This is a genomic window from Bacillus sp. RK1064 (assembly GCF_051488405.1).
Lineage (GTDB): Bacteria > Bacillota > Bacilli > Bacillales > Bacillaceae > Bacillus.
This window is the reverse complement of the sequence record NZ_JBPSCZ010000001.1, coordinates 1,204,175-1,261,845: the sequence shown is the minus strand read 5'-3', so window position 1 is coordinate 1,261,845 and position 57,671 is coordinate 1,204,175. Positions and strand designations below refer to the sequence as shown.

Here is a 57,671-nt window from a genome sequence, read left to right as displayed (position 1 = left end):
CATTCATTCGAGGTGTATTTGATGCCTTTATTTAAGAGTGTATCAAGCTCTTGACTGCACCTGATGGTTTCTTCGGCATTCATCCCGAATTTTTTTGCTGTCTCAATTAAATGTAATCTTTTTTGTTCAATTTCATAATTGATCATAACGGACGCCAACTCTCACATTTTTTATATAATAGAAGGATATGGTTAGTATACCCTATTTTTCTATAAAAAAAGCTGTTTCGTCAATATGAGTAATAAAGTGACAAAATTCGAAAGCGTCCTTACTTGCCATCTATCTCTTTTCTTATTTCAGCCTGTAAATAACGTCGTCTTTTGTTGATATACTGCCGGATGACCTCTCGTTCTGATTGTAGGATGTCTTTTCGATCTCTCGTATAAGGATCATCTCCAATTCGGTTCTCGATAGAGGCATGCCATTTCTCGATGATTGGACAAAGCCGGTCTTCTAAAAAATGTGTATCGAGTACATGCTGAAAAAGCGTGTAATAGGATCTCTTAAAAGAAGGGATATCTAGTAACCTAGCAGTTAAAGTATTAAAGCCGTTTACTGGAATATAATCAAATGCCATTTCTTCTCCATGAATGTCACGGCCCCATGTCGCATCATAATCCCAAGGAAGTACTTGAAATTTTCCTTGTTCATTCACATAAAGAGCGTAGTTATGGACAAAGCCGTCAAAGTTTTGTGTGCACACGACACCAATGAGCCAGCGGAAATACTGTGTTACATCTAGGTATTGCTCAATTTTTTCTGCAAATATGTCATCTTTCGCTGTGTTGAGAAAGTAAATAAATTCACTCAGCTGCTGATCGTGTTGAGAAGTCCCCGTTTTTTTCTCGTACCCGAGGAGGAGGTGTTTTTTTGGCTTTTTATCAAACGAACTCAAAAGGGAGAAGTTGGCATCGTCATCGACTGCATAATAAATGCCGCCTCCTGAAAGCTGCCTTTTCTGAAAAAAGTGCTCATCAACAGATTCTATTTTTAAATAAATGCCTTCTTTTCTTCCGTTTATAGTGAGAAACACATGAGACGCAGCCGGGCTTAGCACCCCTATCTGCTCGAAGAAATAAAAGGACAGTCTGTTTCGGATAAACGAGGGGTCATTGTATTCTGCATTTAAATGAAAGATAGATTCGCCTTGTCTTTGCTTTGGCTTTCGATATTCAATTTGATAGGACTTTTTTTTCAGCTTTCTAATGTGAGACCCGCGGTATGAAGCATAAATGTGTGATTTGGTCTGGCCGGTTTTCAAAATGGCCTCAACAGGTTCGTCGTTCCATATGTCTTTTCTTAATTCAATCAGGTCCTTTGGATGAATCCAAACATCCATTTGCTTTAAAGGTTCTGTGGTCATGCGTTCATCAGCCTCCTATGCTCTTCTTTACGATATGAAAATGGAGGAATGTCCTGTACCCGCTTGTTAGGTATTCATGGAGTTTTAAAAGAAAGGGGCATCCGCCAAGAACACTTGTCTACCAAGTCTCGTAACATAAAGCAGAGAAGATAAACAGTTTGATCTGTTTGTTTTGTCAAAGTATAGACTGGGAGGGGAATCGTTCGTGAGCACATTTGATCATTCACATATTGAACATGCAGTGGATTCACTTCGAAGTGAAGGACGTGATCATCACTTAGACCGTGAACCAGAATCGAGACGCTCGCACAAGTCAGCTCGTTCTCGCCATTCAAATCGCCGTCATTGGTTCTTTGGTGGAGGCGGATGCCGTAAATCACATCGCAGTAAAAAAAGCTGTAAGAGCTATCGTTCGAAAAAAAGTCGCTGTTCAAAGAAAAGCGTGAAAAGTGAGAAACCATGCAAGAGCAAAAAGTCGTGTAAAAGCAAGAAATCTTGCAGAAGCAAAAAGAGTGAGCCGAAAAAATCATGCCGCAGCAAACACAGATCCCATCATAAGAAAAGCTGCCGCAAGTCACATCGCAGCCATCGTTCTAAAAGATCTCATCACCACAGAAGCTGCCATCGATCTAAACGTTCTCATCACCATAGACGCAGCCGCTCTTGCAAAAGATGTGGAAAGAAAAAGCATCATTCCCACAGCAGAGGAAATGTTGATCGCAAATGGGACCAAGGGAACATGTGGGAGTATCGCCGCTACCGCTAAACATCAGATCATCTTTTTTGAAACCCTTTTTAAAAGAGAGTATGATAAAAAAGGGTTTTTTTTATTTCATAGAGAAATAAAATGAGACATCATCACTTAGCGAAATGAAGATTGTGAGGGGAAGACATGAAGTTTTTTACAGGTGAGATACATAGCAGAATGTTTATTGGGGTAGTCATTGATGATGAATGGGTCATGGACGTCAAAAAGGCAGAAGCCAAATTATTTGAGCTTGAGACACTGCCAAACTCTTTAGCTGAATGTATTCATATGGGGGACAAGTTTGTTGAGCATGTCAAACAGCTCCTTGACTGGGCTGAGAAAAAAGAAGAAGACCGCGGTTCTTATGTATATCCGCTTTCGGAAGTGAAACTCCATGCGCCGATTCCAAAGCCAGCTAAAAACATCATGTGTGTTGGAAAGAATTATCAAGATCATGTCATGGAGATGGGAAGTGCAGCGGATCTTCCTAAAGATGTGATGATCTTTACAAAGGCACCTACTTCAGTCGTTGGACATGAAGCGGATATTCTCCTTCATGAAGATGTGACCAGTGAGCTGGACTATGAAGGGGAGCTTGCGATCGTGATGGGCAAATCAGGGAAGAATATTGGACCTGAAGAGGTCCGCGATTATCTATTCGGTTACACCATTTTAAATGACGTAACGGCAAGAGATTTGCAGAAAAAACACAAACAATTTTTCATAGGTAAAAGCTTAGATACAACCTGCCCGATAGGACCTTATATTGTGCATAAGTCAGTGGTCGAGGATCATGGTGCGCTCCATGTGGAAACAAAGGTAAACGGAGAGGTTCGCCAGTCTGCCAGTACAGAATTAATGATTTTCTCCATCGAGAATATTGTTTCTACTCTTTCAAAAGGGATGACACTAGAAGCTGGTGACATCATTGCAACGGGAACACCTTCTGGGGTTGGCAAAGGCTTTGAACCGCCTAAGTTCTTAGCTTCAGGGGATCGAATTGACATCACGATTGAGCCGATTGGAACGCTATCGAATCGCGTCAAATAAAGAGTGCGATGACACAGGATTGTCGCTTTGTGTTCGACTTATTTCGTGGTACGATGAGAAGGTAATTGTTCTGATAAAGGGGGAAATAACAGATGGGAACGCATTTACATATTACAGCATGGGTGCTAGGGATTATTTTATTCTTCGTTGCCTTTGCTCTAGCAGGTAAAAACGACAAAGGTGCTAAAATTGTGCACATGATTGTCAGACTATTGTACTTGATCATTATCGCAACAGGCGTAGAGCTGTATGTTCGCACAGGAATGAAAATTCCAGGTTTCGGTGGCGAGTATATCGGTAAAATGATTCTCGGTATCCTTGTGATCGGCTTCATGGAAATGGTTCTTGTACGCAAGAAAAAAGGAAAATCGGTGACTGGTGTATTGATTGGTTTTATCGTGTTCGCGATTGTGACCATTCTTCTCGGTTTACGTCTGCCGATCGGTTTCCATATCTTTTAACATAAAAAGGGCATTGCTTATACGAAGCAGTGTCCTTTTTATATGCCATCAAATTGCGAAACCGACCGGTAACCGTCAGAAGTGGTCCATTCAAAACGAATTTGACCTGCGGCGGAGTCATGGTGACATTGAAGGGCAAGTGATTGTGAATCTGTCGAAAACTGAAAGAAAGAAACTCGTTGAAAAGAATGAAAGGAGGAGAAAACACAATCGTAGACGGAAAAACCAAGCTGCTCTACCTGTGCAATGATTTCATAAAAAACGTTTTCAGGAACGAACATCAGTAGGTCAAGCCATCCTTTCGCAAGTGATGCCGTATATTGAATCACTTCACCGCCTTGTACTTCTACTAGCTGCCCACTTTCATGAAGTATCATGGACCCGAGCAGTTCCCCTTTGGTCCACCTGCCATTTTCCTTCAAACAGATCATCGTGCTTTGAAGACTTTCTGGCAGCATGATGTCTCCTTCTTCATCTTCAATCAGACAATACCCGTTTTCAATCAGTAAATACCCGCTGCACCATCTTCGACTGCAGCGTTCAAGCTGCTTCATTCGTTTTTCCATTTGCAAAAGCTCCTTTCCTCTTTCTTTTCTTACCAAATCATGCTTGTCCTATACGCCCGAGAAAAAAAGGACAAATCAACTATCAAGGAGACGATGCATAAACTAAGAAAGGCTGAATGAGAACACTTGAGGAAAAACGGATGGGAGCTGATGATGATGTGTGGAATAACAGGCTGGGCAGACTTTAAAAAGCAGCTCATCCAACAGGATCATGTAATCAATCAAATGACAGATACATTATCTAAAAGAGGGCCAGACGATACAAATACGTGGAAAAGTGAGCACGTTCTATTTGGGCATAAAAGGTTAGCGGTTGTAGATGTAGAAGGCGGAAAACAGCCGATGACATATACACATCAAAACCATGCTTATACCGTTGTATACAATGGAGAGCTCTATAACACAGAAGATATAAGAAAAGAATTGTTAAAAAGGGGCCATCGCTTTCTTGGACATTCTGATACAGAGGTTCTTCTTCACGCCTACACAGAATGGAAGGAAGAGTGTGTGACCCATTTTAATGGTATTTTTGCATTTGTGATCTGGGATAGTGAGCGTGAATTATTATTTGCAGGGAGAGACCGGCTCGGCGTCAAGCCATTTTTCTATACAGAACGTCATCATTCCTTTTTATTTGGTTCGGAAATCAAAGCGCTACTTGCTCACCCTGATATGAAAGCAAAAGTCGATCATGAAGGATTATCGGAGATCTTTGGTTTAGGACCGTCTAGAACACCAGGGCAAGGAGTGTTTAAAGGGGTAAAAGAGCTGAGACCTGCTCATGCTTTGACTTTTTCAAAAGACGGACTGCGTGTGTGGAGATACTGGAATGTCAAAAGCAAGGCGCATACGGACTCACTTGATGACACCGCCCAGCACGTCAAGCATCTCTTTACAGATGCCGTCACAAGACAGCTCGTTTCTGATGTGCCTGTTTGTACATTTTTATCGGGTGGCGTCGATTCGAGTGCCATTACCGCCATTGCCGCTAAGCACTTTGAGAAAATAGGGAAAGCACCGCTTCATACGTATTCGGTTGACTACGAAGGAAATGATCAATTCTTTGAAGCAAGTCAATTCCAGCCGAATGCTGACGGTCCATGGATTGACCGCATGACCAAGGCGTTTCAAACGAATCATCACAGCTGCGTCATTGGACAAAAGGAGCTGGCTGCTTATTTGAAGGAAGCGGTTGAGGTCCGAGACTTACCGGGTATGGCAGATATTGATTCTTCTTTGCTTTGGTTCTGCCGAGAAATTAAAAAGGACTTTGTTGTCGGTTTGTCAGGTGAATGTGCGGATGAAATTTTTGGAGGTTATCCTTGGTTCCATGCGGCAAATGAAACGAATGGTTTTCCTTGGATGAGATCGACGGAAGCCAGAACGCAGCTCTTACAAGATTCGTGGCAAAAGAAGCTGTCACTAAGAGAATATGCACAAAGCAAATATGAAGAAACCGTGGCTGAAACGCCTCTTTTAGATGGAGAAACTGGAGTGGATAAAGCCCGAAGAGAACTTTTTTACTTAAATATGGTCTGGTTTATGACAACGCTGCTAGATCGAAAAGACCGAATGAGTATGGGGGCGAGTCTTGAGGTACGTGTGCCATTTGCAGACCATCGCCTTGTCGAATATGTGTGGAATATTCCTTGGGAAATGAAAATGCATGGAAATCGTGAAAAAGGGGTTTTACGAAAAGCATTAGAGGGAATTTTACCGAATGAAGTGCTTTATCGCAAGAAGAGTCCTTATCCGAAAACACATCATCCAGCCTATACTCAGGCTGTGAAAGAGATGTTAACAGATTGCCTTGCGCAAAAAGATTCTGTCCTTCACGAATTTCTAGATGCACATCAATTAAACCAGCTGATTGAAACGGAAGGAGCCTCCTTTCAAGTGCCTTGGTATGGCCAGCTCATGAAGGGCCCGCAGTTAATCGCTCATCTGGCGCAGATTCATCATTGGTTTGAAACGTATCGAATTGATATAGAAGCGTAATAAAGGGTCGGCTTTCTTACATTTGTTGAAGGGAAGCCGGCTTTTTTAATACATAACATGAGACGAATAGAGCACATCAAAAGTTGATCTAATCTTTCTAATTTGTATAATTAACTTAAAGTGAATTAATTTGGAGGAAAAAGGATAATGAAAATCATTGTGATCGGAGCAGGACCAGGGGGACTTGCGGCAGCTATGATGCTTCAAAGCAAAGGACATGATGTTCAGGTATACGAAAAACAGCCCTTTGTTGGCGGACGTAACTCTAAGTTTCAACTCGGTGATTTCACGTTTGATACGGGTCCTACCTTTCTCAGCATGATTCATATTGCAGAGGAGCTGTTCACCTTTGCTGGTAAAAATCTTTATGACTATATTGATGTGATCGAATTAAAAGAAATGTATAGATTGATTTTTCAAGACGATCAGCTAGATATGATTCGAGATCGTGATGAAATGTATAGACGGTTAGAAGCCTTTGCACCTGGGGAGGGCGAAGGGTATTTACGATTTATGAACGATACAAAGCGCAAAATGGATCAGCTTACACCTATTTTACAAAGTAAAATGGATCGTTTTCATCATTATTTGCGTCCAAAGGTGCTCAAAGCACTTCCGCAGCTTTCATTGAATAAGAGTTTATATGATGTGCTGTCAGATTATTTCTCAAATGAATCAGTGAAATATGCGTTTACATTTCAATCAAAGTATTTAGGCATGTCACCGTGGGAGTGCCCTGGTGCTTTCTCCATTCTATCGTTTATGGAACATGACACAGGTGTTTTCCATCCGAAGGGCGGGGTCAATCAGCTGTCAGAAGCGATGGCAAAAGCAGCGGTTGAAGCTGGAGCGACGATTCATCTGTCAGCTGGCGTCGAAAAATTGCTGACGGAAGGCAGGAAAGTAAAAGGCATTCGCTTAGAATCTGGGGAAAAAATACAGGCAGATGAGGTTGTCGTAAATGGAGACTTTGCACATGTGATGACAAAGCTTGTAGAGCCAGGACTTTTAAAGAAATATAGCGAGAAAAAATTAAAAAAGAAAAAATTCTCATGCTCCACCTTTATGCTTTATTTAGGATTAGATATCATGTATGAGGAGCCGCATCATACCATCGTATTTTCCGATGATTATGCTCAATTTGTCAAAGGCATAACGAAAACGTATGAGCTGCCAGATGATCCTTCTATTTATATTCAAAATGCAAGTGTCACAGATGACTCGCTTGCGCCAAAAGGAAAGTCAGCTCTTTATGTGCTGGCACCTGTTGCCAACAATCAAAGCGGTATTGACTGGGAAGCGCATCAAGATGAATTTAGAGAACTTGTGCTGGACACACTTGAGCGAAAAACCGGTTTTAAGAATGTGAGACAGCATATAGAAGTCGAACGGATGATCACACCGAAGCAATGGGAGGAAGACCTTTACGTATACGAAGGAGCTACATTTAACCTTGGCCACCAGCTGACGCAGATGATGGTCCTAAGGCCGCACAATGAATTTGATGAATTGGACCATTGCTGGCTCGTAGGAGGAGGGACGCACCCAGGAAGCGGGCTGCCGACCATTTTAGAATCAGCACGTATCACGACAAATGCGATTCTTTCAAAAGAGAAACATACGCACAAAACATTGCCGCACCAAGAAAAGGGGAGCGCCTCATGAAAAAACATATATTGATTGCAGGTGGCGGGATTGGCGGGATAATCTCAGCACTTTATTTAAAAAAGGCTGGACATGATGTCACGCTTGTCGAAAAAAATGAGCGACTTGGCGGAAGACTTGCTTTTGTACGTGAGAAAGGATATAAAGTAGATGAAGGTCCGACCATTGTCCTACTTCCTGATATGTTAAAAGGTATTTTACATGAGGTTGGAATGGACGAAGCGTCTCTTGATCTTTTGCAGCTTGATCCGCTGTATACGATTCAATATCAAGATGGAACCTCCTACACGAAGTACTCTGATGCATTTCGTCAGCTAGAGGAAATCAGACGTGTATTTCCAAAAGAAGATCAAGGATTTCTAAGGTTTATGGAAGAAATGACAGACCGTTTTCAAGAAGGGCAGCAAGCCTTTCTAGAGAAATCATTTCATGAAAAACGTACATTTTTTACAAAAGCAAACATGAAGATTTTAATGAAATTAAAGGCGTATCGAACGGTTCAAAGTGCTCTGAAAAAGTATTTCTCAGACGAACGCCTGCGAGATGCATACGCACTGCAAACCCTCTATGTCGGAGGGAACCCGTATGAAGCATCTGCTATTTATTCGCTCGTTTCATATAGTGAGCACGCACATGGAATCTACTATTTAAAAGGCGGCTATGCGAGCTTAGTAGATATACTGGAGAGGCAGCTCATAAAAATGGGTGTGCATATAAGAAAAAATGAAGAAGTCACGGAGCTAGAGTTTGAGGGAAAGCGCGTGGTTACAGCAAAAGTCAGTGACGACCGTATAGCAGCTGATGCATTTGTGATCAACGGAGATTATCCAGCTGCGTTAAAACAGCTTGGTTTAGACGAACAAGATCGGCGTAAATACGTGCCGTCTTCTGGCTGTGTGATGGTGTATCTAGGGTTAAACAAGATGTACCATGATGCGCCTGTTCACCAATTTTTTATGGGCGAACACTTTGATCAGCATATGAAAGAGGTTTTTCAAACGAAGACAATCCCTCAAGATCCGTCGTTTTATACATTTAATCCATCGATCATTGATCCATCTCTTGCCCCGGCAGGCTGTAGTGTTTTATATATGCTGATTCCCGTTCCCTCAGGAGATCATATCAACTGGGAAGAGGAAACAGATTTTGTAGAGAAAATGGTCGATCGTCTTGAGAAAAGAGGCTTTCCAAGATTGCGAGAGTCGATTGTCTGGGAAAAAATCAGAACACCAAATGATTCCTTGCGAGAAGGATTGTTTGAAGGCGGCAGCTTTGGACTTGCGCCTAACTTGTTTCAATCAGGTGTGTTCCGCCCGCAAGTGAAGGTTGCTGAGACGGGCAATCTTTATGCGGTAGGTGCTTCCATCCATCCTGGCGGCGGGGTGCCGATCGTCATGCAAAGTGCAAAGCTGATGGCTTCTGTGCTGTTAAAAGATTTGAATGACAGGAAGGAAGTGAAACTAAGTGGTTGATGTACAAACAGCATTGAAATTGTGTGAGGAGACCATTCAAACCCATTCCAAAACGTTTTACCGTGCCTTTTCCATGCTGCCTAAAAAGAAAAGACAGGCCGTCTGGGCTGTGTATTCCTTTTGCCGGAGAGCAGATGATATTGTAGATGAGTCCCCCTCACCAAAAGAGGAGCTTGCCTCCTTTCGAGAGACGTTTGATCGATTTTTACATGGTGAGGTAGATCGGAATGATCCAATGTGGGTAGCGCTAGAACATACATTTCAAGAGTTTCGTATGGATGAAGCCCCGTTCCGTGACTTGCTCCAAGGTCAGGAGATGGATTTAGAGCAGCACCGGTATGAAACGTTAGATGAACTGCTCATCTATTCCTACCATGTGGCTAGTACCGTTGGACTCATGCTGCTTCCCATTATTGCACCGCGTAAAAAAGAGCAGCTGAAAGAAGCAGCGATTTCATTAGGGATTGGCATGCAGCTGACCAATATCCTTCGTGACATCGGCGAGGATAAGGCTGAAAGAGACCGCATTTATTTGCCAAAGCAAGTCATGGATCAATTCGGATATACAGAGCAAGAATTGCAAGAAGGCATTGTCAATCAAGCATTTCAGCACGTATGGGAGTACATTGCCTTTGAGGCAGAGGCATACTACGAGGAGTTTTTTGACCATCTTCATGAATTCCCGCTTTATTCACGTATATCGGTGAAAGCAGCTGCTCACTTTTATAAAGCCATTTTAGATAAAACAAGAGAAAATGAATACCGCGTGTTTACACAGCGATTATTTATTTCAAATCAGGAAAAAGCACTTATTTTAGAAGATATTACGTAAAAAAGGACTGCACCCGCAGTCCTTTTTATGTGGAAGAAAAGCGATACTCTGTCCATACCCTTGAACGCCACCGCCTATACATAAAGATGCCTCTTACCCATTCATCCACGATAAAAGAAATCCAAACCCCAATGAGACCCATCTCAAGCTGAATGCCTAACAAGTAGGCGATCGGAAGCCCGATGCCCCACATTGAAATCATCGCCATATACACTGGAAACTTCGCGTCACCAGCAGCCCGCAAGGAATTAATAATGACCATATTAAAAGAACGGCCAGGTTCCAAAATAATTGTCAATAGGAGGAGTGTGGCGGCAATTTGGATAATCTCGGTGTTGCTAGTAAAGAAAGCAAGCAAATGCGTCGATGATAAAGATAAAGCAGTGGAAGAAAGAAGGGAGATGCCAATGGCCCAGTATAAGCTTTTCATGCATCTGTGATAGGCAGCATCGAATTCTTTCGCCCCAATATGGCGCCCGATTAAAATTTGTGTCCCTTGGCTAATGGCTGCACCAAACAGCATAATGAACATCATTAAATTTTGAGTATAGACCTTTGCTGCTAATGCCTGCGTCCCCATAAACGTAATAAACAGTGTAATGATCATTTGAGAGCCGTTATAAGAAAGCTGCTCTCCAGCAGAAGGAATCCCGATTTTCAGAAGCTTTTTTAAATGTGTCCGCTGGATGTGAAACATCTTCTTCAGTGAAAAGCGTAATCCAATTCGGCGGCGTACAATGAGGATCATTGCCATTAATCCGATCAACCGAGCAAGTGAGGTAGAAAAAGCGACCCCCATCACACCTAATACGGGGAAGCCAAACGGACCGAAAATGACCAGATAGTTACCGGCAACGTTTAGCAAGTTCATTCCGATGGTGACATACATCGTATCTCTTGTATATCCGTAGCTTTTTAAAATAGCACTATACGTCATAATGAGCGCTTGAATAAAAGAAAGCAGTCCGACAATTTGTAAAAATACCGCCGCATCCGGCATGAGCTCACTTGATAGGCCCATCAGATGTAAAATGGGAACAGCTAATACAAACATGAGAAGACTAATGACAAAGCTAATCAAGAAGTTGGTTCCTAGTGAGACATAGGCGACTTGAGTCGCTTCCTGTCTGCGGCTTGCTCCTAAAAGCTGCGCAATCACAATCGTCGTTCCAGTTGTAATGAAACTGAACATGACAATCAATAAATTCAGGAGCTGGTTGCTTACACCAACTGCGGCAACACTATTATCGGAATATTGGCTGAGCATGAGGGTATCCGCGCTTCCCATGAGCATATATAAAGAGATTTCAATAAAAATAGGCCAAGTTAATGTAAATAATGAAGGATGGGTTTTCTTCCCCCTAGCTTGAATCTTTTGAATTGGCAGTGATTGAGGTTTCATCAATCAACCTCCTTTCGTATAAATCCGATTTATAGTGTACCTTGCATCGACTATAATAAGAAGAGATGAAACCGAAACTTATTGGAGAAATCCGACTTCATAAGGGGATGAATATGAATCGATTTATTACATTTACTGTACCGCCGTTCCCGGTTTATATTGCTTCAGGCAAAGGTGTATTTCATCAAGGAGAAAGACATATCTCTAGAACCTTCACTGTGTTTGATCTTCTTTATGTCACAAAGGGGGAACTATGGATCACAGAAGACAGAGAGGCTCATCACGTAAAAGAAGGAGAATATATCATTCTCTCACCTGGCTTGTCTCATGGGGGACACCTGCCATGCGAAGAAGAAACTCACTATGAGTGGCTGCATTTTTCAATTGATCCATTTGAGTTGACGAATCGGCTGAGAGAACACTGGTTTGATATGAAACAAAATCAAGCCACCTTTGAAAATCCGGCAACATATGAATTTAGCCTGCCTCGTATAGGAAAAGTGAAAGGAAGAAATGTGTTCGAAAAACATCTTTCAGCAATGCGGGCACTAAATGATGACGCGTCTGAACTGCCGCTGAAAAAACAGCTTCAGTTTGAGGAAATGCTCATTCATTTACAAAAAGAAGCATTTCATATTCCAAGTGCAAAGGAGAATGTCGCCTCAGAAGTGGTTCATTATCTTGAGCGTCACTTTATGAAGAAACTACAAATGGAAGAGCTTGCAGAGAAGCTGCATTATCATCCTGATTACATGACAAGGTGCATGCAGACTGTATATGGACTGACGCCAAACCAATACATCAATCGTCTCAAGGTCGAAAAAGCCAAAAGCATGCTTGCCTCAACGAATGATAAAATCGCAGCTATTGCTGATCACGTAGGCATTGACGACCCTACTTATTTTTCTAAACTGTTTCGGCAAAACGAAGGCATGACGCCTATCGAGTACCGTCATCTAGCAAAAAGAACGACAAAGTAAAGGAACGTGAACAGATGAAAAGGGAAAAGGAAGAGCATGTGAGCATACAAGCATTAAACGAAGCCGATTTAGAGATGGTATGGCATTTAAAATTCAAAGCACCAGATCAGTCCTATCGAAAGTGGAATGCCCCATATTTTTATGAACACGAAATCCCGCTTGCTGCATTTAAAAAACGATACTTACAGGACACATCCATTCCGCCAAAGCTATATGGCATTGAAATAGACGGCGAAATCAAAGGCACCGTGTCATATTATTGGGAGAATGAACGTACACGGTGGCTTGAATGCGGCATTCTCATTTATGACTCGCGCTTTTGGAGCGGTGGCGTTGGGACAAAGGCGTTAAGTCTATGGACTGATGAGTTATTTGCTCATATTGATATCCCTCGAATTGGTCTTACCACATGGTCGGGAAATGCACGGATGATGCGGTGCGCAGAGAAATGCGGATTTGTCCTTGAGGGGAGACTGAGAAAGGTTCGTTACTATCAAGGAGAATATTATGATTCGATGCGCTATGGGATGCTGAGAGAGGAATGGAAAAGCCTCCCGCGACAAGCTACTTAACAATGATGAATCATTTTAGGACAAAAGGATCGAATGTTTGAATAAACTGAAGAAGAAGGGGGGCTAAAAAGCATAATAGAGAACATGTAATTACATAAGGAGGAGTTTGAACGTGAGAATTACGGGGTTATTCGTTTCACTTGCTGTTGCCATTTATTTATGGTTTGATGCGCCAAAGCATGATAAAGACAAATGGCTGTGGGCCATTTTAGGTGTCCTATTTAGTACCATCGTTCTCGGTATTTATTTGATCAAGACAGAGAGGAAGGGACTTGGCTGGACAATTCTCATTTTAACGACCTTGTTTTATCTCATGCTGCTCATCTCTGTTTTGATCGGTATCATTCTTTTTTATCAGGTGAGTCCTTCATGGAGAAGGGCTTTTTTCTTTTACCTTTTGCGCAGGCACACCTGCAATAACAATCTTCTCCTCGTGAAAAGAACGGTTTACAACAGCATTTGCTCCGATTGAAATATGATTTGCAATATAGATGTCCCCAAACAGCTTAGCACCAGGGCCAATCCATACATGATCCCCAATGGTTGGCACATCCTTTTCATGATGGTTCTGACCAATATTCACCCCTTGATGAATATCACAAAATGCCCCAATTTTTGCATGCTTGTTCACAATTAAGAGACCCGTATGATTGATTCTAAGGCCAGGGCCGAAGACACCAATCGGAATATCAAAGCCAAGCTGCATGCCTTTCTTTTTATGTAAATAGCGATAAAACCATTTGCGAAGTGTAGCGCCGCTATTAGAATAGTATTCATATTTTCGTAAAATCCTTTGATATTTCCATATATCATCCCCAAACCACTTAGGTCTTTTGCGCTTAATGGCTAATGCTTTCTTATCCTGTGCCAAGTAGTGGTGAAGATCGTGCTTCGTTAAAATCATCAGATCCCTCTCCATTCTCTTTTGTTTCAGAGAAATTATACCATTCTCTTTTGTTTCAGAGAAATTATACCATTATAACCATTTATATCAATATAGAAAGGCGTTTATTTCTTTCTTTTTCTACATCACTTTCATCCAGTTTCCTGTATAAAATAAGAGCTTCGTCATGAGTAGAACAAAAGAACCAGGAAGAATGATTTGTAATTTTTTTCTACATCATTCCGTCTCATCCATTTGATCTCCTTATGGCAGTAGAGGTTTGTAAAAATTACACGAAAATACTCGCTAAAAAGAGAATATAGCATTCATATGCTTTTCGAATCATCTTTTTGAATACAATTGACTTTCATATCTCACATCCTCTAGGCTAGTAAATGAAAATGATAATCTTTATCAATTGGAGGAGTGTTTTATTATGTCCATCAAAACCGTTTCTAAAAATCAGCAATTTTTAGAGCAGCAAAGTCAAAGAGAATCTAATGCAAGGTCTTACCCGAGACGGTTCCCATTAGCCATGCAAAAAGCCGAGGGTATGATCGTGACAGATGCGGATGGCAGAGAGTTTTATGACTGCCTGGCAGGCGCAGGAACACTTGCACTTGGTCACAATCATCCAGTTGTTATAGAAGCTATTGAACGTATGCTTCATGAAAAAAGACCGTTGCATACGCTGGACATAACCTCAGAAATTAAAGAAGAATTTGTGAATGAAATTTTTTCTCACTTGCCAGAAGAGTTTGCAAAAAGAGCCAAAATTCAATTTTGTGGGCCAACTGGTGGTGACGCCATAGAAGCAGCTATTAAATTAGTCAAGACAGCGACAGGTAATCGTTCCATTCTTTCATTCCACGGTGCGTATCACGGTGCGACACATGGCACGATGTCATTAAGCGGGAATTTATCTCCAAAGGAAAGAGTGCAAGGGTTAATACCTGATGTTCATTTTATGCCTTACCCATATGAATATCGCTGCCCATTTGGAATTGGAGGGAAGGATTCGCACCGCATTTCAAGTTCGTATATTGAGCGCGTATTAAATGATCCTGAAAGTGGTATTCTTCCGCCAGCAGGTATGATCTTTGAAGCAGTGCAGGGCGAGGGAGGCTCCATTCCAGCATCTATTGAATGGATGAAGGAAATGAGAAGAATCACAAAAGAAAAAGGGATTCCGCTCATTATTGATGAGGTTCAATCAGGCATCGGCCGAACAGGTAAGATGTTTGCCTTTGAACATGCAGGAATTGTACCTGACGTCATTGTGCTGTCAAAAGCCATTGGTGGAAGTCTGCCGCTTTCAGTTGTGATTTATGATAAAGATTTAGATCAATGGAATCCAGGTGCACACATCGGGACATTTAGAGGGAATCAAATGGCGATGGCTGCAGGAACCGCTACGCTTAAATTTATAAAAGAAACCAACCTGCTTGATCATGTAGAACAGTTAGGAAATCGTATGCAGGCTCACTTAAAAGACATCCAAAAACAAGTACCTGCTCTCGGTGATGTTCGAGGAAGAGGTTTAATGATTGGCGTTGAAGTAGTCAATCCAAATGAGAAACAGGATGTGGACGGAAGCTATCCAGCGAATCCAGAGCTGGCCAGTCTTATTCAAAAGAATTGCTTCGATAAAGGCTTAATTGTGGAGACAGGAGGCCGTTTCGGAAGTGTGATTCGTTTCCTGCCGCCACTCATTATGACAGAAGAACAGCTTGAAAAAGTCATCGCTATTTTTAAAGAGGCCGTGTACGATGCAATCAACTAAAGCTTCTGTAGATTCATTATTTATGAATCAAAGCCAGCTTGGAAGAGAGTCCTTCCAAGCGGCTCTTCATACATCTATCGACAGCTTACTGGAGCAGTGGCAAAAAGACACAGGACCATACAGCGGAATATTGCCTGGGAAATTAGCGGCTAGTGTCGAATCGTTATTCCGATTTCAACCGTCTGGAGAATCAATTGAATCTGTCTTTCAAGATATAAAAGAACATCTTTTGCCGCATTTGATTGATGTATCGCATCCTAAATGCTTGGCACATCTGCATTGTCCTCCGCTCATTCCTGCACTTGCCGCAGAGGTGATGGTGAGTTCCTTTAACCAATCAATGGATTCCTTTGATCAAAGCGGTATTGCTTCTTTGGTTGAGGAGGAAATCCTCAAGTGGCTATGTGCAAAGTTTTCTTATGGCGGCTTAGCAGATGGGACATTTACAAGCGGTGGAACCCAATCTAACTATATGGGGCTGCTTCTGGCGAGAGATGCCTTTTGTGAAAATACATGGCAGTGGAATGTTCAGCAGAAAGGCTTACCAAGTGAAGCTCACCGCATGAGAATTCTTTGCTCTAAAAATGCTCATTTCACGGTGAAAAAATCTGCATCCCAGCTCGGTTTAGGGGAGCAGGCTGTTGTACTGGTCGAGACGGATGAGCATCACCGAATGGACCTCAATGATTTGAAGAAGAAGATGGTTGAATTAAAGGATCAGAACTTGCTTCCTTTTGCGGTAGTAGCGACTTGCGGGACAACTGATTTTGGAAGTATTGACCCGGTTCGAGATGTGTATGACATTGTCAAACCAGACGGTCTGTGGATTCACGCAGATGCTGCCTACGGCGGAGTACTTGTATTAAGCAAAACCTACCGAAGTAAATTAGCCGGTATGGAGCTTGCTGATTCAATCACGATCGACTTTCATAAGCAATTTTATCAGCCGATTTCCTGCGGGGCATTTTTGCTGAAGGATAAAAGACATTTTGGTTTGATCGATTATCATGCAGATTATCTTAATCCAAAGGAAGATGAATTAGATGGTATTCTACATCTCGTCAATAAATCTATCCAAACGACGCGCCGGTTTGATGCTCTGAAGTTACTTCTCTCTCTTCGTCTAATTGGAGAAGAAGGATTTGGTGACATCATTGACCATACCATTCATTTTGCGAAGGATGTGGCCGCGCTTATTGAGAGAAATGATCACCTTGAAGTAATCAATCCTGAGCCAGAAATCAATGCGATTGTGTTCCGATTTAAGGATGAGCACCGAACAGATGACATCAATAAAATCATTCATCGGACATTGTTCAAAACGGGAACTGCTGTCATTGCGAAAACAGTGGTTGATGGCCGAACATGCTTAAAATTCACTTTGTTAAATCCGAGAACGACAATCACACATATTGAGGAAATCCTTTCTGACATCGTTGATATCGGGATCGCTCATATTCAATCCGGGAGGGTACTACGTTGAGTCAATATAAACAAATGGCTGAAAATGCAACTATGCAAAGCTTTTTAAACTGTTTTTTACGTGAAACAGGAATCGATCGATCTGCAAAAAAAGAGACGAGAGCAGATGGCTCGCTTGTATTCATCGCAAAACTAGCAAAGCAAGATCTAGAGCTTGTGATTCCGATCCGATATGTTTCATCTGTTGGCCGCCATCTCTTTGATTTTCCGATTCGCTTCCGTCCGCAAGGCAGTGAACAAGAGGGCGCAATCGCCGATTACACGACACTGGTTGCTCTATGTTCAAAGGAGCTTCTCATTGAATATGGCCGCACAGATGCAGAGGATGAATTCATGCTTCGCATCATTTTAAGCTGCCGAAATATTGAACGATTCTTAAAGGAGCGAGAAAGTGATCGAGCAGCTCTTTCTGAAGCCGATTTTGAGTATATCGAGGCTGAGCAGTCACTTCTTCTTGGACATTTAACGCACCCCACTCCAAAAAGCAGACAAGGGATGACGGAGGAGGAAGAAGCGGTCTATTCTCCTGAGCTGAAAGGGGCTTTCCAGCTTCATTACTTTAAAGCGCACCATTCGATTGTGCTTCAGGATTCGTCTATTGCACAGTCTGCGGCAAGCCTCATGTTAGAAGAGCTCTTGCGCCAGGTACCAGAAGAAACAGAGAGACTGAATACGTTAACAGAAAACGGAGAATATGTGCTCATTCCGATTCACCCGCTGCAAGTCAAAGTGGTCATGGAGAAAGCGTTCGTCCAGCGTTATATAGAGGAAGGGAAACTGACTTATTTAGGACCGCTGGGGTCTGAATACACAGCGACCTCATCCTTTAGAACTGTCTATCAAAAAGATTCTGCTTACATGCTCAAATTCTCTGTTCCTGTGAAAATTACAAACTCCTTACGTGTCAATAAACAAAAGGAACTGGATCGCGGAGTTGAGATGTCTCGCATTTTAAAAACAGAATTAGGCATTTCTTTATACGATAAATTCTCTGGATTCCGGGTCATTGAAGATCCTGCCTATTTATCCATTCAAGGAGAAGAGGCGGAATCTGGCTTTGAAGTAGTCATTCGTCAAAATCCATTTTTGCATCGTGAAAAAGGGGCAAGCTTAATTGCTGGATTATGTCAGGATCATGCGTATGGTGGAAAATCGCGATTAGCAGGGATCATTCATAACCTTGCAGACGCAGAAGGCCGATCAACAGATGCTGTGAGCCAAGATTGGTTTAAGCAATATTTAACCATTTCGTTAGAACCGATGCTCTGGCTGTTTGAAACATATGGTCTTGCACTGGAAGCCCATCAGCAAAATGCTGTTGTGCAAATGAAGGCTGGTTACCCGGACACCTTCTATTATCGTGACAACCAAGGCTACTATTATAGTGAATCGAAAAAGGATAAACTCGCAAACCTTGTCCAAAACTTGAGCGTGAGAAGTGAAACCATTTGTGCAGATGATGTAGCCGTTGAGAGACTGCGTTATTATTTCTTCTTTAATCATTTATTTGGTCTCATTAACGGCTTTGGCACAGAAGGACTGGCAAAGGAAGAAGACTTGCTGGCACTCGTGAGAGACACATTGCTCGCTCATGAGGAAACATACGGGGCATCTGAACTGACAAACAGCCTTCTCCGCTCAAAGGAACTGCCTTCAAAAGCGAATTTGCTGACACGGTTTGAAGATATGGATGAGCTGACTGGATCTCTGGAAACACAGTCTCGTTACACAGCTGTCTTGAATCCGCTCTTTTTACATAAGGAGGCGCTGATTGGATGAGGCATCGTATTAGGTTTATTCGCGCTGAATATGAAAGGGATGTCCGGCTTGTCCACAAGTGGATGCAAGAAGAGTATGTTCACCCATTTTGGCATTTGAATATTCCGTTTCCTGCTTTTGAAAAGCATTTTTATCAGGCGATTCATGATCCGCATCAAACCCTTTATTTAGGAACAATTGATGGGACGCCAATGAGTTATTTTGAGGCATACAACGTCAAAGGTGACATTATTGAATCCTACTATCAGCCTTCTCCGCATGATCAAGGAATCCATCTATTAATAGGGGAGCCGGATTATGTGGGAAAAGGATTTGCGGCCCCGCTGCTTCAGGCAATGACAGCCTTTCAATTTGAGCAGAACAAACGAACAGAAAAAATCGTCGCTGAGCCGGATATTCGCAATGAAAAAATGATCCATGTATTTGAAAAATGCGGATTTGAACGTGTAAAACCAGTCAATTTACCCGATAAAACAGGTCTTTTGATGTTTTGTGATCGAGAACGATTCGAAAGGAAGTATAACCATGACGCGGTTCAACAAGCAAAATAATGTAGTGGATGTAATTGGAATCGGCATTGGTCCGTTTAACCTGGGACTTGCCGCATTATCTGAAGAGGTAAATAATATCGACGCTTTGTTTTTTGAAAGAAGTGAAGCCTTTCATTGGCACCCAGGTATGCTCATTGAAGGGACGACACTGCAAGTCCCCTTTTTAGCGGACCTTGTCAGCATGGCAGATGTGAAAAGCAAATATAGCTTTCTTAACTATTTGCAGGAGCAAAACCGTTTGTATTCATTTTACTTTCTAGAGGATTTTCATATCCCGCGCAAGGAATATAGTCATTATTGCCGCTGGGTCGCAGATCAGTTAGACTCTTGCCGATTTGGCATGAACGTCGAATCTGTCTCATTGATTGAGAAAGCAGGAGAAAAGCGATATGAAGTGCATGTCCGTCATGTGAATGATCAAACCGTAGAGGTATTTGAAAGTAAGCATCTCGTCTTAGGAATTGGTACACAGCCGGCGATACCAGCATCGCTCCAGCCAGCTTTAGGAGAGAAAGTTTTTCACTCTGCTGACTATTTAAAACGAAAGAAAGAAGGCTGTTTTAAAGGGAAATCTGTGACAGTTATCGGCTCTGGCCAAAGTGCGGCAGAAGTGTTTTATGATATTTTATCAGATGATGAGGCAAAGGATATTCACTGGTTCACACGCTCTAAAGGATTTTTCCCAATGGAATATTCAAACCTTGGTCTTGAATATTTCTCTCCAGATTATATTGATTTCTTTTATGAGCTTCCGCAAACAAAAAAGGATGCTTTGTTAAAGCAGCAAGACTTGCTGTATAAAGGCATCAGCTCTGCAATGATCCGTGATATTTACCATTTGCTTTATGAACGTTCTGCCTGCGGAGAGCAGTTGAACACAGTGCTTCAAGCGATGACAGAGGTCAACTTGATTGAGGAAACAGCGGACGGCTTGTCCCTTTCATGCATGCAATGGGTCAAAGAGGACACCTTTACCCATGAGACCGATATTGTTGTGCTGGCGACTGGCTATCAATCGGTACTGCCGCCGTTTATCAACCCAATTTCTCATCACATTCAATGGGACGATCAAGGACGGTTCCAGGTCGAACGTGAATATCGCTTGAAAACTAATACAATGGGTGAAAATGATATTTTTGTGCAAAATGCTGAGCTTCATACACATGGGGTCGGCGCTCCGGATTTAGGGCTTGGCGCTTACCGAAACAGTGTGATTATCAATGAACTTGCTCGTCAAACCGTGTATCCACTTTATCAAAAGCACGTCTTCCAGACATTTGGTACACACAAGAACGTCAACACATTTGAAGAAATCAAAGGTTAAGGAGGATGAAGCGATGAGTGTACAAGATGAATTGAAAAAAGCGGTGAATCCTGCTGCTTGGAAAAAGGCAAACCAGCGAATGGTGGCAAAAATGCTGTCTGAATACATGTATGAGGACATGCTTCATCCCGTGCAGCTAGATCGTAAGGATGGCATCGCTCAGTATGAATTAATCATTCACGAACATAAGAAATATCGCTATCTCGCAAAACCTCGTTTGTTTGATAGTTTTGATACAATCGCTGAATCAATCGAGTGCTGTCAAGACGGAAAATGGTCAAAGGATGTCAGTGCGATTGTGTTTTTACTAGACATTCAGCCGCTCATTCCAATGTCTTCTGATACAACAGGCCATCTTATCAAAGAGCTTCATCATACCCTGTTAGCAGATGTACATTTGCTGTCGAAAAAAGCACTTCGTGCGGATGAACTGACAGATACAGATTACGCGTGGATTGAAGGAGAAATGACAGGCCATCCTTGGATTGTGTATAACAAAGGACGCATTGGGTTCAGTTACGATGACTACCTAGCCTATGCACCTGAAAGGCAAGAAAGTGTGCAGCTGTCTTGGATTGCTGTTCACCGGGACCTTGCGACATTCCATGCGGTCGATCATGAAAATTATGAGCAGGTGATAGCCAAAGAATTAGATGAAGTCACGATCCGTCAATTTCACCGCGTGTTAAAGGATGAAGGATTGAATGCAGCTGATTATTATTTGATGCCTGTTCATAAGTGGCAGTGGACGCATATGATTATTCAGCATTTCCCGGAAGATTTGGCCTTGCGCCGGATTGTGTATGTAGGAGAGGGACTGGATCAATATATCCCGCAGCAGTCCATCAGAACCTTTACAAACATCTCAAATAAAGGCAAGCATCATATTAAACTGCCAATGAGTATTTTAAATACACTCGTGTACCGGGGACTTCCGTCAGAACGGACAGTCATTGCCCCTCGTATTACAGCGCATATTAAAGGGATTGCGGATCAAGACTCATTTTTATCGGATGTCTGCCGCGTGATTTTACCTGGTGAGAATGCAAGTATCAATGTCGATCATCCTTACTACAGCAAACTGCCTGGTGCGCCGTATCAATATCTTGAGATGCTCGGTGTGATTTTTAGAGAAAGCATTTACACGTATTTAGATGAAGGAGAGAGCCCTGTTACACTTGCAGCACTCACTTATGAGGATCATGAAGGTGAGCCATATGTGAAACAGCTGATTGAAAAATCTGGTCTCTCAGCAAAGGAATGGATGGCGAAATTTTTCCATGTTGTGATGCCGCCGCTGCTGCACTTCATGTATCAATATGGCACCGTCTTTTCACCACACGGGCAAAATACGATTCTTGTGTTAAAAGATCATCAGCCGCATCGTTTGGCGATCAAAGATTTCGTTGATGATGTGAATATTAGTGATCAGCCGCTGCCTGAATTGGCTTCACTAGGAGAAGATTTAAAAGAAGTGCTGCGGAGTGAGCCGCCGGAAGGGTTAGTGCAGTTTATCTTTACAGGACTGTTTATTTGTAACCTGCGTTACGTTTCAAACGTGTTAGACAATCATCAGCTGTTAGATGAAACGACACTTTGGCGCTTGCTTGCAGAAGAAATTCAGCATTATCAAAAGCAATTCCCGCAGCTGAAGGACCGTTTTGAACTATTTGATCTATTCCAGCCGAAGCTGACAAAGCTGTGCTTAAATCGTAATCGAATGATTGATTATGGGTACGGAGATGGAGATGACCGCCCGCATGCGTCAGAGCATGGGAAGGTCAAAAATGCACTCGCTCATGTTCTTTCGTCCGCCTGTGAGAAGTAATAGAAAAGCTGTAGACATCAACTGTCTACAGCTTTTTATTTTTTTACGAAAATGCTTGAGAGGCAAGGAAATAAAGAAGTGCGGGATCATTCTGCTTTTCTTTTCCGCGAATCATCATAAAATGCGCTTTGTTTGTTTTCGTAAAACCTGCTTCAACAAGTGATTCATGGAGGCGCTCAGCTGTTTCCTTCTGCATATCTAAACGAATCGCACCAGAATAAGACGAGATGAGCGAACGGATCATAGAGAGAGCTGTAAGTTCATCATTTGCTGTAAGCGGTCCAATCATTAAATTGGCAGGCGTTTCAACGCCAAATGCAAAGCCAGTTGTTTCGTGATGTTCATTCTTTGCAATGATACGCCGTGCTGCCCGGTTCATCCGGTTTTTTAAAAAGCTTGATCGATTTGTACCTGCGCCTTTTTCATCAAGTGCTTCAATGGACGGAAGGTGCGTTTCATCGGCAGGAGACAGGTGAATGTCATCTGACACACGAAGCGCCTCTGGGTTCGGTTTTTGCGCTTTGTAAGTATGAATGTAACCAGCCGTGTGAAACCCGATTTTTTCGTAAACAGGCCGCCCTTGGACAGTAGCGGTTAAAACGACAGGAATGCTTTGGCTTTGATCTAGCAGGGTGTCAATCATTTTCCGTGCAAGACCTAATCCGCGATGTGTCTCAGATACAATGACTGCCCCAATTGACGCCGCTTGATCATATTGGAAAAGTCCTGCACATGAGATGACTTGTCCGTCCGTTGTTGAAAAACCTGTGAAATATCCATTTGTTAAAAGAGATGTGAGTTCTTCCGCATTGTAATCAGGCCAGTGTACCTCTTGAGACAATGCGATGAGATCTGGTATGTCATCAATTGTTAATGCTCGTTGAACAACGTTTGTCATGACACGCAACTCCTTCTTAGCTGAATTCATTTATATGTATCGTACCATAAGAAGCATAGTGTAAAAATTGGTGTTTTCAATCAAAAAAGAACCTCCAATTCCGGAGGTCCTGCATTAATGAACATTAAAATATCGAGCTTCAGGATGAGAAACGACGATCGCTGAAACAGATGCTTCAGGTTCCATCATGAACCCTTCTGTCAGATGGATGCCAATTTTTTCAGGCTGAAGCAGCTTGAACAGCTTTTCTTGGTCTTCAAGATTTGGACAAGCGGGATAACCAAAGGAATAGCGCTGCCCTTGATATTTTGCCTGAAATCGTTTTTCCATTGTGAAATCGACTGGGTCAGGTAAGCCCCATTTGTCACGAATCACTTGGTGGGTTCTTTCGGCTAATCCTTCTGCAAGCTCAAGCGCCAGAGCTTGGACCGCATGCATTTTTAAATAATCTCCTTCTTGCTTAAATTGCTGCGCAACTTCACGTATACGCGCACCAGCTGTGACGGCAAATAAGGCAATATAATCCTTCTCGTTTTCGCCGCTTTTCCGCACATAATCAGAAATAGAGCGGTACGGAAGCTTCTCCTGTCTTGGGAATTGGAACGTTTCAAGGATGCGGTCAGGCGCTGCGGGATCATAAATACGCAGATCATTTCCGTTTGAACTGGCAGGGAAAAATTGATAAACAAATGCAGGCGCAAACCAGTTTTTCTCTCTGCCTTCGTTTAGAAGGTCTGTGACAAGCTGCTTTAATTCCAATGCTTTTTGATGCTGGTTAGCTAACAATGTTTTGACCTTTCCTTTTAATCCAAGGTGGTGACCAATGAGCATTTGTTCATTCACATAAGGCATAATGTGATGCAAATCGATGTCCCGCACATAATGACGTGCCGTATTCTCTGGTGTGAAAATAGGTGCCTGCGGGAGCGCCGCACGTTTTTCTAGTAATTCAATGACAGCTTGTGGCTGCTTTGCTTCTTTCTCTTTAAAAGGAGCCGCTGGCTCTTCTCCGGACATTGTTTGAAACTGAAGAGGATTCGCTTTTAATTCATTGGCTAAAGATAAGCCGTCCATCGCATCTTTTGCATAAAGAACCGGTCCGTCATAATGAGGCGAAATCTTCATTTTCGTAAATTTCCGAGAAAGTGCAGCGCCGCCGACCAAAATGGGAACGGAAATATTCGCTTTTTGTAAATCCTGAGCGGTGAGTACCATTTGCTGAGCTGATTTCACAAGCAATCCTGATAATCCAATCATATCTGGTTTTTCCTTTTGCACAGCTTCGATCAATGTTTGAGGTGTCACCTTGATGCCGAGATCGACCACTTGAAAGCCATTATTGCTCAAAATGATGTCGACAAGGTTTTTCCCGATATCATGGACATCTCCTTTTACAGTTGCAAGTAGAATCTTACCTTTCCCGCTTGCATGCTGCTTTTCCATATATTGCTCGAGATACGATACAGATGCCTTCATGACCTCTGCCGATTGAAGCACTTCCGCCACAATCAGCTCGTTTTGATTAAAAAGACGTCCAACCTCAGCCATTCCCTGCATTAACGGACCATTGATGATATGAAGTGGTGATTCAAATTGCTCTAGAGCAAGGGATAAATCATCGATAAGTCCTTCTTTTGTTCCTTCGACGACGTAGAGTGCCAGCCTTTCATCAAGTGATAAAGAGACCTTTGGTTTTTTCTCCGTTTTCTTTTTGCCTCGGTAAAATTGGGTGAATTCAGCAAGGGTTTGATCATTTGTTTCATAGAGCAGCGTTTCAGCCAGCTTGATTTCTTCCTTTGGAATAGAAGCGAAACGTTCAAGCTTTTCCGTATTCACGATGGCGTAGTCAAGTCCTGCTTGGACGCAGTGATACAAGTAGACGGCATTCAAGATTTCTCTGCCAAGAGGCGGGAGTCCGAAAGACACGTTGCTGATGCCTAAAATCGTCAGGCACTCAGGCAGATTTTCCTTGATCATTTTGATGCCTTTGATCGTTTCTTCGGCAGCGCCAATATACTGCTCATCTCCAGTGCCTACTGGAAAGACAAGTGGATCAAAAATGATGTCACTTGCGGGAATTCCATATTTCTTCGTTAATAGATCATGAGAGCGTACGGCAATCTCGAGCTTTCGTTCTGCTGTTACGGCCATCCCTGTTTCATCGATCGTGCCGACAACAAGTGCACCGCCGTACAGCTTCACAAGAGGGAGAATTTCTTCAAACCGTTCTTCGCCATCCTCAAGGTTAATGGAATTGATGATGGCTTTCCCTTGGGAATACGTGAGCGCCTTTTCAATCACGTGTTTATCTGTTGAATCAATGACAAAAGGGGCTTTGACTTTTTTCATGGCCTCTTGTAAAAAGCCTTCCATGTCAGCTGCCTCGTCACGGTCTGGATCAGCGAGACACACATCAATCACGTGAGCGCCGTTTTTTACCTGTGCGCGAGCAATTTCTGACGCTTCTTCAAATTTTTGTTCCGCAATGAGTCGTTTGAACTTGCGTGAACCAATAACATTGGTCCGTTCTCCTACAAAAAGAGGACGCATTGATTCCTCATACATAAGGGGCTCAATTCCTGATACGGTATGCTGAGACGATTCATGCGCGATGTGACGCGGCTGAATCGTGCGTACTTCATCTGACAAAGCTTGAATATGTGCAGGTGTTGTTCCGCAGCAGCCGCCAACAATATTTAACCAGCCCTCCTTCGCAAAAGCGGCGATTTTTTTAGCAAGAGAAACAGGGGATTCGTGATATTGACCTTCTTCATCTGGAAGACCAGCATTTGGATAGCAGCTAACCGCTGACTTGGCGATGGAGGAGAGCGTGCGGATATGGTCTGTCATAAATTCAGGACCAGTTGCACAGTTAAGGCCGACACTAATTGGTTTCATATGCTCAAGAGAGATATAAAAGGCTTCAATGTCTTGACCAGCTAGGGTAGTGCCCATTGGTTCAATTGTACCTGATACCATGAGTGGTAATTGAATGCCTGCCTGCTGAAAGGCTTCCTGAATGCCTTTGAATCCAGCTTTTACATTCAGCATGTCTTGGCTTGTTTCTAAAAGAAGGGCATCACATTTGCCATCAATCAGGGCGCGGGCCTGCTCTTTGTAGTTGGCGACGAGTTCATCGAAGGTTGTGCCGCCTGTCACAGATAATGTTTTTGTTGTGGGTCCCATTGCGCCTACAACAAATCGAGGCTGCTCCGGCGTGGAGTAACGGTCAGCTTCGTCCTTTGCCAGCTGGGCAGCCCGTACATTGAGTTCATAGGCAAGGTGGCCAAGCCCGTATTCATCAAGGACGAGCTTTGTAGCCCCGAATGTATTTGTTTCAATGAGATCGGCACTTGCTTCAAGGTATTCCCTATGAATCGCGCGGATGATGTGAGGGGCTGTTACATTCAAATACTCGTTACAGCCCTCATACTCTTCTCCGCCAAAGTCTTCTGCTGTGAGATTGGCATTTTGAATCATGGTCCCCATTGCACCATCAAGGACGAGGATGCGTTTCTTTAGCTGTTCAGTGATAGTTGACATGGATGTTTGACTCCTTTTCTTTCTGATGAATGTAGGTGGTCAGTTCTGCTGTTAAATCTGATCGAAGGAAAGGGGTAATTAAATAAATGCCATTAAACAATTCACAGGCTGTATCTAATAAAGAGCGGGCAATCGCTAAGCCTTCTGCTCGCTGCTTTTCCTTATCCTCGCCAGCCTTGGCCATAATGTCACGAATGGAATCAGATAATTTGATGCCTGGAATTTCATGATGAATAAACTCTGCATTTCGGCTGCTTGTTAACGGCATAATGCCAATATAAATCGGTTTATCCAAATGACGGCTCTCCTCATGAATTTTCACAAGCTGTTCCTCAGAATAAACAGGCTGTGAAACAAAATAATCAGCGCCGTATTCGATTTTTTTCTCAAGACGTTTGACCGCTTTATCAATGTGACGAACATTCGGGTTAAACGCGCCAGCTACTGAAAAATTGGTCTTTTTACCAAGCGGCTTCCCTGAGAAAGAAAGACCTTCGTTAAACTGCTTGATCAGCCGGATCAAATCAAAGGAGGTTAAATCGTAAACCGACGTTGCACCTGGGAAATCTCCAATCTTAGATGGATCGCCTGTAATGGCTAAAATATCAGTTAAACCAAGCGTGTCGAGACCCATCAAATGGGATTGAAGCCCAATCAAATTACGATCACGGCACGTAATATGGACAAGTGAACGCATATCAAGCTGCTGTTTCAATAATGCGCCGCAAGCCACATTGCTAATGCGCGGGGTCGCAAGAGAATTATCAGCTAATGTCAAGGCATCAATGCCTGCATTCTTTAATTCATTTGCAGCGACGAGAAATTTTTCGAAGTTCAGCTTCTTCGGCGGATCAAGTTCTACAATAATCGTCCGTTTTTCCGCAGCGAGCTCATCAAGACCTGGTTCAGTCCGCTGATCTTGAATCGAAATGATTTCTTCTTTTAATACTTTCACTTCTTTTTCAGTGATCGGCGCTAAATCCTTGACCGCTTCAGCCATTGCGTGAATATGCTGAGGTGTTGTTCCGCAGCAGCCGCCGATAATACGTGCGCCTTGATTTCTAAACTCAAGTGCACTTTTTCGAAAATAATCGTTATCTGTATCATAGACGAGTCTGCCTTCTTCAAGAGAGGGAAGACTGCTGTTAGGATAGACTGATAAATGGGAATTTTCTAAAATCGGTACGCCTTCGAGTGCCTGAATCATATGATAAGGGCCCAGCCTGCAGTTGATGCCGACGACATCTGCGCCAAGAGAGGACAATTCAGATAAACCATCCTTGAGCGGGGTTCCATCCTGCAAAACACCTTGTTCATGCATGGAGACGTTCATGACAATCGGGAGAGGCGTTTCTTTGCGTGCAATTTGGAGAACGGCCTTCGCTTCTTCCATGTCATAGTACGTTTCTAGCAATAATCCGTCAGGCTGTTCATTTAATAGAATGTACAGCTGCTCTCTAAAGCTTCGTTTAATTTCTTCAATAGAGTAGGCATTTTTGTTAAATGTTCGAATGCCGCCGATCGTTCCGAGTACATAAGCGGAGCCTGCGGCTGCTTTTGCGATTTGTACGGCCTTTGTATTGATGCGCTTTGTTTCTTCCTCTAAGCCGTAGCGGGATAGTTTAATATAATTCGCACCGTACGTATTTGTTTGGATGATGTCAGCACCAGCCTGCACATATGCCTCATGCACGCGCTTTACTTCCTCTTCTTTCGATAAATTTAATTCTTCAAAGCAGCGGTCAATGCCGTAAGAGTATAAAAGTGTTCCCATTGCACCGTCAGCAATCAGTACGCGGTTTTGTAAGTCTTGTAATAGGCCCATTGGTTTCCTCCTTATTTCTATGTAACAAAAAAAGCCTTCTGATAAGAAGAAGACTTTTTGGCTGTATCGTAATTCTTCTTCTTATCTTCCAAGCAGTTGCTTGCTGGATTTAGCACCTTGGTCATAGAAAATATATTTCTACTACACCGGTTGCTGAGGCTTCACAGGGCCAGTCCCTCTGCCTCTCTTGATAAGAAAGTGATATGAACATGTCAATGAATTGAACTTCCATCAACTGTATCGAAAAAATCGAAAATAATCAATGGAAAATTTGAAATTTATCGAAAATTTATAAATTGAACATCAATTGGCAAATCTGCCTTGCGCATAAGAGAAATAACCTCTTGTAAATCATCTTTATTTTTCCCTGTTACACGCACTTGGTCATCTTGAAACTGTGACTTCACTTTGATGCCGGATTGCTTAATGAGTGCATTGATCTTTTTGGCGTTGTCTTGATCAATCCCGCTGATCAGCTTCGCGCGCTGGCGTACTGTTCCGCCAAGGGCATGCTCGGTTTTTCCGTAGTCGATGTTTTTAGTTGGAACATCTCGTTTGATCAGCTTTGTCACAAGCACATCTTTTAGCTGCTCCAGCTTAAAGTCATCATCAGAGATGAGAACGAGCTCTTCTTTTTCAAGAGAAATATCACTTTTACTTCCTTTAAAATCATAACGGTTTTTAATTTCTTTCAGCGCTGCTTGAACAGCGTTTTGCACCTCTGGCAGTTCTACCTTCGATACAATGTCAAATGAGCTTTCTTTTGCCATAACACATGACCTCCATGTATAGATATTGCGTCTATTTTATCATGCAAATAGGAGAAGAAGAAACTTTATCGAAGAGACGAGTCAAAGAGTTCAGCCGGCAGCGGTATAAATCGTATCCGGTTTGTCCACTTTAGCTAACAGAACTAGAGATGTTCATGTGGGGAGAAGTATAGTAGAATAAAGTGAATCAAAAGATGAACGAACGCTCTTTTATGGGCAGATAGGAAGGAAGAGAACATGAGACCAGGTGAGCAACTGACCTTGCAAATAGAGAACGAGATGGAATACGGCTACTTTTTGACAGATGGTGAAGATTCGGTCCTCTTGCACCGCAGTGAGATGACAGAGGATATTGGTGACCGAGATGAAGTAGAGGTCTACTTATATGTAGATCATGAAGAAAGACTGGCTGCCACGATGAAAATACCTACAATCAATGCGCATACATATGGCTGGGTAGAAGTCGTAGACGTGGTAGAAGACATGGGCGCATTTGTCGATGTCGGGCTGTCAAAGGATGCACTTGTTGCAACAGAACACCTCCCGCCTTTTGAGGAAGCATGGCCAAAAAAAGGAGACAAACTCTACTGCATGCTGAAAGTCACAAGCTACGGCAGAATGTTCGCAAAGCCAGCCACTGAAGATGTGATCAGTGAATTGTTTACTGAGGCACCTGAAACCTTAATGAACAAAGAAATCACTGGAACCATTTATCGCTTAATTGCGACAGGCTCCTTTATGCTGACAGATACAGGCGTGCGAGGGTTTATCCACCGCACGGAACGAAAGGAAGAACCAAGATTAGGATCGACCGTGACAGGACGCGTCATTGCCGTGAAAGAGGATGGAACCGTGAACGTTTCTCTGCTCCCTAGAAAACAGGAAGCGTTATCTGTCGATGCAGAAGAAATCTTAACCTATATGAGAACGAGAAATGGTGCTATGCCTTATGGGGACAAAAGTGATCCAGAAGACATCCGTGAACGATTCCAAATGAGCAAGGCAGCCTTTAAACGAGCATTAGGCCATTTGATGAAAAATGACTTAGTTTACCAAAAAGAGGGCTGGACATACGAGAAAAAATGAGCAGCGTGAAATCCAAACCCTGACTTCAAGGGTTTTCATATCACACTGAAATGAAGACAAAGGGATAAAATCATCATGATTTTATCCCTTTTTTTATATTTGTTATAAATAATGGGTTTTTTCAGTGAAAAAAGTCATGAAAAAAGCTGAAAAACCTTCACTTAATCATTGAAACAACGCCTCTCAAATCCGATAAGAAAGGAGTAAGGATGATAAAAGGAGTGTGTGTGTGGATGAAAGTGAAAATTTCATTGCTTCTGGTGGCAGCCCTGCTTATGGTGCTCGCCGCATGCAGCAATCAGCAAGGGAAACCACCGGCATCAAATGCGAAGCATATTGGCGTTATGCTCACAGATGATGGTCTTGGTGATCAATCATTTAATGATTCATCATTTAAAGGATTAGAAAAAGCACGTGATGACCTTGGGATTGAATTTGATTATAGAGAAATTGCAGAAACCGATACATATGAAAAAGGACTGACCGAGCTTGTAAAAGATGGCAATGACCTCGTCATCGGAGTAGGCTTCAGTATGCAAGAAGATTTAGAAAAAGTCGCAAAGAAATATCCGAAGAAGCAGTTCCTTCTCATCGATGCCGTATCTGAGCTGAAAAATGTGACCTCCGTGACGTTTAAAGAAGAGCAAGGCAGCTATTTAGCGGGCGCACTTGCTGCCATGACAACGAAAAGTGATGTCATTGGATTTGTTGGCGGTGTCGATGCGGATTTGATCCATCGTTTTGAAAAAGGGTTCCAAAAAGGCGCCAAATCAGTAAATCCGAACATCAAGATCTTATCCACCTATGCTAATACGTTTAGTGATGCGGGCAAAGGCAGTAAAATAGCCAAAGGCATGATCAAAAAGAAAGCAGACGTTTTATATGCCGCAGCTGGCTATACAGGTGTCGGTTTATTAAAAGAAGCGCAAGCGCAGGGCAAATATGCCATTGGTGTAGATAGTGATCAGTACTACACCGCTGAAAAAGCGGTAATTTCGTCCATGGTAAAAAAAGTCGATGAAGTGGTCTATCAATTCAGCGAACAGCTCGTCAAGAACAATCAAATCAAAAATGGGCATGTTATCTACGACTTAAGCAATGACGGAATCGATATGGCAAGAATTCGGGTGATGAAGAATGCTGAGACATTGACCAAAAAAGTAAATGAACTGAAGCAGAAACTTCTAAAAGAAGAGGGGGACGCATCATGAGCTTGCGCATCAAAATTTTACTCAACTCACTCGTCTCACTTCTTTTAGCAGTTGGCGTAATCGCCTTTATCATTGTCAGTATGACAAAGATCCAATCATCAAATGAAACAGAAGTTCAAACCTTATTAAACGTTCAAAAAACAAAAGCAAGCTTTGAAAGCGTCGAACAAGCCATGACCAATTATTCAATGACACTTTCTGATGAACAGCTAGAGGTTGTTCAAACCGATATTTCTACAGCAAAAAAACAGCTGCAAACGTTAAACAAACATGCAGGAAATATCAACAAAGATGCATTAACAAGGTTAAATGCAAAATATGACACGTGGACCAAGGAAGCAAATAATGCCATTGGTGAAAAAAACGCATCGGATGCAAGACGGGTCGCTGCAAGAATTGATGGTGTTTTAAACGACGTCCATACAATGAATAAAAGAGCAGAAGAAGCGTATAAACAAAATCAAGAGAATACATCTGATAATGTGCAATGGATCATCACCAGTGCACTCGTTGCAGCCCTCACACTGATTGTCATTGCTGTCTTTTTAAATATTGGGTTAACAAGATCCATCGTGACCCCTATCAAATCACTATCCTACCGAGCGAAGCAGATCGCAGAAGGCAACCTTGCTGTCGAGCGGATGGACATTCAGCGCAAGGATGAAATCGGCGGCTTGAATGAATCCTTTAATCAAATGACAGATCAGCTGATTAGTCTGATTAAAGAAATCAGCAATGTCTCAAGTCAAGTAGAGACATTCTCGATCCAGTTAGATGATGAAAACAAAAAGCTGATGGAATCTGCAAATCAAGTATCTGTCTCGACAGACGAAATGGCAAATGGGTCACAAGCCATTTCAGAGGATCTCCAGCATGGCGTCAGTTTGATTGAAAAGATGGATCAGCATGGACGTAAAAATTCCGAACGTTCACAAACAGTCATCCAAAGTACTGAGGATGCCATAGAAGCAGTGGAAAGTGGAAAGCACACGTTAACAGAAACAAAAACGGCGATTGAAAAAAATACACATGCCACAAGGCAAATCGAGCAGTCAGCAGGAGAATTCACGCAATACGCCAGCGGCATCTCGGCCATGGCCAAAACTGTTTCTGACATTGCGGATCAGACAAACTTACTTTCGCTAAATGCGGCGATTGAAGCGGCAAGAGCAGGTGAAGCTGGAAAAGGCTTTGCTGTTGTTGCAGATGAAATTCGTAAGCTTGCCGATGAATCATCTAACGCTACAAGACAAATCTTTGATATGGTCAGTCATATTGAAAGAGGCATTCAATCCATTAGTCAAACTGTCAAAGAAGGAGTCAAGCTTTCACTTCAACAGCAGGATGCGATGGACAAAACCTCACACTCCTTTGAAGATATAGAAACAAAAGCGCAGCACATTAAACAAGAAATGGCTGTCTTAAATGACCAAATTGTTCAATCAACAGAGCTTGGCGGACAAGTGCTGAACTCGATTGAAAATATTAGTGCGGTTGTAGAAGAAACAGCAGCTGGCAGCGAAGAAATTTCTGCCTCTGCCAATGAACAGCTGCAATCATTCCATCAAATGAACAAACAGGTAGAAGAACTGATGAGTATGACGGCAAGGTTAAATGAAACCGTCCATCGGTTTAAACTTTCATAAGTCATAAGAAAAGCACCCTTCCCGTGATGTGTCAGGGAAGGGTGCTTTTTATGATGGTTTGCCTGTAAAGAAGATTGCAAGCGTGCCTGGGCCTGAATGGGACCCAACAGCCGCGCCGACAATCTGAATATCAATTTCTTTTGGATGAAATTCGGCTTCAATCAATTGTCTCATGTCTTCTGCAAGTGCAGGATCATCACCATGACTAATGCCCACAGTTTGATTTGGCCAATCCGTTCCACGTTCTTTCATCAGTTCAATAATGCGTTTCAACAGCTTTTTACGTCCGCGGATTTTCTCAAGTGGTATGAGCTTTCCATCCTCGACGTGTAAAATGGGCTTAATGCTTAATAAACCGCCAACAAATGCGGACGCTTTACTGATTCTTCCGCCTCTTGCTAAATACGATAAATCGTCTACAGTAAAAATATGTTGTAAAGATTCGCAAAAATGCTTTACAGACGTTTCAATTTCTTGTATTGTATTTCCGTCAATGGCAAGTGATTGAGCGTGTTTGACTGCAAGCCCATAGCCAAGTGAAGCACATTTAGAATCAATGATTCGCAAATCAAAATCAGGGTATTCTTCCTTCACTTCGTTTGCCATCATCACAGCTGTTTGGTATGTACCGGAAAGCTCTGATGAAAAGGCAACATAGATTGCAGATGTATGGGTTTGTGCGAGAGAAACAAAGGCTTCTTTGATTCGGTTTGGGGAAGCTTGTGACGTCTTTGGGCTGGCACCTTGTCTCATCGCATCAAATACTTGTTTTGGTTCAATGGTGATCAAATCTTCAAATTCCTGCTCGCCAAGTAACACACGCAGCGGAATGAGCGTCATGTTATGTTCATCATAATAAGAAAGAGGCAGATCAGCAGCACTGTCTGCTATGATATGAACAGTCATCAAAATCCCTTCTTTCTAAAAATATCAGCCATATTTTACATCTTTTTAGCCTAACTATATCACAGAAATCATCTTTTCGTGTTCAAATTCTAAATTTTAGGGAAAACCATAGAGAGAATGGTAAGTGGAGGAATGACAATATGTTCATTGGAGAAGCAAAAAAACTCATTGTCGTCGTCATTGGTGCACTGCTCAATGCGATTGGACTGAACTTATTCTTAATCCCAGCTGATGTATACGCGAGCGGGTTTACAGGGGTGGCCCAGCTGTTATCCAGCTTAATGGATCAATATGCGCCATTTTATATATCAACAGGGATCCTATTATTTATTTTAAATATTCCAGTCGGCATTTTAGGCTGGATGAAAGTTGGCCGTTCCTTTACGTTATACAGCATCATCAGTGTTGCACTGACGACCATTTTCCTCGGCATCTTACCGGAAACGAGTGTTTCACAGGATATATTACTAAATGCTGTGTTTGGCGGCGTCATATCTGCACTCGGGATTGGGATCACCCTCAAATACGGGGCATCAACAGGCGGGCTCGACATCCTTGCCATGATCTTAGCGAAGTGGAAGGATAAACCAGTCGGCACATATTTCTTCATTTTAAATGGAATCATCATCTTTACAGCAGGATTATTACAAGGTTGGGAGAAAGCATTATATACCCTTGTCACATTATATGTGACCACAAGGGTCATTGATGCCATCCATACAAGACATGAGAAGCTGACCGCGATGATTGTGACGAAGAAAGCTGATGAAATCAAAGAAGCCATTTATGGAAAAATGGTTAGGGGCATTACGACTGTACCTGCAAAAGGAGCTTTTACCAACGAGCAAAAAGAAATGATGGTGATCGTCATTACAAGGTATGAGCTGTATGAACTTGAACAAATTATTAAAGAAGTCGATCCAAAAGCCTTTACAAATATTGTGCAAACAACCAATATTCTTGGATTTTTCAGACGAGATTAAAAGGTGGGTAGTAAATGAAAAAAGGGTTGGTGCTTCTTCTCGTTTTATTGATTTTAGCCGCTTGTGGACAACAAAAAAAGGATGAACCAGACAAGGAGGTATCCGGTCAAATGGGAGAAAAAACAGTTGTACTCACAGTAGACCCCGTCCAGAAAGGTTCTTCGGTTCAATTTAACATGTCGCTGAAAAATGAATCAGATCGAGATATTGAATTTACTTTTAACACAAGCCAGAAATTCGAGCTCAGTGTGTATGACGAAAACGGAAATGAACAATACCGCTATTCGAAAGACCGTATGTTCACACAGGCCATCCAATCATTTGTGCTGAAGAAAGGAGAAGCCTATGATTTTCAAGATACGTGGTCAAACGGTGTCAAGCCGGGAACGTATGAAGCGATCGTCACATTTAAAGGAAAAGCAGAAGGGCTGAAGCAAATCACGGAAAAGAAAACGTTCCAAGTAAAATAAGTGCTTCCTGCTTCATGAGAATCAGAAAAAGCTGTCCAATGGTGGACAGCTTTTTTTATGTTAGAGATCATCGAGCAAGTCTTGGAAGGTATGCAGTTGGTTTCTTTCTGCATCTGTCGAATTGGCAAATGCAGAAGATACGGCATTTTTGGCTCGTTTGACCGCCTGTTGACGCTCTAACCCAGATGAAAATGAAGAAGTAAGGGCTTCTTCAGTAAATGATTTGGCTTGATCAAAAAGTTCGTTTCTCACAATGAACCTCCAGAAGCATCAGTCTTCATATTTCCCCTGTCCGCCGCCGCTTCTTCAAGTGTCGAACGATAAGGAAAACGTGCGTCATGCAGACTGACTGAATCTTTACCTTGTTGTATAAAGCGTTTCGATTTGCTTCTTTTACCCATTCGGAATCCGCCCCTTTACACAAGCTGACAGGACAACCTGTCTAACGGTAGTATGCCCGCTTCCTTCGGTTATGTATGAATGGAAAAATTAAAGCGAGAAGTAATTCGTTAGAAACTTTGCAATCCCATCTTGTTCGTTCGTATCAGTGACTTCATTTGAAACACGTTTCACCGCATCGATTCCATTGCCCATTGCCACGCCGCATCCAGCAAATTCAAGCATTTCTAAATCATTGTCTTCATCTCCGAATGCCACAATCCGCTCCTGTGGAACGCCGTAATAATCACTGATCTTTTGCAGTCCAACGGCCTTGTTCATGCCTGTTTTAATGATTTCAATCACGTGCCACGGTGCAGCCCATCGCCGGTGATCAATCACTTCTGCATGAACATCTGATAAATAGCTTCGAATGGCTCCAACGTCCTCTTCTTTTGCATGGATTAACACGCTCGTCACATTTTCTCCAAGGTTGTCCCGAAGGTCTCCCACGGTGACTTTATTTGCATTCATATTAAATATATCAATGAGCTTCTCATCATGGTAATGGAAATACAAATCGTCTAACACTTCAGCTAGCACATTGTGCACTTTGTACTCCTCACTAATGTCTACAAGCTGTTTAACGACTTGGAGATCAAGTGACGTATGAAATCTGCCCCATTTTTCATCAAGAGGATGATGGACAAACGCGCCATTAAAATTCACAATGGGTGAATCAAGCTGTAATTGCTGATAATAAGGAGAGCTGGAACGAAATGGCCGGCCGGTTGAAATACAGACATGATGCCCGCTGTCTTTCACTTTTTGAATGACGTCAAGCGTGTGTGTAGAGATGGTTTTATCATCTTTTAATAACGTGCCATCCAGGTCAAGTGCGATTAGGTAAGGTTTAGTCTCCATAAAATCTCCTTTGATCTGTAAGTGATAGGAGGCAGTTCGTGCGGCGCCTCTACCTATAGTGTATCTTTATCACATCTTTGTTGTCTACATGTTAAAATAAACAAAGACGGGAATGATAAAGGAGGATTCATAGGCTGTGATCACCATTGATGAGCAAACTGAACACGATATTCCATTTTTACATATCGTAAAAGCTGAAAATAAAGACAAACCGCTTCCGCTTGTATTTTTCATACACGGATTTACAAGTGCACGTGAGCACAATTTACACTTCGCCTTTCATTTGGCGGAAAAAGGCATGAGAGTGATTTTGCCTGACTGTGCTTATCATGGTGTAAGATCAGAAAACCTCAGCTTAGAGGAACTGGCATCAAAGTTCTGGGAAATTGTCCTGAACGAAATACGTGAAATCGATATACTCAAAACATACTTTCAAGAAAAACAATTGATTGAAGCCGATCTGATAGGTGTTGCGGGTACTTCCATGGGCGGCATCACCACCTTTGGTGCACTGGCCAAGCATGATTGGATTAAAGCGGCAGTCAGCTTGATGGGCAGTCCGAAATATACGACATTTCTACAAGCACAAATCATGGACATGCGGCACAAAGGGTTGATGAAAGAGATTACAGACGAAGAGGTTCATCAGCAGTTAGACGCCCTGCGCCCTTATGATTTAACGCTGCAAACAGATCGATTAAACAAAAGACCGCTGTTATTCTGGCATGCAGAAAACGATCCTGTTGTCCCTTACCGGCATGCAAAGGCTCTTTATGACGAGTTAGCCGCAACCCAATATAAAGAAGACCCGCACCTGATTCGTTTTATCACAGACGGACAAGCTGGCCATAAGGTCTCAAGACAAGCAATGTTTGAAACGATTGACTGGTTTGTGACACATCTGAAAAGCACAAACGTTTAGTCAAAGGAAAAAGTACGTTATACTAATGGAAAAGGAGTGGATATCATGGATGAAGCATTGAAAGAAAATATTTTAGGCGCCCTAGAACAGGTGATTGACCCTGAGCTAAATGTCGACATCGTCAACCTTGGACTTGTCTATGATGTCGATCTTGATGAGAATGGAAAAGCGGATATCACCATGACCTTAACATCAATGGGTTGTCCTCTTGCACCAATTATCGTGGATGAAGTCAAAAAAGCATTAAGTGATCTTCCAGAAGTGAAAGAAACAGAAGTTCACATCGTATGGAATCCGCCTTGGACACGAGACAAAATGTCAAGATACGCAAAAATTGCGCTCGGTATTCAATAAGCACATGAAAAATGCCTGGTATGAGTTGAACTCATGCCAGGTTTTTTTTATGAAAAAATAAGGTGGAGGAAGAGAACGTATTGATATAATGGGTGTAATATAACAGATCGGAGCCTCATAATGAAACGAAAATGGTTATGGATTGTTCTTTTAGTGGGATACGCTGCTGCATTTTTTGCATCAATCACCATTCGTGAGGAGCAAGCACACAAAAGCCAAGATCTTGAAGCCTTTACAGATGTCAGTCATCTTATGCCTGTCAAAATAAAAAAAGTCGTTCAAGGAAAAGAAATAGACACTTTAAAAGAAGTATTAAAAGAAGCGAAAGCAAAAAACCTGCCGATATCCATTGCAGGGAAACAGCATAGCATGGGTGGCCACACGTATTATGAAAATGGCATCGTGCTTGATATGACCAAATTCCGTCAGATTTTAGCATTTGATGAAAAAAAGAAAACGATTCGGGTCCAAAGCGGCGTTACATGGGATGATATACAAACATATGTGAACCCATATGGTCTTGCCGTGAAGGTCATGCAATCACAGAATATCTTCACGATTGGCGGTTCTCTCAGTGCAAACGCACATGGACGTGACATTCGCTACGGATCACTCATTAACACGGTTCGTTCCTTTAGGCTGCTAAAGGCAGATGGGGAGATCGTTACAGTGAAGCCAGGCGATGATTTGTTTACAGCCGTGATTGGCGGATATGGTTTGTTCGGCGTGATTTTAGATGTTGAGCTTTCGCTAACGAGAGATGAATTATACAAAATGGAGACAACCTCTCTTGATTATCGTGAATACACCGATTATTTTCAAAAGCATGTCAAACACAATAAAGAAGTACGCATGCATCTCGCAAGAATCTCAACAGCGAAAACAAACTTTTTGAAGGAGATGTATGTAACGAACTATTCCCTCTCAACTCATCAAGAGCTCGAACCATACCGAGAGCTAAAGGAAGATCAGCTCGTCATGCCATTGAAATTTATGCTCGGCCTTTCAAGAAGATTTGATATGGGAAAAGATCTGCTCTGGAATTTGCAAAAAAAGTATTTCCAAAGTCAAAATGATCAGCTGATCACAAGAAACAATGTGATGCGTTCAGATTCTGCTTTTTTAGAATATGAAAATGAGTCAGACACAGATGTGCTTCAGGAATATTTCGTCCCAGTTGACCGCTTTCGTGCGTATATCGATGAAATGAGAGACTTTTTACAACAGGAAGAATTGAATTTAATGAACATCACGATACGCTACGTACAAAAAAATGAAAAAGCGGATCTCTCATATGCGAAAGAAGATATGTTTGCCCTTGTTCTTTTAGTGAATTATGGTTTTGAGAAAGAAGAGAAGGCAGAAGCAGAGCGGATCATCCGGCAAATGACAGATATCACGCTGCGGCACCATGGAAGCTATTACTTACCGTACATGCCTTATCAAACGAAGGCACAAATGAAGCGGGCGTATCCTAAAACCGATGTATTCTTCCAAAAGAAAAAGAAAGCAGATCCAGATGGCAGGTTTATCAATTACTTTTATGAAAGGTACAATACACAATGAATGCAAAAGCAATGAAATGGTTCGTCTACTCACAAAGCCTGCTGTTTTTCGCCAGCAGTTTGATTTTCCCTTTTTACATTCTTTTTATTAAAAATGTTGGTTCAAGCTATTCACAGTTTGGTCTTGCCTATGGCTTGTTTGGTTTAAGCGGAGCGTTTATTCATTTACTCTTAGGGAAACTACCCGAAACTACTGACAGGCGTCTCTTTTTAATCATTCATTCGTTCGGTATGGCGTTTCTTTTACTGCTATTTCCGCATATAACAGAAGTGGAGCAAGTGTATATGATTCAGCTTGCACTTGGTGCGTTAGGCGGCTTTCAAAAACACGGGGAGAAACTGCTCGTCACGGAACTGACAACAGGTAATAAAAGAATGAAGGAGGTTGGCCACTATCATTTTTGGACAGCTCTTTTTTCATCCATCGCGATTATGCTTGGCGGCCTGTTTGCTGATTTCTTTACCGTTCATTTCATTTTTTATGCAAGCTCCATATTATATTTATGCAGTGCGCTCATGGTCATCTATATCAAAAACGAAAGATAAATCCGCATGTCTCATGAAGATATGCGGATTTTTTGTTGAAAAAAAATGAAAACAAATATTAAATATACAATTGAATTAATTTTTATACATGTTATAATGTTAAATAATTTCACAAAGATCAAGAGGGTGTATTGACGTTGAAAATAGGTATTATAGGTGCTACAGGGTACGGTGGTGCGGAATTGGTTCGTATCTTCAAGCATCATCCACATGTGGAGGAATGTATATTGTATTCATCAAGTGGTGATGGGCAATTATACAGTCAATCTTATCCGCATCTGACAACTATTACTGATCAAACATTAAAAGCCATTGATCCAGCTTCCATTGTGCGAGAAACAGATGCTGTGTTTTTAGCGACACCAGCAGGCGTATCAAGTGAACTTTCGCCGAAGCTCATGAATCAAGGAGTGCCCATTATTGATTTATCAGGTGATTTGCGCATTCAAGATGGCGCAACCTATGAAGTTTGGTATAAACGAAGGGCAGCTGATCAAGCATCTGTTCAACAAGCTGTGTACGGATTATCTGAATTAAATCGTGAAACAATTGAGCGGGCTGAAGTTATTGCAAACCCAGGGTGCTTTCCTACCGCAGTTCTTCTCGGTTTAGCACCGCTGATGAAACAGAATCTAATCGATGAATCTATGATCATAATAGATGCAAAAACAGGCGTGTCCGGTGCAGGACGATCTGCCTCACTTGGAACACATTTTTCAGAGCTAAACGACAATTTCAAAATTTATAAGGTAAATGAACATCAACATACACCTGAAATAGAGCAAATATTAAGAGAATGGAATCCGCAAACGGCGAACATCACATTTTCAACGCATCTTGTCCCGATGACAAGGGGGATTATGGCGACGATGTATACACAGCTGAAATCAGATATCACAAAAGAGGAATTGATGAAGCATATGAAAGGCTTTTATGAAGATTCCTATTTTGTCAGAGTGAGAGATCACGGGGTGTATCCGCAAACAAGGGAAGTATACGGCAGTAATTTCTGTGACATTGGCTTTCATTTAGATGAACGTACAGGCAGACTCACGATTGTGTCTGTGATCGACAATCTCATGAAAGGCGCAGCCGGCCAAGCGGTTCAAAACTTCAACATCATCAAAGGCTTAGATGAAGAGGCGGGCCTCACAATGACACCTCTCTATCCATAAGAACAGGGGAGACAACAAACATGATCGAATTGAATGAAAAAAGCATTGTAAAAATAGACGGTGACGTATCATCACCAAAAGGCTTTGAAGCAAAGGGGATTCATATTGGATTACGCTATTCAAAAAAAGACCTTGGACTGATTGTCAGTGAGGTGCCGGCAGCCAGTGCAGCGGTATATACACAAAGTCACTTTCAAGCTGCACCTCTACAAGTCACTCAGAAAAGCTTAAAAAAGACAGGGCAATTAAAAGGTGTCATTGTCAATAGTGCCATCGCCAATGCATGTACCGGTGAGCAAGGTTTGAAGGACGCATTCGAAATGCAGGCAGCCTGCGCAGATATGTTAGGGGTAGAATCTGATTACATTGCTGTCTCTTCTACTGGTGTCATTGGAGAGTGTCTCGATATGGATAAAATCAAAAAAGGTATCACTCAGCTGAAAGAAGCAAAAGCAGGAAATGGTCATTTTGAAGAGGCAATCTTAACGACAGATACAGTCATTAAAAATACAACATACACCCTGACGATAAACGGCAAAGAGATTCTGATTGCAGGTGCAGCAAAGGGCTCTGGCATGATTCATCCGAACATGGCAACGATGCTTGGCTTCGTGACAACGGATGCAAATGTCGAACAGGAAGCCCTGCAAAACGCACTTCGTGACATTACCGATGTGACCTTTAATCAAATTACCGTCGATGGGGAAACATCGACAAACGATATGGTACTCGTAATGGCAAATGGCATGGCAGAAAATGAAGCACTCAATGAAATGCATCCAGAATGGCCATTGTTCAAAGAAGGATTAAAGCTAGCTTGTGAGGATCTTGCCAAAGAGATTGCAAGAGACGGAGAAGGTGCAACGAAATTAATTGAAGCGCAAGTTGCTGGCGCTAAAAATAATTTAGAAGCCGGCATCATAGCGAAGAAAATCGTCGGTTCAAGTCTTGTGAAAACAGCCGTCTACGGCACCGACGCCAACTGGGGGCGAATCGTCGGAGCCATTGGTCATAGTGCAGCTTCCGTCACACCACAAGAGGTAGAAGTTTATTTAGGCGCACAATGTCTGTTTAAACATAATGAACCGCAGCCATTCTCAGAAGAGGAAGCAAAAGCGTATCTAGAGCAGGATGAGATCACGATTTTGATTCAAATGAATGAGGGAAATGGTAAAGCAGCAGCATGGGGCTGTGACCTTACCTATGATTATGTGAAAATTAACGCGAGCTATCGCACATAATGAAGGAGATAGACATGGATAAAACGATCGTATTTAAGTGTGGAGGCAGTGTCATTCGAGAACTTTCAGATACCTTTTATGAAAATGTCCGCTCACTTCAAGCTGCTGGATTTAAGCTGGCTATCGTCCATGGTGGAGGTCCTGAAATCACTAGCATGCTGCAAAAATTAGAAGTGAAAACAGAATTTGTTGACGGGCAGCGTAAAACAACGAAGCCTGTATTAGAAGTAGCTGAAATGGTCCTCTCGGGAACGGTGAATAAATACTTTGTGTCAGAGCTCGCAAAGCATGATATTTCATCTGTCGGCGTATCTGGAAAAGATGGGCAGATGCTTGTCGCCGATTTCCTCGATCAAGACGTGTACGGATACGTTGGCGAAATCAAAGAAGTCCATCCAGAGATGGCAGAAGCATTAATGGAAAAACAATTTATTCCTGTTATTGCACCGCTGTCTATGACAGAAGAATGCCAAACGTTAAACGTAAATGCTGATTTAGCAGCATCAGCTGTCGCAGGAGCGATGAAAGCTGATAAGCTCATGTTTGTTACAGATGTGGAAGGCATTTTAAAAAATGGTGAATTATTAGATGTCGTCACCGAACAAGAAGCTCTTTCACTCATTGATGAAGGCATTATTTCCGGGGGAATGATTCCAAAAGTGCAATCCGCTTTAAGTGCTTTATCAGGAGATGTGGATGAAGTCATGATCGTGAATGGCAAAGGCAGTATCTTTACAGGGGAAACCTTTAAAGGAACAAGAATTGTGAAACAAAAGGAGGCGGTCCTGTGAGTCATCTCTTTCAAACGTATGGACGGTGGAATGTTGAAATTAAAGAGGCAGCAGGTTCTTGGGCAGTCGATACAAATGGAAAAAGATACTTAGACTTTATACAAGGCATTGCGGTTACAAATCTAGGCCACAATCACCCAAAGGTCAATCAAGCCATCAAGAAGCAGCTTGATCACGTCTGGCATGTATCGAATCTATTTGAAAATGGACTGCAGGAAAAAGCAGCAGAAAAGCTTGCGGCAAACAGTTCAGGAGACCTCGTGTTTTTCTGCAATAGCGGAGCTGAGGCAAATGAAGGCGCGATCAAATTAGCACGTAAAGCAACAGGGAAAACAAATATCGTGACATTTTTGCACTCTTTTCATGGGCGCACGTATGCTGGTATGGCTGCTACAGGTCAAGATAAAATCAAAACTGGCTTTGGCCCTATGCTGGAAGGCTTTCATTATGTACCGTTTAATGACCCAGACGCTATTGCGGCGTGTGAAGTCGATGATGTGGCAGCGGTAATGCTCGAGGTTGTGCAAGGAGAAGGTGGAGTAAATCCAGCAACAGCAGAATTTCTAGAGGCCGTTCAAGCGTTTTGCAAAAAGCATAAAGCACTGCTGATCGTAGACGAAATTCAAACGGGTATTGGACGTACAGGAACAGCGTTTGCATACGAACAAACGGGACTTGATCCTGATATTATCTCTTCTGCTAAAGGCTTAGGAAACGGCTTCCCAGTCGGTGCGGTCATCGGGAAAAAGGCTTTAGGAGATGCATTCTCACCAGGTTCACACGGAACAACCTTTGGTGGCAACATGCTTGCCATGGCCGCAGTGAATGCAACACTAGATGTCATTTTCAAAGAAGAGTTTCTTTCAGAAGTCAAAGAAAAAGGTGCTTATCTGTTAGAAAAGCTGCAAGATCTGAAACAACTGAATATCGTAAAAGAAGTACGCGGAAAAGGATTGATGGCAGGGATTGAATGTCATCAGCCAGTCGGTGATTATATCACAGCTCTTAGAGAACAAGGGTTGCTGGTACTTCCAGCTGGTCCAAATGTGATTCGGTTATTACCTCCGCTGAATGTAGAAAAAGCAGAAATAGATCATGCAATAGAAGCGATTACTCAGGTTTTAGCAAATGAAGCAGTGACGGTTTAAATTTTTTTTACACCAAAACGCATAAAAATGCATTTATATTACTAATTATTCAATTTGGGGTGACACAAACATGAAAGGTTATTTAAATTTAGAAGATGGAGCCTCTTTTGAAGGAGATCTGACAGGAGAAGCTGGCATGACAGGTGAAGTGGTTTTCTTTACAGGGATGACAGGTTACCAAGAGGTGCTCACAGATCCTTCCTATAAGGGACAAATCATTGTTTTCACATATCCACTCATCGGAAATTACGGCATTAATCATGAAGACTTTGAGAGCAAAAAACCACAAGTGAAAGCTGTTGTTGTGTATGAAGCAGCTGATCATTTCTCTCATCATCTTGCAGCGGTTAGCTTAAAAGATTATTTACAGAAGTGGAACATTCCGCTTCTGACGCATACAGATACACGTGCAGTCGTGCAAAACATCCGGGCAAATGGGACGATGAACGCTGTGATCAGTGTAGACGAAAACGAAACACCGCCGGCCATGAAACAAGACAATGTGGTCGCACAAGTGACAGAGGACGAGATCTACACACAAGGCAGCGGCGAGGAACATGTAGCGCTCATTGATTTTGGCTTTAAAAAATCAATTGCAGATTCGCTTGAAGCGCGCGGCTGTAAAGTAACCGTCATTCCGTACAAACAGCTGGAAAAGGTGTTTGAGATCAAGCCAGATGCGATTCTGCTGTCAAATGGACCTGGTGATCCCAAAACAATGAAGCCATATTTAAAAACCATTCATGACATCATGATGACCTTCCCGACACTTGGAATCTGCTTAGGTCATCAATTAATCGCTCTCGCACTTGGCGGGGATACGTATAAGCTTCCATTTGGCCACCGCGGGGCGAATCACCCTGTACAAGATACAGAATCCAAACGTGTTTTCATGACAAGTCAGAACCACAGCTATGTGGTGAATGAAAAAAGCATGAATGACAAAGAAGTGGACGTGAAATTCCTTCATGTCAATGATGGATCTGTAGAAGGTTTCATTCATAAAGAGAAGCTAATTATGTCAGTTCAATTTCATCCAGAAGCACACCCAGGTCCTGCTGAAAGTGAATGGGTATTCGATGATTTTATTGAGAAAGTGAAACAAGCAAGGAGAGAAGTTGCACATGCCTAAAGATCAAAGCATACAAACCATTCTAGTCATCGGGTCTGGTCCAATCATCATTGGTCAGGCAGCAGAATTTGATTACTCAGGAACACAAGGATGTATGGCCTTAAAAGAAGAGGGCTACAAAGTCATTTTAGTGAATAACAACCCAGCAACCATTATGACAGACGAATCATTTGCTGATGAAATCTATTTTGAACCGCTTTCAGTTGATTCAGTGACAAGAATCATCGAAAAGGAAAAACCAGATGGTCTTTTAGCCAACCTTGGCGGACAGACCGCTTTAAACCTTGCTGTCGAGCTAGAAAAAGCCGGTGTGCTGAAGAAGCATGGGGTAACCCTGCTCGGAACGTCAGTTGAAACAATTGAAAACGGTGAAGATCGAGAGAAATTCCGTGCTCTCATGAAGCAGTTGAACGAACCTGTGCCAGATAGTGAAATTGTGGATAATGCGAAAGATGCCCTTCAATTTGCAAAAGAAGTAGGCTTCCCAGTCATCCTAAGACCAGCATACACACTTGGCGGAAAGGGCGGCGGAATTGCCTTAACAGAAGAAGCGTTTAAACCGCTCATTGAAGGAGCCCTTTTAGCGAGCCCGATTCATCAGTGTTTAGTTGAAAAAAGCATCGCTGGCTTTAAAGAAGTCGAATATGAGGTCATGAGAGACCGTCAAAATACGTGTATTACGGTTTGTAATATGGAAAATATCGATCCAGTTGGTGTGCATACAGGAGACTCGATTGTCGTTGCACCTTCCCAAACATTAACAGACCAGGATTATCAAATGCTTCGTTCAGCGAGCCTGAAAATCATTTCAGCACTGGATGTAGTCGGCGGATGCAACATCCAATTCGCCCTTGATCCACTCAGTAAAGAATACTTTGTCATTGAGGTGAATCCACGGGTCAGCCGTTCATCTGCTCTTGCCTCAAAAGCAACAGGCTATCCAATTGCTAAAATGGCGGCAAAGCTTGCGGTAGGCTATACACTAGACGAACTCAAAAACCCGCTCACAGGCACAACTTATGCTAGTTTCGAGCCGGCACTCGATTATGTCGTCGTGAAATTCCCACGCTGGCCGTTTGATAAATTTAAACAGGCAGATCGTCAATTAGGAACAAAAATGAAGGCGACTGGCGAAGTCATGGCGATTGACCGTAATTTAGAGTCAGCCATTCAAAAAGCCGTCGCCTCCCTTGAAATCAAAACAAAGGGCTTCCACCTGCCAGAATTGAAAGACCAATCGACTGAACAACTATTTGAACTGATCAAAACACCAGACGATCGACGTTTCTTCGCTGTCATGGAGCTTCTTTCAAGACAAGAAACGGTCGAAACGATTCATCAAGCGACGAAAATTGATCTATTCTTCTTACATGTGTTCAAGAATATGATCATTCTCGAACAGGAATTGAAGAACCATGAGGGAACGCTCTCAAAAGACACCTTGAAAAAGGTAAAGGAAAAGGGCTTCCTTGATGAAACGATTGCTCTTCTTACAGGCCACAGTGAAGAGGCCATTAGACAGCTTCGTCAAGAATATGACATTACGGCTTCATTTAAAATTGTCGACACATGTGCGGCAGAATTTGATGCAAAAACGAACTACTTCTATTCCACATACTTTGGCAAAAGTGATGGAGAGCATCAGGAGAAAACAAAGCAGCGTGCACTCATCATTGGCTCTGGTCCGATTCGAATTGGGCAGGGAGTCGAGTTTGACTATAGTGCAGTTCATGGCGTTCTTACCCTGCAAAAGCTTGGCTTTGAAACCATCATGATGAACAACAATCCAGAGACGGTCAGTACGGATTATGAGATCGCAGATCGTTTATATTTTGAACCCATTACATTAGAGCACATCTTAAACGTTGTCGAAGCAGAAAAAATTGATTTCGTCATCGTCCAATTTGGCGGACAGACTGCCATCAATGTAGCAGAAGGCTTAGAAAAAGCCGGCGTCACGTTGTTAGGTACATCCTTTGACACGCTAGATGCGCTCGAAGATCGTGATTTGTTCTATCAGCTTCTTGATGAACTGAATCTTCCTCATGCAGAAGGAAATACGGCTGACTCAAAAGAAGAAGCACTCGCACATGCCAGAATCATTGGTTACCCTGTGTTAATTCGCCCATCGTATGTCATTGGCGGAATGGGGATGATCGTTGTCCAGTCAGAAGCACATTTGACATCATTGCTTAATCAGCCAGATCATTTGCCGTACCCGATCTTAATTGATGAGTATGTCACTGGAAAAGAAGTTGAAGTGGATCTGATTTCTGACGGAAAAACGACCTTCATTCCAACGATCGTGGAGCATATAGAGAAAGCAGGCGTCCACTCAGGTGACAGCTTTGCTATTTTACCAAGTGTCTCCATCAGCGAAGACATCAAACAGCAGGTGCATACTGCGTCCGAACAAATAGCGAAGAAATTAGCGTTTAAGGGCATTATGAATATCCAATTTGTGATCAAAGGGGATCAGGCGCTTGTACTAGAGGTAAATCCGCGGGCAAGCCGGACGGTTCCAGTCGTCAGCAAAGTAATGGGCATTGACATGATTCCGCTTGCGACTCAATTATTAGCGGGTGCGACGCTTGAAGAACTGAACCCTGCAACGAAAAACAAAGGGGGAACAGCGATCAAATTCCCAGTCTTCTCATCACATGCCATTCAAGATATTGACTTAAAGCTGACACCTGAAATGAAAGCGACAGGAGAAGGAATGTGTGTAGGCAAGAACGCCGAAAGCGCCTTGAAAAAAGTGTTTGCGTCAATCTGGCATCAGAAAGGCAGCCTCTTTATAAAAGGCAGTGAACAATTGGTAGATAAAGCGAAACATGCAGGCTTTGACGTCTGGACAGACAGCTTTGAAACTTGGCTGCAAAACGAAGATAAGTCGCTTCATATCCATTTAGGGGAAGATGAAGAGGCAAAAGAGCAGCGTGTAAAAGCACTCACACATGGCGTCCAAGTTCTAACCGAATATGAAACAGCTCAAGCATTCCTGCAAGGGAAAAATGGAGATGTATCACCAGTATCGCTCAAAGAATTATATAAAAAGGAAGTGACGGCATGAGTCAAGTCGACGTGCAACCGGCATTATACGGAAAAGACTTTTTATCGTTAAAAGATTTCTCAATCAATGACATTACTTATTTAATTGAAAAAGCGGAAGAAATGAAACAAAATCCCTATCAGGATTTATTCAAAGGGAAAACGTTAGCGATGATCTTTGAAAAATCGTCAACTAGAACCCGTGTATCGTTTGAAGCGGGAATGACGCAGCTAGGAGGACATGCGCTCTTCCTCAGCTCAAATGATTTGCAAATTGGCAGAGGAGAAACGATCAGTGATACGGCACAAGTGCTGTCTGGCTATGTGGATGGCATTATGATTCGGACCTTTAAACATGAGAAGGTGGAGGAGCTAGCACAATACGCGTCTATTCCTGTCATCAATGGACTGACTGACTACTCCCATCCATGTCAGGCACTTGCTGATTTATTGACAATCAAAGAAGTAAAAGGAACATTAAAAGGAATCAAACTAGCCTATATTGGTGACGGAAATAACGTGGCTCACTCCTTGATGGTTGGCTGTGCGCAGCTAGGCTGTGACATTGCTGTTGCATCACCAGAAGGCTATGAACCGCTCCAAGAAGTAACAGATACGGCACGTGAGTTTGCAAAACAATCAGGCGCAGAAGTCATCGTTACGACAGACCCTGTCGCTGCTGTCCAAGATGCAGATGTCATTTATTCCGATGTGTTTACAAGCATGGGGCAGGAAGCAGAAACAGAGAAACGCCTTGCTGAATTTAAAGAATATCAAGTCAATGACGAACTAATGAGTTATGCAGCAAAGGATTATATTTTCCTTCATTGTCTCCCGGCACACCGCGGAGAAGAAGTGACAGCAGACATTATTGACGGACCGCACTCAAAAGTTTTTCAGCAGGCAGAAAACCGTTTGCATGTACAAAAAGCGTTAATCAAAGAGCTCATGTATCAACAAACCAATTAAATGAAAAGTGTCCCTGACTCGTAGGAGCAGGGACTTTTTGCATAAAGGATTGGAGAGGCAAGTGACGGGACATAATAACATCATCGAGAAAGGAGGATGGGAATGGGTCAGAAGCATCAATTTAAATCAGGGAATAAAGCACCGAATAATGGTGTGTATATCGAGATCGGTGAAACCGGCAGTATGGTGAAAGATCCTTTAAAGATTAAGCTTCAAGCAGGCGACGTCTTTCCGGATAACTCGAACCATAATCGTGTTTGGACCTACCAAAGAAAGCCATAAGCAATTGACTAAGAGTCAGAAGGAATAAGTCTTTAGAGGCATGTGTCATGCCTCTTTTTTCTTTATAATAAAAATCAATTAAGTTCCAATTTTCAAAAAATAGTATGAAAAATAGAGAATTCAAGGTAAAATATGTAATTGGAATATATTGTTGAAAGGATTTGTGTGATGGAAAAGACGAATCTCAGTGAAAGTGTTTGGAATAAACGCTTCACCTCATTATTCATATCAAGACTGATTAAAAACACAGGAGAAAGTTTTGCTTTTACATCCGTCCTTTGGCTATTGATTTTGAGAGGGGATGGAGCACTCGGTACAGGACTTCTCCTAGCAGTAACCGTTCTTCCTTCATCTTTGTTAGCCCCAATACTAGGACCTCTTATGAAAAAGCACCATTTGTCTAAATGGATGTTCGCTTCAGACGTCGTTCGAGCAACAATTGTACTCATTATTCCGCTTCTGCATTTTTCGCATCTATTGCCTTTATGGTTATTGATCTCATTAATGGTTATTCAATCGGCAACAGGTGCAGCATATAATCCAGCCTCTGTGGCCATTTTACCGCAGATTGTTCCGAAGCATCTGATTCAAAAAGCAAATGCCATCCTGCAATCTTCTTTTGAGATTGTCGCACTTGCAGCAGTCATGGTGGCTGGTCTCTTGGTCAAATTAATCGGACCTGCAGATACCCTGCTCATCACCACTGCCTTATTCATCATATCCGGCCTGTTTATTATCGGCGTCAAACTAAAGAAAACCGATGAAGAAAAAGCAGCAGGCATTAAACAAGCAAAGAATACATATTTGTATAACTTAAAAAGAGGTTTTCTCGTCGTCAAAAATCATCACATTTTATTTGCACTGACGCTGTATTGTATTTTAATGAATGTCGCCGCAGCACCGTGGCAGGCACTATCTGCTGTATACGTAGCAGAAGCACTGCAAAGCGATTCCATGGTGTATTCCATTTTAAGAGGTGTTGCCGCAGTCGGCGCGTTTATGATGGGCTTTGCTCTAGCGAAAGTGAAAATTAAGAGATTTGGTTTGTTCTTTATTGTCGCTGGTATGATTGAAGGAGCTGCGTTCTTTATCACAGGGATGAGTACATGGCTGCCGGTCGTTCTACTTGCATCCTTTATATTCGGTGCCGCCGTTAGTGCGATCAATGTACCGGAAATGGTCATTATTCAAACGTCTGTCGACCAAGACGATCAGCCGCAAGTATACGCCGTGATCAATGCTTCATCAAATGTTTTTCTCCCGCTTGCAGCTGTCGTATCAGGTGTTCTGGCAGAAAGGTTTGGAGCAGGACCTGTCATTGCTGGCGGTGGGGTCCTTGAAATTTTATCTGGTATCGCGATCTTCCTGTTTACAGGGCTTGCGAAAAGCCATTTGACAGCAGACAAACAGAAGTCCGAAACCGTCGAGGTGTAATCGATAAAAAAACCCCCTGTGGCTGCAGGGGGTTTTAGCGTACCGCTTTTCAATCAAAAAGAAAAAGAGCTAAAATCAACATCATTTTAGCTCTTCCTCAGCAATCAAGTCTTACGTATTAAGAGTGTTTTGTTGAACTTTCCGTTTCTTTCATTGGACTTACTTCAGCAAAGATGAATAAAATAACCGTAAACACCACTGCAAGAATAGAAGTCAAAGTAAAGTCATAAGCAGCGCCATTCATCGAGGCAACGATGTAGCCAGCCATATGTGTCAGCAGAAAAGTCCAAATGAGGGTGATAATATAATGCATAATCCCACCGTCCTTTATGTAACAATCTATTGATTATCATACCATAGATACGAGTGAGGGGAAAAGACTGTTTTAGCCTTTATGTGACCATTTTGAGACCTTCTGCTATAAAAATAAAAAGAATTCTTCTCTCTTTAGGGGATTTCCTTATTCCTACAAGAGTTGTTGTTCATATCATAGAAAGCAGAATCACTGAAAGGAGGCTGGCCATATGGGTGTAAGCGAACGGTTTTTCCAGCTTGGTTCCCAGTGGAACGTCATTCACCTTCCTCAAAAACCAAATGGCTTTGGCATTCTTATCCTCGGTGACCGAAATCACTTTGTGCAGGAAAATACATCATTCTGGCTTCAGCACTATGGAAGAAACCAGCTTTTAACTGCCTTAAAGGATGAAGGATATACATTGTTTAATAGTCATCTTCATGGGAATCACTGGGGATGCGAAGATGCTGTTTTTAGTGCAAAGCAGCTCGTTCATCACACATTAAAACAAGAAATATTAAACCGGGAAATTCATGTGCTGGCAGAGGGGATGGGCGCACTCGTTGCTATGAGCCTTGCTGAAGAGATGCCAGAAGTGCTAAGGTCCATTGCGCTCGTGAATCCATGTCTGCATCTCTATGCACAACGAGAAAGAGAAAAGGAACACAAATTCTTTTATAAACAGATGATCAAAGAATTAGCGAAGAGCTACGGCTGCTCTGAAAAGGAAGCGGAAACGTACCCGCTCCCTGCTTGCCCTGTTCATTCTGCTCATGTACCGATTCACATATGGCAAAGACTAAACGGCGCACCGTATGCATATGAACTGCATGCAAAGCCTTTTATAGATCAGCATATGAAGAATCCAGAGCATTGTCAGATCGATCTCACCTTGCATATGTTTGATCATCCGAGAAGAATCTTTCAATCCATTCACAAGTTTTATAAATCGCATGAAAGAGAATTGTGATGAATAGGATGATAACAGCCCTTCATGGAAAGGGCTCTTCTTTTTATTCGATAAGCTAAAAAAGGGGACATGAACATGGAAACAGGACTGATCATAGGGGCAGATGAATTTTTTGGTCTAGCGCTGTGTGAATATATGATGAAAGAGGGCATTCAAGTGGATATCACATGTCCTCATGATCATACAGAAGAGCAAAAGATGTTATTAGAAGAGCGAATGATGTGGCTCGGCAGAAATGATCTCTTCCGTGTCATTGACCTTCAGGATGGAAAAGACACGTATGACCTCATCTTTATTCAATCAGAGGAATCAGATAAACGACACAAAGACATGAAAGCGAAACATGGCATGTACCGGGTTCTTTACGAAAAACCCGAAGACGAATCGTCCAATCAGAATGTGCCGGCTGTTATTCTCCCTCGCATGTTCGGACCATGGGCACTTAATAAAGAAAGAACTAAGCGTGATGAAGCATTTTTTGTAGAAGATGTGGTAAGGGATTTGTTCAAGTGGGCATCGGGCACTGAACAAAGACAGGAAATGATATATGAATTGAAGGTAGAAAGACAAACGGATGACAAACAAGCAGAAGAAATGATGGTAGAATGGAAAAGACAAAACTCAACATTTTTCGACAAAAAGCAAGAATGATCTTCCATCTTATCTTTTTTCAGTATAAAATAAACCTATATTTAACATACAGGTTCATGCCTGCATGTGGCAAAGGGAGTTGAACATGGCATGAAGTATCAGCGGCTTGTCATGATCTTTTCGTTCCTTCTCCTATTATCTGCCTGCTCACAGGCACCTTTAAAAGGACAGATTGAGAAGGTGGGTTTACTCGTCCCCGATACAATTAATGATCAAGTTTGGGGAACGAAAGGTTATAAAGGCTTATTAAATATTCAATCAACATTTGGTGTAGATGTTTATTATAAGGAAGGAATGGTCGACAAAGAGAAAATCGTTGATGCCATTGAAGAATTTCACAAAAAAGGAGTCAATTTGATTATTGGCCATGGCAATGAATACAGCGAAATTTTCAACTTAATTAGTGAAGATTATCCGAAAACACAATTTATCACGGTAAATGGAAACAAGCCTCAGGCGGATAATGTCGCGAATGTGACGTTTAAAGGTGAAGCGATGGGCTTTTTCGGAGGCATGACAGCAGCACATATGTCAAAATCAAAAAAGATTGGTATTCTTGCTACATATGATTGGCAAAGCGAAGTAGATGGCTTTATCAAAGGTGCAAAATATCAAGATGAACATGTACAAGTGCTTGCCGAGTTTGTCGAAAACTGGGATGATGCTGACAAAGCCGTGGAGCTCTATCAAAAACTGAAAAAGCAGGGCGTAGATGTTGTATATCCAGCAGGCGATGGTTATAATATCCCTGTCATTGAACAAATCAAAGCCGATAATTTATCAGCGATCGGATATGTCACTGATCAATCCAACCTCGGCAGTCATACCGTCTTAACAAGCACAGTCCAGCATGTGGATAAAGCGTACACTATTATTGCGAAGAAATTTAATGAAGGCAAGCTAAACGAACAAGGTGACTACTCCTTTGATTTTAAAGAAGGAGTGATCGAAATGGGGAAATTTAGTTCCACCATTGACCGTGCTTTTGTGAAAGATATTGAAAGTGATATTGCGACTTACAAAAAAACTGGCAAACTGCCAAATGAAAAGTGAGGATACGACGATGCAGCACGAAAAATCGATGGAGTTTTTACAAATTGCCATGAAGTATTTTCCGCAGGCAAAAGAAGAATTAGATAAAGCGGGTATTCAGCTTGAGCCCGAAGCTCTTCAGCCGCTTTTATCATTGTTTACATCTGTCATGCAAGAGGCATATGAGCTGGGGAAAGCAGATGCAGAATCAGAAAAAGCCACAGAATAGTGGCTTTTTTTATGATAATTTTTTCTTGAAGGCACTAATCATAGGGCCAACATCTTTAAACACAGGCTTCAGTTCATCGATGGAGTTCATAATGTTCCCAATTTGATTCATGACATGCATGTAATCAATTGAGTCTTCACTTGGAGATGTCTCCTCACGTTCCTCCTTTGCTTCTGTCTTGCTTTTCTCCTTTTCAAGCGGCTGGCCAAACATCATAGCCGAAAAAATATCTTTTTGCGCCATATCACATGCTCCTTTCTACTATCGGTATATCAATAATCTATGAAAAAAGTGAGAGGAAAGGTTAGACGTTTGTATTGCCAAGGAGAAAAAAATAAGGTAAAATTAGTACCAGATACTAATATAAGATCACAATATTACATGCTCGTATGAGTAAAAGGAGTCTTATTCAATGAATGCTGGAATTATTGGCCTTGGCCGCTATATACCTGAAAAAGTGTTAACAAATCTTGATTTAGAAAAAATGGTTGAAACTTCTGACGAATGGATTCGTACTAGAACAGGTATAGAAGAAAGAAGAATTGCTTCTGATGATGTCAATACATCTCATATGGCGCTTGCTGCTGCAAAAAAAGCATTAGCTGACGCAGATGTGGCTGCAGAAGATATCGATATGATTCTTGTGGCGACAGTCACGCCAGATCAAGCATTTCCGACAGTCGCTTGTATGATTCAAGAGCAGCTCGGTGCACATAAAGCATGTGCAATGGATATTAGCGCTGCGTGTGCTGGCTTTATGTATGGGCTTGTTACTGGAAAACAATTTATTGAATCAGGTACGTTCAAGCACGTGCTCGTCGTTGGCGTTGAAAAGCTTTCTCGCATTACCGACTGGGATGACCGCAATACAGCTGTTCTGTTTGGAGATGGAGCAGGCGCTGCTGTGTTAGGAGAAGTCAGCGAAGGTAAAGGAATTCTCTCATTTGAGCTTGGAGCCGATGGAAGAGGCGGGAAGCACTTGTACTTAGATGAAAAAGATCATACAATCATGAATGGACGAGAAGTATTTAAATTTGCTGTAAGACAAATGGGCGAGTCAAGCGTAAACGTCATCGAAAAAGCTGGACTATCAAAAGAAGACGTTGACTTCTTGATTCCGCATCAAGCAAATATTCGCATTATGGAAGCAGCCCGCGAACGCCTAGAGCTGCCAGTTGAAAAAATGTCGAAGACAGTCCATAAATATGGAAACACATCAGCAGCATCTATTCCAATTTCACTATGTGAAGAAATCGAAGCCGGAAAAATTCATGACGGCGATGTGATTGTAATGGTTGGTTTTGGTGGCGGATTAACGTGGGGCGCAATCGCTATGCGATGGGGCCGATAAAAGAGTGAGGTGCACAAATTAATGGATAAAAAACGAGTAGTTGTTACAGGATTAGGTGCTTTGACACCTCTTGGCAACGATGTAGAGTCAACATGGAAAAATGCTGTAGCAGGTGTATCAGGAGTTGGACCAATCACACGTGTCGATTCAAGTGAATATACCGCAAAAGTAGCAGCAGAACTAAAAGATTTTAACATTGAAGATTACATGGAGAAAAAAGAAGCGCGAAAAATGGCACGCTTCACGCAATATGCAGTCGTTGCTGCTCAAAAGGCGCTAGAAGATTCACGTCTTGAAATCACAGATGAAATCGCACCGCGTGTTGGTGTATGGGTTGGGTCTGGTATTGGCGGACTTGAAACATTTGAAGAGCAGTTTGAAGTGTATTCAAATAAAGGGGCAAGACGCGTAAGCCCATTCTTCGTTCCAATGATGATTCCAGATATGGCAACAGGCCAAATTTCAATTGCACTTGGCGCAAAAGGGGTTAACTCTTGTACAGTGACAGCATGTGCAACAGGGACAAACTCAATTGGTGATGCATTTAAAGTCATTCAGCGCGGAGATGCAGATGCGATGATCACAGGCGGAACAGAAGCGCCGTTAACAAAAATGTCGTTTGCAGGTTTCTGTGCGAACAAAGCCCTTTCGACAAATCCTGATCCAGAGACAGCAAGCCGTCCATTTGACAAAAACCGTGACGGATTTGTTATGGGTGAGGGTGCAGGGATTATTGTTCTTGAAGAACTCGAGCATGCGTTAAAACGCGGGGCGACGATTTATGCAGAAATTGTTGGATATGGTTCAACTGGAGATGCGTATCATATTACAGCACCGGCTCCAAACGGAGAAGGCGGCGTCCGCGCAATGAAAGAAGCGATTCGAGATGCTGGTTTGTCTGTGGAAGAAATTGATTATATCAATGCCCACGGAACAAGCACACCTTACAATGATAAATTTGAAACAATGGCCATTAAAGAAGTGTTCGGAGAGCATGCGAATCAGCTTGCAATCAGTTCGACAAAATCAATGACAGGTCACTTACTTGGCGCAGCAGGCGGAGTAGAAGCTATTTTCTCTGTTCTTGCGATTAAAGACAGCGTCATTCCTCCAACCATTAACCTTGAAACACCGGATGAAGAATGTGATCTTGA

54 protein-coding genes, 1 pseudogene and 1 riboswitch (2 of these 56 running past the window's edge) are annotated in these 57,671 nt (G+C 42.3%); of the genes and pseudogenes, 40 read left to right on the top strand and 15 right to left on the bottom strand.

What is annotated here, in order from left to right; genetic code table 11:
- Nucleotides 1-146: the 5' portion of an aspartyl-phosphate phosphatase Spo0E family protein gene (locus tag ACSSTM_RS06765; protein ID WP_012009503.1), read on the bottom strand. 16 nt of this gene lie to the left of the window's left edge; only the first 146 of its 162 coding nucleotides appear in the window; it begins with the start codon at nt 144-146; the stop codon falls past the left edge of the window.
- Nucleotides 147-268: 122 nt separating this feature from the next.
- Nucleotides 269-1,363, bottom strand: a complete 1,095-nt coding sequence (locus ACSSTM_RS06760) for a CotH kinase family protein (RefSeq protein ID WP_034663454.1) — start codon at nt 1,361-1,363, stop codon at nt 269-271.
- 205 nt (nt 1,364-1,568) lie between these two features.
- On the opposite strand from ACSSTM_RS06760, the gene cotG reads away from it, so the two are divergent.
- The 3 genes from cotG (at nt 1,569) to ACSSTM_RS06745 (ending at nt 3,622) form a co-directional block, all read left to right on the top strand.
- Nucleotides 1,569-2,129 (top strand): spore coat protein CotG, encoded by a 561-nt coding sequence (gene cotG / locus ACSSTM_RS06755; protein WP_392387692.1) that lies wholly within the window; start codon nt 1,569-1,571, stop codon nt 2,127-2,129.
- 126 nt (nt 2,130-2,255) lie between these two features.
- Complete coding sequence (locus ACSSTM_RS06750; protein ID WP_034663446.1) at nt 2,256-3,161, top strand: fumarylacetoacetate hydrolase family protein; 906 nt, start codon at nt 2,256-2,258, stop codon at nt 3,159-3,161.
- A gap of 92 nt (nt 3,162-3,253) precedes the next feature.
- The gene (locus ACSSTM_RS06745) at nt 3,254-3,622 is read left to right on the top strand and encodes a YisL family protein (RefSeq protein ID WP_034663442.1); all 369 of its coding nucleotides are present in this window, start codon (nt 3,254-3,256) and stop codon (nt 3,620-3,622) included.
- A gap of 38 nt (nt 3,623-3,660) precedes the next feature.
- Here ACSSTM_RS06745 and ACSSTM_RS06740 read toward each other — a convergent pair whose 3' ends face one another.
- A complete protein-coding gene (locus tag ACSSTM_RS06740) occupies nt 3,661-4,188 on the bottom strand; it encodes a DUF2777 family protein (protein ID WP_034663437.1) in 528 nt (175 codons plus the stop codon).
- 156 nt (nt 4,189-4,344) lie between these two features.
- On the opposite strand from ACSSTM_RS06740, the gene asnB reads away from it, so the two are divergent.
- The 4 genes from asnB (at nt 4,345) to ACSSTM_RS06720 (ending at nt 10,155) form a co-directional block, all read left to right on the top strand.
- Nucleotides 4,345-6,186, top strand: coding sequence for an asparagine synthase (glutamine-hydrolyzing) (gene asnB / locus ACSSTM_RS06735; RefSeq protein ID WP_034663432.1), 1,842 nt, complete (start codon nt 4,345-4,347; stop codon nt 6,184-6,186).
- A gap of 147 nt (nt 6,187-6,333) precedes the next feature.
- Complete coding sequence (locus ACSSTM_RS06730) at nt 6,334-7,851, top strand: phytoene desaturase family protein (RefSeq protein ID WP_034663429.1); 1,518 nt, start codon at nt 6,334-6,336, stop codon at nt 7,849-7,851.
- Complete coding sequence (locus ACSSTM_RS06725) at nt 7,848-9,323, top strand: phytoene desaturase family protein (RefSeq protein ID WP_034663425.1); 1,476 nt, start codon at nt 7,848-7,850, stop codon at nt 9,321-9,323. The genes ACSSTM_RS06730 and ACSSTM_RS06725 overlap by 4 nt, the downstream gene beginning before the upstream one ends.
- Nucleotides 9,316-10,155, top strand: coding sequence for a phytoene/squalene synthase family protein (locus ACSSTM_RS06720; RefSeq protein WP_034663422.1), 840 nt, complete (start codon nt 9,316-9,318; stop codon nt 10,153-10,155). The genes ACSSTM_RS06725 and ACSSTM_RS06720 overlap by 8 nt, the downstream gene beginning before the upstream one ends.
- A 25-nt stretch (nt 10,156-10,180) precedes the next feature.
- Here ACSSTM_RS06720 and ACSSTM_RS06715 read toward each other — a convergent pair whose 3' ends face one another.
- Nucleotides 10,181-11,557 carry an MATE family efflux transporter gene (locus tag ACSSTM_RS06715; protein WP_437404106.1) on the bottom strand — a complete coding sequence of 459 codons (1,377 nt, stop codon included), beginning with the start codon at nt 11,555-11,557 and terminating at the stop codon, nt 10,181-10,183.
- A gap of 113 nt (nt 11,558-11,670) precedes the next feature.
- Between ACSSTM_RS06715 and ACSSTM_RS06710 the strand changes: the two genes are divergently transcribed.
- The 3 genes and pseudogenes from ACSSTM_RS06710 to ACSSTM_RS06700 form a co-directional block, all read left to right on the top strand.
- Entirely contained in the window at nt 11,671-12,537 is an 867-nt protein-coding gene (locus tag ACSSTM_RS06710; RefSeq protein ID WP_034663414.1) for an AraC family transcriptional regulator, read from the top strand.
- Nucleotides 12,538-12,551: 14 nt separating this feature from the next.
- On the top strand, nt 12,552-13,109 hold the full coding sequence (locus ACSSTM_RS06705; protein WP_034663411.1) for a GNAT family N-acetyltransferase: 558 nt from the start codon (nt 12,552-12,554) through the stop codon (nt 13,107-13,109).
- A gap of 112 nt (nt 13,110-13,221) precedes the next feature.
- Nucleotides 13,222-13,479 (top strand): annotated as a pseudogene (locus ACSSTM_RS06700) (hypothetical protein); the annotation flags it as partial.
- Here the strand turns inward: ACSSTM_RS06700 and ACSSTM_RS06695 are convergent.
- Nucleotides 13,477-14,013 (bottom strand): serine O-acetyltransferase, encoded by a 537-nt coding sequence (locus tag ACSSTM_RS06695; RefSeq protein WP_268496199.1) that lies wholly within the window; start codon nt 14,011-14,013, stop codon nt 13,477-13,479. The pseudogene ACSSTM_RS06700 and the gene ACSSTM_RS06695 sit on opposite strands and share 3 nt — an antisense overlap.
- Before the next feature lie 415 nt (nt 14,014-14,428).
- Between ACSSTM_RS06695 and ACSSTM_RS06690 the strand changes: the two genes are divergently transcribed.
- Genes ACSSTM_RS06690 through ACSSTM_RS06665 form a run of 6 tightly spaced genes read left to right on the top strand, consistent with a single transcriptional unit; the run spans nt 14,429 to nt 22,739 of the window.
- Complete coding sequence (locus ACSSTM_RS06690) at nt 14,429-15,775, top strand: aspartate aminotransferase family protein (RefSeq protein ID WP_034663402.1); 1,347 nt, start codon at nt 14,429-14,431, stop codon at nt 15,773-15,775.
- Entirely contained in the window at nt 15,762-17,258 is a 1,497-nt protein-coding gene (locus ACSSTM_RS06685; RefSeq protein WP_106037870.1) for a pyridoxal phosphate-dependent decarboxylase family protein, read from the top strand. Before ACSSTM_RS06690 ends, ACSSTM_RS06685 begins: the two co-directional genes overlap by 14 nt.
- A complete protein-coding gene (locus tag ACSSTM_RS06680) occupies nt 17,255-19,036 on the top strand; it encodes an IucA/IucC family protein (RefSeq protein WP_095285001.1) in 1,782 nt (593 codons plus the stop codon). The genes ACSSTM_RS06685 and ACSSTM_RS06680 overlap by 4 nt, the downstream gene beginning before the upstream one ends.
- Nucleotides 19,033-19,587, top strand: a complete 555-nt coding sequence (locus ACSSTM_RS06675; RefSeq protein ID WP_034663394.1) for a GNAT family N-acetyltransferase — start codon at nt 19,033-19,035, stop codon at nt 19,585-19,587. Before ACSSTM_RS06680 ends, ACSSTM_RS06675 begins: the two co-directional genes overlap by 4 nt.
- The gene (locus ACSSTM_RS06670; protein WP_106037869.1) at nt 19,562-20,911 is read left to right on the top strand and encodes a lysine N(6)-hydroxylase/L-ornithine N(5)-oxygenase family protein; all 1,350 of its coding nucleotides are present in this window, start codon (nt 19,562-19,564) and stop codon (nt 20,909-20,911) included. Before ACSSTM_RS06675 ends, ACSSTM_RS06670 begins: the two co-directional genes overlap by 26 nt.
- A gap of 13 nt (nt 20,912-20,924) precedes the next feature.
- Nucleotides 20,925-22,739, top strand: coding sequence for an IucA/IucC family protein (locus tag ACSSTM_RS06665; protein WP_106031488.1), 1,815 nt, complete (start codon nt 20,925-20,927; stop codon nt 22,737-22,739).
- 43 nt (nt 22,740-22,782) lie between these two features.
- Here the strand turns inward: ACSSTM_RS06665 and ACSSTM_RS06660 are convergent, their stop codons facing one another.
- The 4 genes from ACSSTM_RS06660 to ACSSTM_RS06645 form a co-directional block, all read right to left on the bottom strand.
- Nucleotides 22,783-23,637, bottom strand: coding sequence for a GNAT family N-acetyltransferase (locus ACSSTM_RS06660; protein ID WP_106037868.1), 855 nt, complete (start codon nt 23,635-23,637; stop codon nt 22,783-22,785).
- Nucleotides 23,638-23,751: 114 nt separating this feature from the next.
- Nucleotides 23,752-27,180: a methionine synthase gene (gene metH / locus ACSSTM_RS06655; protein ID WP_437404105.1), complete on the bottom strand. Its 3,429-nt coding sequence runs from the start codon at nt 27,178-27,180 to the stop codon at nt 23,752-23,754.
- Complete coding sequence (locus ACSSTM_RS06650; RefSeq protein WP_034663380.1) at nt 27,164-29,005, bottom strand: bifunctional homocysteine S-methyltransferase/methylenetetrahydrofolate reductase; 1,842 nt, start codon at nt 29,003-29,005, stop codon at nt 27,164-27,166. The genes metH and ACSSTM_RS06650 overlap by 17 nt, the downstream gene beginning before the upstream one ends.
- Before the next feature lie 78 nt (nt 29,006-29,083).
- A riboswitch (SAM riboswitch) is annotated at nt 29,084-29,202 on the bottom strand.
- An 81-nt stretch (nt 29,203-29,283) separates the two neighbouring features.
- Nucleotides 29,284-29,775, bottom strand: a complete 492-nt coding sequence (locus ACSSTM_RS06645) for a YajQ family cyclic di-GMP-binding protein (RefSeq protein WP_034663377.1) — start codon at nt 29,773-29,775, stop codon at nt 29,284-29,286.
- 237 nt (nt 29,776-30,012) lie between these two features.
- Between ACSSTM_RS06645 and ACSSTM_RS06640 the strand changes: the two genes are divergently transcribed.
- The 3 genes from ACSSTM_RS06640 (at nt 30,013) to ACSSTM_RS06630 (ending at nt 33,718) form a co-directional block, all read left to right on the top strand.
- On the top strand, nt 30,013-30,861 hold the full coding sequence (locus tag ACSSTM_RS06640; protein WP_034663374.1) for a CvfB family protein: 849 nt from the start codon (nt 30,013-30,015) through the stop codon (nt 30,859-30,861).
- A gap of 233 nt (nt 30,862-31,094) precedes the next feature.
- The gene (locus tag ACSSTM_RS06635) at nt 31,095-32,072 is read left to right on the top strand and encodes a BMP family lipoprotein (RefSeq protein WP_034663371.1); all 978 of its coding nucleotides are present in this window, start codon (nt 31,095-31,097) and stop codon (nt 32,070-32,072) included.
- The gene (locus ACSSTM_RS06630) at nt 32,069-33,718 is read left to right on the top strand and encodes a methyl-accepting chemotaxis protein (RefSeq protein WP_034663367.1); all 1,650 of its coding nucleotides are present in this window, start codon (nt 32,069-32,071) and stop codon (nt 33,716-33,718) included. Before ACSSTM_RS06635 ends, ACSSTM_RS06630 begins: the two co-directional genes overlap by 4 nt.
- 48 nt (nt 33,719-33,766) lie before the next feature.
- On the opposite strand, the gene ACSSTM_RS06625 is transcribed toward ACSSTM_RS06630, so the two are convergent.
- Nucleotides 33,767-34,624, bottom strand: coding sequence for a DegV family protein (locus ACSSTM_RS06625; RefSeq protein ID WP_106031492.1), 858 nt, complete (start codon nt 34,622-34,624; stop codon nt 33,767-33,769).
- Between the two features lie 140 nt (nt 34,625-34,764).
- Here ACSSTM_RS06625 and ACSSTM_RS06620 point away from each other — a divergent pair, with 140 nt between their 5' ends.
- Nucleotides 34,765-35,607 carry a YitT family protein gene (locus tag ACSSTM_RS06620; RefSeq protein WP_034663360.1) on the top strand — a complete coding sequence of 281 codons (843 nt, stop codon included), beginning with the start codon at nt 34,765-34,767 and terminating at the stop codon, nt 35,605-35,607.
- A 14-nt stretch (nt 35,608-35,621) separates the two neighbouring features.
- Nucleotides 35,622-36,077, top strand: coding sequence for a BsuPI-related putative proteinase inhibitor (locus ACSSTM_RS06615; RefSeq protein WP_106031493.1), 456 nt, complete (start codon nt 35,622-35,624; stop codon nt 36,075-36,077).
- 60 nt (nt 36,078-36,137) lie between these two features.
- On the opposite strand, the gene ACSSTM_RS06610 is transcribed toward ACSSTM_RS06615, so the two are convergent.
- The 3 genes from ACSSTM_RS06610 to ACSSTM_RS06600 all read right to left on the bottom strand — a co-directional run bounded on the left by ACSSTM_RS06610 (nt 36,138) and on the right by ACSSTM_RS06600 (nt 37,379).
- Nucleotides 36,138-36,329, bottom strand: coding sequence for a DUF3813 domain-containing protein (locus ACSSTM_RS06610; protein ID WP_024425070.1), 192 nt, complete (start codon nt 36,327-36,329; stop codon nt 36,138-36,140).
- A complete protein-coding gene (locus ACSSTM_RS06605) occupies nt 36,326-36,478 on the bottom strand; it encodes a hypothetical protein (RefSeq protein WP_034663354.1) in 153 nt (50 codons plus the stop codon). Before ACSSTM_RS06605 ends, ACSSTM_RS06610 begins: the two co-directional genes overlap by 4 nt.
- 88 nt (nt 36,479-36,566) lie before the next feature.
- Nucleotides 36,567-37,379 (bottom strand): Cof-type HAD-IIB family hydrolase, encoded by an 813-nt coding sequence (locus ACSSTM_RS06600; RefSeq protein WP_012009535.1) that lies wholly within the window; start codon nt 37,377-37,379, stop codon nt 36,567-36,569.
- A 136-nt stretch (nt 37,380-37,515) separates the two neighbouring features.
- Here ACSSTM_RS06600 and ACSSTM_RS06595 point away from each other — a divergent pair, with 136 nt between their 5' ends.
- The 13 genes from ACSSTM_RS06595 to ACSSTM_RS06535 all read left to right on the top strand — a co-directional run bounded on the left by ACSSTM_RS06595 (nt 37,516) and on the right by ACSSTM_RS06535 (nt 51,989).
- Nucleotides 37,516-38,301, top strand: a complete 786-nt coding sequence (locus ACSSTM_RS06595) for an alpha/beta fold hydrolase (protein WP_060595985.1) — start codon at nt 37,516-37,518, stop codon at nt 38,299-38,301.
- A gap of 45 nt (nt 38,302-38,346) precedes the next feature.
- Nucleotides 38,347-38,655, top strand: coding sequence for a metal-sulfur cluster assembly factor (locus tag ACSSTM_RS06590; RefSeq protein WP_024425066.1), 309 nt, complete (start codon nt 38,347-38,349; stop codon nt 38,653-38,655).
- A 120-nt stretch (nt 38,656-38,775) separates the two neighbouring features.
- Nucleotides 38,776-40,221, top strand: a complete 1,446-nt coding sequence (locus tag ACSSTM_RS06585; RefSeq protein WP_095285007.1) for an FAD-binding oxidoreductase — start codon at nt 38,776-38,778, stop codon at nt 40,219-40,221.
- Nucleotides 40,218-40,766, top strand: a complete 549-nt coding sequence (locus tag ACSSTM_RS06580; RefSeq protein ID WP_034663338.1) for an MFS transporter — start codon at nt 40,218-40,220, stop codon at nt 40,764-40,766. The genes ACSSTM_RS06585 and ACSSTM_RS06580 overlap by 4 nt, the downstream gene beginning before the upstream one ends.
- Nucleotides 40,767-40,903: 137 nt before the next feature.
- Nucleotides 40,904-41,941: an N-acetyl-gamma-glutamyl-phosphate reductase gene (gene argC, locus ACSSTM_RS06575; protein WP_268496197.1), complete on the top strand. Its 1,038-nt coding sequence runs from the start codon at nt 40,904-40,906 to the stop codon at nt 41,939-41,941.
- 20 nt (nt 41,942-41,961) lie between these two features.
- Nucleotides 41,962-43,182: a bifunctional ornithine acetyltransferase/N-acetylglutamate synthase gene (gene argJ / locus ACSSTM_RS06570; protein WP_268496196.1), complete on the top strand. Its 1,221-nt coding sequence runs from the start codon at nt 41,962-41,964 to the stop codon at nt 43,180-43,182.
- A 14-nt stretch (nt 43,183-43,196) separates the two neighbouring features.
- The gene (argB, locus tag ACSSTM_RS06565; RefSeq protein ID WP_034663330.1) at nt 43,197-43,973 is read left to right on the top strand and encodes an acetylglutamate kinase; all 777 of its coding nucleotides are present in this window, start codon (nt 43,197-43,199) and stop codon (nt 43,971-43,973) included.
- Nucleotides 43,970-45,121, top strand: coding sequence for an acetylornithine transaminase (locus tag ACSSTM_RS06560; RefSeq protein ID WP_437404104.1), 1,152 nt, complete (start codon nt 43,970-43,972; stop codon nt 45,119-45,121). Before argB ends, ACSSTM_RS06560 begins: the two co-directional genes overlap by 4 nt.
- Nucleotides 45,122-45,191: 70 nt before the next feature.
- Complete coding sequence (locus ACSSTM_RS06555) at nt 45,192-46,253, top strand: carbamoyl phosphate synthase small subunit (RefSeq protein WP_066031043.1); 1,062 nt, start codon at nt 45,192-45,194, stop codon at nt 46,251-46,253.
- Nucleotides 46,246-49,326 (top strand): carbamoyl phosphate synthase large subunit, encoded by a 3,081-nt coding sequence (locus ACSSTM_RS06550; RefSeq protein WP_106037863.1) that lies wholly within the window; start codon nt 46,246-46,248, stop codon nt 49,324-49,326. Before ACSSTM_RS06555 ends, ACSSTM_RS06550 begins: the two co-directional genes overlap by 8 nt.
- Entirely contained in the window at nt 49,323-50,273 is a 951-nt protein-coding gene (gene argF, locus ACSSTM_RS06545; RefSeq protein ID WP_420735070.1) for an ornithine carbamoyltransferase, read from the top strand. Before ACSSTM_RS06550 ends, argF begins: the two co-directional genes overlap by 4 nt.
- Before the next feature lie 102 nt (nt 50,274-50,375).
- Nucleotides 50,376-50,555, top strand: coding sequence for a YjzC family protein (locus ACSSTM_RS06540; RefSeq protein WP_034663316.1), 180 nt, complete (start codon nt 50,376-50,378; stop codon nt 50,553-50,555).
- A gap of 168 nt (nt 50,556-50,723) precedes the next feature.
- Nucleotides 50,724-51,989, top strand: coding sequence for an MFS transporter (locus ACSSTM_RS06535; protein WP_034663308.1), 1,266 nt, complete (start codon nt 50,724-50,726; stop codon nt 51,987-51,989).
- Nucleotides 51,990-52,107: 118 nt separating this feature from the next.
- On the opposite strand, the gene ACSSTM_RS06530 is transcribed toward ACSSTM_RS06535, so the two are convergent.
- Nucleotides 52,108-52,302, bottom strand: a complete 195-nt coding sequence (locus ACSSTM_RS06530; RefSeq protein WP_003211779.1) for a YjzD family protein — start codon at nt 52,300-52,302, stop codon at nt 52,108-52,110.
- 211 nt (nt 52,303-52,513) lie between these two features.
- On the opposite strand from ACSSTM_RS06530, the gene ACSSTM_RS06525 reads away from it, so the two are divergent.
- The 4 genes from ACSSTM_RS06525 to ACSSTM_RS06510 all read left to right on the top strand — a co-directional run bounded on the left by ACSSTM_RS06525 (nt 52,514) and on the right by ACSSTM_RS06510 (nt 55,166).
- Nucleotides 52,514-53,254, top strand: coding sequence for a hypothetical protein (locus ACSSTM_RS06525; RefSeq protein WP_034663305.1), 741 nt, complete (start codon nt 52,514-52,516; stop codon nt 53,252-53,254).
- A 75-nt stretch (nt 53,255-53,329) separates the two neighbouring features.
- Nucleotides 53,330-53,905 carry a hypothetical protein gene (locus ACSSTM_RS06520; RefSeq protein WP_034663302.1) on the top strand — a complete coding sequence of 192 codons (576 nt, stop codon included), beginning with the start codon at nt 53,330-53,332 and terminating at the stop codon, nt 53,903-53,905.
- 90 nt (nt 53,906-53,995) lie between these two features.
- Nucleotides 53,996-54,958: a BMP family ABC transporter substrate-binding protein gene (locus tag ACSSTM_RS06515; RefSeq protein ID WP_034663299.1), complete on the top strand. Its 963-nt coding sequence runs from the start codon at nt 53,996-53,998 to the stop codon at nt 54,956-54,958.
- Nucleotides 54,959-54,968: 10 nt separating this feature from the next.
- Nucleotides 54,969-55,166 (top strand): ComZ family protein, encoded by a 198-nt coding sequence (locus ACSSTM_RS06510; RefSeq protein WP_003211983.1) that lies wholly within the window; start codon nt 54,969-54,971, stop codon nt 55,164-55,166.
- A gap of 9 nt (nt 55,167-55,175) precedes the next feature.
- Here ACSSTM_RS06510 and ACSSTM_RS06505 read toward each other — a convergent pair whose 3' ends face one another.
- On the bottom strand, nt 55,176-55,409 hold the full coding sequence (locus tag ACSSTM_RS06505; RefSeq protein ID WP_034663296.1) for a hypothetical protein: 234 nt from the start codon (nt 55,407-55,409) through the stop codon (nt 55,176-55,178).
- A gap of 169 nt (nt 55,410-55,578) precedes the next feature.
- Here ACSSTM_RS06505 and ACSSTM_RS06500 point away from each other — a divergent pair, with 169 nt between their 5' ends.
- Together ACSSTM_RS06500 and fabF are read left to right on the top strand one after the other, a co-directional pair.
- Nucleotides 55,579-56,517 (top strand): beta-ketoacyl-ACP synthase III, encoded by a 939-nt coding sequence (locus ACSSTM_RS06500; protein WP_012009552.1) that lies wholly within the window; start codon nt 55,579-55,581, stop codon nt 56,515-56,517.
- A 21-nt stretch (nt 56,518-56,538) separates the two neighbouring features.
- On the top strand, nt 56,539-57,671 hold the 5' portion of the coding sequence (gene fabF / locus ACSSTM_RS06495) for a beta-ketoacyl-ACP synthase II (RefSeq protein WP_034663293.1). The gene runs 109 nt beyond the window's last position; only the first 1,133 of its 1,242 coding nucleotides appear in the window; the start codon lies at nt 56,539-56,541; its stop codon lies off the right edge, out of view.

Coding starts and splice junctions, on each gene's coding strand:
- ACSSTM_RS06760 (WP_034663454.1), bottom strand. CDS start 1,363: ATGACCACAGAACCTTTAAAGCAAATGGATGTTTGGATTCATCCAAAG.
- ACSSTM_RS06750 (WP_034663446.1), top strand. CDS start 2,256: ATGAAGTTTTTTACAGGTGAGATACATAGCAGAATGTTTATTGGGGTA.
- ACSSTM_RS06745 (WP_034663442.1), top strand. CDS start 3,254: ATGGGAACGCATTTACATATTACAGCATGGGTGCTAGGGATTATTTTA.
- ACSSTM_RS06740 (WP_034663437.1), bottom strand. CDS start 4,188: ATGGAAAAACGAATGAAGCAGCTTGAACGCTGCAGTCGAAGATGGTGC.
- asnB (WP_034663432.1), top strand. CDS start 4,345: ATGTGTGGAATAACAGGCTGGGCAGACTTTAAAAAGCAGCTCATCCAA.
- ACSSTM_RS06730 (WP_034663429.1), top strand. CDS start 6,334: ATGAAAATCATTGTGATCGGAGCAGGACCAGGGGGACTTGCGGCAGCT.
- ACSSTM_RS06725 (WP_034663425.1), top strand. CDS start 7,848: ATGAAAAAACATATATTGATTGCAGGTGGCGGGATTGGCGGGATAATC.
- ACSSTM_RS06715 (WP_437404106.1), bottom strand. CDS start 11,557: ATGAAACCTCAATCACTGCCAATTCAAAAGATTCAAGCTAGGGGGAAG.
- ACSSTM_RS06710 (WP_034663414.1), top strand. CDS start 11,671: ATGAATCGATTTATTACATTTACTGTACCGCCGTTCCCGGTTTATATT.
- ACSSTM_RS06705 (WP_034663411.1), top strand. CDS start 12,552: ATGAAAAGGGAAAAGGAAGAGCATGTGAGCATACAAGCATTAAACGAA.
- ACSSTM_RS06695 (WP_268496199.1), bottom strand. CDS start 14,013: ATGATTTTAACGAAGCACGATCTTCACCACTACTTGGCACAGGATAAG.
- ACSSTM_RS06690 (WP_034663402.1), top strand. CDS start 14,429: ATGTCCATCAAAACCGTTTCTAAAAATCAGCAATTTTTAGAGCAGCAA.
- ACSSTM_RS06685 (WP_106037870.1), top strand. CDS start 15,762: ATGCAATCAACTAAAGCTTCTGTAGATTCATTATTTATGAATCAAAGC.
- ACSSTM_RS06675 (WP_034663394.1), top strand. CDS start 19,033: ATGAGGCATCGTATTAGGTTTATTCGCGCTGAATATGAAAGGGATGTC.
- ACSSTM_RS06670 (WP_106037869.1), top strand. CDS start 19,562: ATGACGCGGTTCAACAAGCAAAATAATGTAGTGGATGTAATTGGAATC.
- ACSSTM_RS06665 (WP_106031488.1), top strand. CDS start 20,925: ATGAGTGTACAAGATGAATTGAAAAAAGCGGTGAATCCTGCTGCTTGG.
- ACSSTM_RS06660 (WP_106037868.1), bottom strand. CDS start 23,637: ATGACAAACGTTGTTCAACGAGCATTAACAATTGATGACATACCAGAT.
- metH (WP_437404105.1), bottom strand. CDS start 27,180: ATGTCAACTATCACTGAACAGCTAAAGAAACGCATCCTCGTCCTTGAT.
- ACSSTM_RS06650 (WP_034663380.1), bottom strand. CDS start 29,005: ATGGGCCTATTACAAGACTTACAAAACCGCGTACTGATTGCTGACGGT.
- ACSSTM_RS06645 (WP_034663377.1), bottom strand. CDS start 29,775: ATGGCAAAAGAAAGCTCATTTGACATTGTATCGAAGGTAGAACTGCCA.
- ACSSTM_RS06640 (WP_034663374.1), top strand. CDS start 30,013: ATGAGACCAGGTGAGCAACTGACCTTGCAAATAGAGAACGAGATGGAA.
- ACSSTM_RS06635 (WP_034663371.1), top strand. CDS start 31,095: ATGAAAGTGAAAATTTCATTGCTTCTGGTGGCAGCCCTGCTTATGGTG.
- ACSSTM_RS06630 (WP_034663367.1), top strand. CDS start 32,069: ATGAGCTTGCGCATCAAAATTTTACTCAACTCACTCGTCTCACTTCTT.
- ACSSTM_RS06625 (WP_106031492.1), bottom strand. CDS start 34,624: ATGACTGTTCATATCATAGCAGACAGTGCTGCTGATCTGCCTCTTTCT.
- ACSSTM_RS06620 (WP_034663360.1), top strand. CDS start 34,765: ATGTTCATTGGAGAAGCAAAAAAACTCATTGTCGTCGTCATTGGTGCA.
- ACSSTM_RS06615 (WP_106031493.1), top strand. CDS start 35,622: ATGAAAAAAGGGTTGGTGCTTCTTCTCGTTTTATTGATTTTAGCCGCT.
- ACSSTM_RS06605 (WP_034663354.1), bottom strand. CDS start 36,478: ATGGGTAAAAGAAGCAAATCGAAACGCTTTATACAACAAGGTAAAGAT.
- ACSSTM_RS06600 (WP_012009535.1), bottom strand. CDS start 37,379: ATGGAGACTAAACCTTACCTAATCGCACTTGACCTGGATGGCACGTTA.
- ACSSTM_RS06590 (WP_024425066.1), top strand. CDS start 38,347: ATGGATGAAGCATTGAAAGAAAATATTTTAGGCGCCCTAGAACAGGTG.
- ACSSTM_RS06585 (WP_095285007.1), top strand. CDS start 38,776: ATGAAACGAAAATGGTTATGGATTGTTCTTTTAGTGGGATACGCTGCT.
- ACSSTM_RS06580 (WP_034663338.1), top strand. CDS start 40,218: ATGAATGCAAAAGCAATGAAATGGTTCGTCTACTCACAAAGCCTGCTG.
- argJ (WP_268496196.1), top strand. CDS start 41,962: ATGATCGAATTGAATGAAAAAAGCATTGTAAAAATAGACGGTGACGTA.
- argB (WP_034663330.1), top strand. CDS start 43,197: ATGGATAAAACGATCGTATTTAAGTGTGGAGGCAGTGTCATTCGAGAA.
- ACSSTM_RS06555 (WP_066031043.1), top strand. CDS start 45,192: ATGAAAGGTTATTTAAATTTAGAAGATGGAGCCTCTTTTGAAGGAGAT.
- ACSSTM_RS06550 (WP_106037863.1), top strand. CDS start 46,246: ATGCCTAAAGATCAAAGCATACAAACCATTCTAGTCATCGGGTCTGGT.
- argF (WP_420735070.1), top strand. CDS start 49,323: ATGAGTCAAGTCGACGTGCAACCGGCATTATACGGAAAAGACTTTTTA.
- ACSSTM_RS06540 (WP_034663316.1), top strand. CDS start 50,376: ATGGGTCAGAAGCATCAATTTAAATCAGGGAATAAAGCACCGAATAAT.
- ACSSTM_RS06535 (WP_034663308.1), top strand. CDS start 50,724: ATGGAAAAGACGAATCTCAGTGAAAGTGTTTGGAATAAACGCTTCACC.
- ACSSTM_RS06530 (WP_003211779.1), bottom strand. CDS start 52,302: ATGCATTATATTATCACCCTCATTTGGACTTTTCTGCTGACACATATG.
- ACSSTM_RS06525 (WP_034663305.1), top strand. CDS start 52,514: ATGGGTGTAAGCGAACGGTTTTTCCAGCTTGGTTCCCAGTGGAACGTC.
- ACSSTM_RS06520 (WP_034663302.1), top strand. CDS start 53,330: ATGGAAACAGGACTGATCATAGGGGCAGATGAATTTTTTGGTCTAGCG.
- ACSSTM_RS06515 (WP_034663299.1), top strand. CDS start 53,996: ATGAAGTATCAGCGGCTTGTCATGATCTTTTCGTTCCTTCTCCTATTA.
- ACSSTM_RS06510 (WP_003211983.1), top strand. CDS start 54,969: ATGCAGCACGAAAAATCGATGGAGTTTTTACAAATTGCCATGAAGTAT.
- ACSSTM_RS06505 (WP_034663296.1), bottom strand. CDS start 55,409: ATGGCGCAAAAAGATATTTTTTCGGCTATGATGTTTGGCCAGCCGCTT.
- ACSSTM_RS06500 (WP_012009552.1), top strand. CDS start 55,579: ATGAATGCTGGAATTATTGGCCTTGGCCGCTATATACCTGAAAAAGTG.